This window comes from Gardnerella sp. DNF01141 (assembly GCF_049244255.1).
Lineage (GTDB): Bacteria > Actinomycetota > Actinomycetes > Actinomycetales > Bifidobacteriaceae > Bifidobacterium > Bifidobacterium vaginale_E.
Window position 1 is genome coordinate 57,672 of sequence record NZ_CP058391.1, and the last position, 57,671, is coordinate 115,342.

The following is a 57,671-nucleotide window of genomic DNA, read 5'->3' on the forward strand; positions in this document are numbered from 1 at the left end:
GTGTTGCCCTGTTTATGCGGCAATGAAATGAGGTTGTGAGTATGCCAGTTACGAAAAGGAATGAAGGGACAGAGCAAACAATGCCTGAAATACTTACTGATGATGAGCTTCGTAAGGCTGCTGATGCAGAAGCTGTGAAGAACGAGTCTGAAGATAAGAAATCTAACAATATTCGCACTGTTGTTGTTGCAGAAGATGAATCTGTTAATCGCATGGATTTAGTAGCTATGTTGGAAGATAACGGTTATCAGGTTGTAGGTCAGGCAGCTAACGGTCAAGAAGCTATTGAGTTGACTCGTGAGAATCATCCGGATGTTGTGTGCATGGACGTTAAGATGCCTGTTATGGATGGTATTACTGCTGCAGCAACTATTTGTGATGAAAACATTGCGCCAGTTGTTATGCTCACTGCTTTTTCGCAGGCAGATTTAGTAAAACAAGCAACAGGTGCCGGTGCAATGGCATACGTAACTAAGCCGTATGAAGAATCTAAGCTTCTTCCAGCTTTGGAAGTTGCTATGGGTCGTTTTAGTGAGATTAACGATTTATTAGATAGCGTTGAGCGCACAGAAAATAGATTGCACGATACGGAAGATCAGCTAAAAAAGACGGAAGAAAAGCTTAAGAAAGCTGAAGATACCTTAGAAGAGCGAAAGCTGGTAGACCGAGCTAAGGGTCTTCTTATGGATAAGGCCGGATTCTCAGAGCAGGGTGCATTCCGTTGGATTCAAAAAACTTCTATGGATCAGCGTATCCCTAAGAAGCGTCTTGCTTTGGCTATTATTTCAAAGTATAGCGATGATAAAATAGACTCAGATTCTGAGGATTAATAGTATTAATCTTAAAAATCTTAAATTTATTAAATCATAACGCTTGTTGTGCTGAATACTATTAGCATAATTGTTGTAATAATTACGGAACGTAGGTGAGTAGTCAACAGTGGATACCAGCATCGTCGAAGAACATTCTTCTGATTTTAAGAATGAGAAAGGAACGTTGTTGGTCGTTGATGGCCATTCTCTTGCGTTCCGTGCTTTTTTTGCAGTTTCTGCGGATAATTTTTCTACTCGCTATGGGCAGGCCACCAATTCTGTCTGGGGCTTTATTACTATGCTTTCCCAAGTGGTAAGAAAAGAAAATCCTGACCGTTTAGCTATTGCTTTTGATGTTAAAGGTGGCACTTTTAGAAATAAGATGCTTCCTCAGTATAAGGGTACGCGTGAAGCTGCTCCTCAAGAGCTTCTTTCTCAGCTGCCTCTTATTCAGCAGATGCTACGTTCTTTAGATATTACATATATTGAAAAACCCGGGTATGAGGGTGATGACGTTATTGGAACACTTGCAACAATGGGCGCTGATGCTGGGTATAGAACTTTAGTTCTTTCTGGAGATCGCGACGCATTTCAGCTTATTGACGACAATATTACAGTTCTTTATCCGGGGCAGCATTTCAAAGATTTGAAACAAATGAATGCTGCTGCCGTTTTAGAAAAATATAATGTTACTCCTAAGCAATATCCTGATTTAGCTGCATTAAGAGGCGAAACTGCAGATAATATTCCTGGTGTTCCCGGTGTTGGAGATGGTTATGCTGCCAAATGGATTAACCAGTTCGGCAGCTTGGAAGATATTATTTCTCATGCAGGTGAGATTACAGGTAAAAAGGGTGAAGCTTTACGAGAAAATATTGATCAGGTTCGTTTGAACCGTCGAGTTAATGCTTTGGTCCGTGACTTAGATCTTGGTATTAGTGTTGATAATTTGCGTTTTGGTGAAGATATTAATGCTAATAAATTAGGAGAGTTGTTATCTCAACTTGAGTTTGGTGAATTAAAAAAGCGTAAGATTCTTAAAGCTTTTAGTCGTACAAATCAGCAATTGCTTGATGACAATATGCGAATTATGCTTTCTTCAACGTATGAAGGAAATGCTGAAATAGAGCATACCAGTCGCGGCGAGCAATCAACTTCTGATGCTGAAAATCTTCAAGACGTATTAAAAAATACTAAAGTAAGTCATATTAAATCTTTAGAAGATTTACGCGAGTGGGAAACTAGCGTAGCTGCTTTCCTAGAAGAAGACAATAGTAACGAGGAAGAAAATACTGACGTAGAAAAAACGAAAGATTCTTCGCAATCTGATTCCTCTGTAGATGCAGAAAAACTTATTGATAATGAGCAAAAATGTGCAGATTTAATATTAAACAATCGCGAATTAGTTGTTTATGCTCATGAAAGTAGCTGCCAGTCAAAGCATCGTTTTGGTTTAAAAGCAGACTGTTTATTGATGCTTGTTAGGGGTAGGGCAGCACTAATTTATGCTTCAGACTTGCGTGTAGAGACAAACTCCTTACTCGAATCTTTAAGGGAATTTTTGCAAAAATATGCTTCTTCAATAGTTTTGCACGACTATAAAAAGCATTTAGGATTGTTGTCATCTTTGGAATTAGTTGATTCCGATAACCCGAGTATTACTCCTCTTCTTGATACAAGATTGGCTTCATATTTGCTTGAGCCTGATTTTCGTGCTGAAACGCTTGAAAATATGGCAGAACATTATTTAGATATTTCGAGCGATGATGAGGATTCAGATAATCAGGAAGCTAAGCAGGGTGAGCTTGATCTTTTACTTGATGATTCACTAGCTTTAGATGAAGCTAAAACAAGCGAAGAAGAAACGCAAAAGTTTGAAGATAAAATTTTAAGAACTGCTGTTCTTACACGTCTTTTAGCTATTCAATTTGCGCCAAAATTGGATTCTAGAAAACAAACAGGTTTGATGTCGAACTTGGAAATGCCTATTTCAAGAGTTTTGCGAGGACTAGAAGATGTTGGCGCTGCTGTAGATATGCAGCGTTTAAGTAGCATGTTCCAACAATTTTCTTCCGATGCTGAATTTGCCCAGAATATGGCTTGGCAGGCTGCGGGAAATCGTGTGAATTTGCAAAGTCCTAAGCAATTGCAGCAAATACTGTTTGATCATTTTGCTCTTAAACCAACTAGGCGCACAAAAAACGGTTCTTACACTACTAATGCTGAAGCATTGCAAGCAATGTATGCGAAACTTGATCCTGAAGAACCTGCAAGTCAATTTTTAGGGGCTCTGCTTAGTCATCGCGAGAAAAATAAGTTAAAGCAAATAGTGCAAAGCTTAATTGATGCTGCTCATTATGACGATAAACGTATTCATACAAGATTTGAGCAGACTATTGCTGCAACAGGCAGATTAAGTTCTGCAGATCCGAATTTGCAAAATATTCCTAATCGTAATGCTGCTGGCCGTGAAATTCGTGCAGCGTTTGTTCCAGGTGAAGATTTCGAATATTTAATGAGCTGTGATTATTCTCAAGTTGAGTTGCGTATTATGGCTCATGCTTCTCATGATGAAACTCTTATTGAAGCGTTCTGCTCTGGTGCAGATTTTCATAAATATGTGGCAAGCCTGGTTTATCAAATACCTGTAGATCAAGTTAGTAGTGACCAGCGTTCTCACGTAAAAGCTATGAGCTACGGTTTGGCATACGGATTGAGTACTTATGGTTTGGCAAAACAACTTTCTATTACACCGTCTGCTGCCGAAGTGTTGAAAAATAAGTATTTTGATACTTTTGGAAAAGTTCATGATTACCTGGAGTCTTTGGTTTTGAAAGCTAAAGAACTTGGGTATACAGAAACAATGTTTGGTAGGCGTAGATATTTCCCACAGTTATCGTCAAATAATCGTACAGCTCGCGAAGCTGCAGAACGTGGAGCTTTAAATGCTCCAATTCAAGGAACTGCAGCCGATATTATGAAGCTTGCAATGATACGTGTTGATAAAGGATTGCGAAATTCTAAAATGCGCAGCCGCGTAATTTTACAAATTCACGATGAATTAATTTTGGAAATTGCGCACGGAGAAAAAGATAGTGTAGAAAATATTGTGCGAGAAGCTATGGAGCATGCAGTTAATTTAGATGTTCCGCTTAATGTGTCAACTGGCGTTGGTGTTGATTGGCAATTAGCAGCTCATTAGATTTGCATATATTTGAATAAATTTGTATAAATTTTCATCTTTTTTCAAATAAAAGCAACATAGCGTGAAAAGTGCGCAAATATATGAGATACTTATATTATGCATATAAGACCAGGTTCCATGTATCCGCTTGGCGCCAATTATGACGGTGCCGGCGTTAATTTTGCGCTGTTTTCCGAAGTTGCAAAGCGCGTTGAATTATGCTTGTTTGACGAGAATGATAATGAAACACGTATTGATATGACCGAACAGAACTCATACGTTTGGCACAATTATGTATCAGGTATTCAGCCTGGCCAACGTTATGGGTATCGTGTTCATGGTCCTTACGATCCTTCGCACGGATTGTGGTGCAATCCTCATAAGCTTCTTTTAGACCCGTATGCAAAAGCAATTGAAGGCAATATTGACGGTGATGAAAGCCTGTTTTCTTACTGGTTTGATAATCCGGATGATATTTCTGCAATGAATACTTTGGATTCTGCAGACCATACGATGAAAGCTGCAGTTATTAACCCATACTTTGATTGGGGTAATGATCAGCATCCTATGATTCCGTACCATGATTCTGTTATTTATGAGGCTCATGTTCGCGGTATGACTAATCTTGATAGTCGTGTTCCTGCAGATATTCGCGGAACTTATGCTGGTCTTGCTCACCCAAGCGTTATTTCTTATTTAAAGAAGCTTGGTGTTACTGCAATTGAGCTTATGCCAATTCATCAGTTTGTAAATGATTCATTCTTACAAAATAAGGGATTGAGCAACTATTGGGGCTACAATACCATCGGTTTCTTTGCTCCGCAAAATTCTTACTCAAGTTCTGGTCAGCGCGGTGAGCAGGTTAATGAGTTTAAGTCAATGGTTAAGGCTTATCATGCTGCTGGAATGGAAGTTATTCTTGACGTAGTTTATAACCACACTGCTGAAGGCAATGACCGTGGTCCTACTTTGAGTTTCCGTGGTATTGATAATCGCGCATATTATCGTCTTGTAGACAACGATCAGCGTCATTATTTTGATACTACTGGTACGGGTAATTCCTTACTTATGCGTTCTCCGAAAGCATTGCGATTGATTACGGATAGCTTGCGTTATTGGGTTACCGAAATGCACGTTGATGGCTTCCGCTTCGACTTAGCTGCAACTCTTGCTCGTCAGTTCCAAGAAGTAGATAAACTTTCTGCATTCTTCGACATTATTGAGCAAGATCCTATTATCTCTAGCGTAAAACTTATTGCAGAGCCTTGGGATATTGGTGTTGGAGGTTACCAGGTTGGCGGATTCCCTCCAAGCTGGTCCGAATGGAATGGCAGGTATAGGGATTGCGTTCGTGATTTTTGGCGTTCGCAGCCTTCTACTTTGCCTGAATTTGCAAGTAGGCTTATGGGAAGCTCTGATTTGTATGAGCAAAATGGACGTAAGCCTGTTGCTTCTGTGAACTTTATTACAGCTCATGACGGCTTTACTATGAACGATTTAGTAAGCTATAACGAAAAACATAATGAGGCGAATAAAGAAGGAAATAACGACGGCGCAAATGACAATCGTTCTTGGAATTGCGGTGTAGAAGGTCCTACAAGTATTCACGATGTAAATGAGCTGCGCGAGAGGCAAATGCGTAACCTGTTCTCAACATTGCTTATGAGTCAGGGTATTCCTATGATTTGCGCGGGCGACGAAGTGATGCGTACACAGCACGGCAATAATAATGCTTACTGCCAAGATAACGCTATTTCTTGGATGAGCTGGGATTATAACGAAACTCAGCGTGATATGTTTGATTTCGTTTCCAAGCTTATTCATCTGCGTCTTCATCACCCTGTTTTGCATCGCCGTCGCTTCTTTACAGGACGTTCAAACGATGATGACGTTTGCGATATTCCACAGGTTGAATGGCTTGATCATAACGGAACTGTTATGGACATGGAAGATTGGTCAAATACTCACGCGCTTTCTGTGATGATTTATTTGAATGGATCCGACATTCCAGAAACAGACTGGTATGGAACAAGAATGGTCGATAACGACTTTATTCTTATATTTAATGCTCATTATGAGCCTATTACTTTTACATTGCCAGACAAGCGTTATGGTGAAAAGTGGAAGCTGATTGTAGACACTTACAATCCAAAAGGTCCTGAGCTTTTATATGAGGCAGGATTTAATATTGTGGCTCAATCTCGCAGCTTCTTGCTACTTATGAGCGAGCATAAGCCAGAGCGTTAAATAAGATTCGAATAAAAATAATTTAATCGCAAATAATTTTATAATTTCATAATTTCATAAGATTGAAGCAGCGTAGGGAATTTAGTTTCCTGCGCTGCTATTTGCTATAATAGCCTGATTAATTTTTGATTGAAGACGGTCAGTTTGCATAGCTGCAACCTGCCTTGAAAAAACAATAATCCATCCTAGAAATAGCAGGCAAGATAATGCTTCAACATTAGTAAGAGTATTGTGACCGTGCATCCACTGATTTCCAGCCCAAGCTGTAAGAACAACAGCTAAATCAGAAGCTACATAAAATGTGCGAGAAAGGCGAGGAGCTAACCAAGGCAAGCATACAAGCATCGTACAAATTAATCCAGTTACGCCTCTAGCGCACAAGTCATGAAGAAAAGGATGAGGGGTATAGCGGAAAGTTCCTATGCCAATAAAAGCAATACCGCCTAAAATAAGTAAAGTAGCCATAATAGTTGTGCGAGTTCTAAAATGACGCGTGCGCTCTTCATTATTGTGCTGCAATATTTCGCGTTGGGTTGCAACAAATTCTGTAATAGCAAAGTAGCTTGTTATGATAATACAAATTCCAGATAGTACAAGCGTTGCGTTAAACATGCTGGCTGCAAAAGTGGTTCTGTCGCCAAGCTGAGAAAAATTATTGTTATACCAGTAAGGGTCATCCGTGGTAAGACCTGCAGTTGCAGCGCCTGAAATAACGAATAGCGGAAGCAGGGAAGCTACAGTTTTAGCTTCAAGAAGCTCAGCTTGAATAAGTGTTGCGTAACCAACAATTCCAGATAATGCTGAACATAATACCGGCAAGTAATTGTTCATTGCAGATTTGCCAATAATACTGTTTATGATGGAAAGCAAAGCAAAAGACATAAGAAACATTGTTGCGCCATAAATTGTAGAAAGCGCTGTAATTTCAAAAGTATGTTTTACTATGCGAATCAGATGGTGTACGGTAAATTTTTTATTAGTACGCAAATAGCCAATAATAAAAGCGCCAATGCTGCACAAAGCCACAATTCCTGAGGCTGTAAGGAAAAGTCTTTGGCTAATTTGCCAAAATGCTGGCATAACCAACATGTACATAGACATAGTAACCATTGCGAATGATGCGCATACAAGAAACGCTATTAATCCCATTGCTTCAGTTCGCTGGAAACGTCCCATACCTTAGCCCCTTTATCTTGTTAACTAATTACATTGTACAGTTTGCGCTAAAGTCAAGCACGCATAAAATTTTATACACGCCACGTGTGTCGAAAATTTGCATTTGTCGGCAAAGTGCGCTATTGTATTTGATTGTGCTTGGAGCTGGTTAACAGTTCAAAAGCCTCGGGGTGTAGCGCAGTTTGGTAGCGCGCCTGCTTTGGGAGCAGGATGTCGCAGGTTCGAATCCTGTCACCCCGACTTTTTTATATCTAGTGAAATATTTTATTCAGCTCGCAACAATTATCTGTGCACGTATCCGTACATATTAATAGATAGTATTCATATTATGAGTGATATTAACGATACTGTGGATTGTGCTACTTGTTGGGAAGCACCGTATTCTAATCATCAATTAAAAGCTTGTGTTGAGGTTCCTGGTAGTAAGTCCCTGTCAAATCGTTATTTAATATTGGCAGCAATAGGTACAAAACCTGTAGTTTTGCAAGGATTGTTGCGCTCTAGAGACACTGAGCTCATGATTAACGCGTTATCTACATTCGGAGTTAAATGTGAATCTCTAAATGAAGAGGGCACGAAACTGCGCGTAATTCCTCCAGAAGACGGAATTTTTAGAGTTGAAGATAATGCTGAAGTATATTGCGGACTAGCTGGAACTGTAATGCGTTTTGTGTCTGCTCTAGCATTGTTTGCGAATAAACCTGTGCGCTTTGATGGAGATAAGCAAGCCTATGTTCGCCCTATGAAGCCAGTTCTTGACGCTTTAGAACAGCTTGGTGCTCACGTGGAGTATCACGGCGAAACTGGTTTTTTGCCGTACACGATTACTCCTCCTAAATCATTAGAACTTAAAACTCGCAATGTGGAAAATATTGTTTGCATTGATTCCTCTGCATCGTCACAATTCATTTCAGCATTATTGCTAATTGGTTCTCGCATACCTAACGGTTTGTATATTGAACATATTGGTAAAAATTTGCCGAGCATGCCGCATATTTTAATGACAATAGATGATGTGAAAAAGTCTGGTGGCACAGTCCAAATGATAGAGCCTATTAGTTGGGCTGTTTTGGAATCAAAATTAGTTTTGCCAAATACTGTAGTTATTGAACCAGATTTGTCTAATGCTGCGCCATTTTTAGGGGCTGCTTTAATCTCAGGAGGCATAGTTAGAGTTCCAAACTGGCCTAAGCGCACGACTCAACCTGGCGGATTGTTGCCGGCCATACTTGAACGTATGGGTGCTGTTGTTAATTTTGAAGAGGACGATACAAACACTGGGTCTGGAGTTCTTTGTGTAAAAGGAAATGGCCGTATTCATGCAATTCCTTCTTTAGATTTAAGTAAAGCGGGGGAGATTGCTCCAAGCATTGCAGCTATTCTTGCTTTTGCGGATGGAGTAAGTCAGTTGCACGGTATTGCTCATTTACGTGGCCATGAAACTAATCGTTTAGAAGCTTTAGTTAAAGAATTAAATAGAGTCGGTATTGGTGCTAAAGAGCTTGAAGATGGCATCAGTATTGAGCCAAGTGATTATGTGCATGGGGAAGTTATGGAAACTTATGCAGATCATCGTATGGCAACGTTTGCTGCAATGCTTGGACTGCGCATAGAAAATGTAAGGGTCAAAAATATTTCTACTACTCGCAAAACGATTCCTGATTTTCCAGGCATGTGGCATAAAATGCTTGAATAATAAATAATCCCGAGCCTTTTTGACTCGGGATTATTTATATCTATTTATTTTCTGCGCCATTAAGCGCAAACAATTTAGTTCTTAAACTTGTTGCCGTAGGTATCTTCACCAGCTTCAGCAATAGCTGCAGCCTTGCGTGCAATAGCCAACTCTTCGTTCGTTGGAATTACAGCAATAATCACAGAGCTGTCTGGAGTGGAAATAACGCGTGGCTCCTTAGAGCGAACCAAGTTCTTTTCCTTGTCGAGCTTAACGCCGAATGGCTCAAGCTTTTCGCATACGCGAGCGCGCACGATTTCGTCGTTTTCGCCAACGCCTGCTGTGAATGTAATGACGTCAACGCCACCCATTTGAGCGGTGTAGTTACCAATGTAACCAACAATACGGTGTACGTATACGCCGAGAGCAAGCTTAGCGTTTTCGTCGCCTTCTGCGATGAGCTTGTGAATATCGCGCAAATCGCCGTGGCCAGTCATACCCATCATGCCGGAACGCTTGTTGAAGAGAGTGTCAAGTTCGTCCACGTTCATGTGAGCGTTACGAATAAGGTGGAAGACTACTGCTGGATCAATATCGCCAGTGCGTCCGCCCATCATTAAGCCTTCGAGTGGGGTTAAGCCCATAGAGGTTTCAACTGGCTTGCCAGAAATCTGAGCAGAAGCAGAAGCACCGTTACCAATGTGCAAAACAATCTGCTTCAAACCTTCTGCAGGCTTACCAACAACGCTTGGAACAACAGAACCAATGTATTCGTGAGAAGTGCCGTGAGCGCCGTAGCGACGAATATGATAGCGGTCTGCAATTTCCTTATTTAAAGCATAAGTTGCTGCAACCTGTGGAAGATCATGGAAGAAGGAAGAATCGAATACCATAATCTGCGGAACGTCTGGCAAAAGTTCAGTCATGACTTCAGCGCCAACAGCCTCTGGGCCGTTGTGAAGTGGAGCCAAAACTGCCAAATCCTTAACCTTGTTGATTGTCTTCTCATTGACTAATGCAGGCTTAGGGAAGGTCAAGCCACCCTGAACAACGCGGTGTCCAACTGCCACAATGCCGGATTCAGAAAGCTTTGGACCATATTCCTCGAAGAAACCGAGTACGCGCTTTAAGCCCTGCTCGTGGTCGTGAACTGGCTCATCGAACTCATGCTTTTCGCCATTGAATACGTGCTTGTAGTGGCCGTCAACTGGCTCGCCAATCTTCTCAACGATGCCGGAAGCGATACCTTCACCGCTTTCCAAGTCAACGAGCTGATACTTAATCGAACTGGAACCAGAATTGATAACAAGAACGGTTTTTGCCATTGGGGCATCCTCCATAAAGTATTGATAAGGCTTGTAAATTGCCACGCTCTAGTTTACCGTTAAGTTCCTACAATGCGGAGAGTTATTTTGTGTCATAACAATCTAAAATATGTGAAGAACATTTAACAGTTTATTTTTGTTGATTTTATAGCTTTCTGCACAAAATCTTATTCTCACTGAGCTTCAATAGCTGTTAAAGCAACAGTATTAATAATATCTTGTACTAAAGCTCCTCTAGATAAGTCGTTTACAGGCTTATTTAGACCTTGTAAAATAGGGCCAACTGCCAGTGCTCCACTTGAGCGTTGTACTGCTTTATACGCAATATTTCCTGCGCATAAATCAGGGAACACAAATACATTTACGTGACCTGCAATAGGATTATCTTTTGCTTTTGCTGCAGCAACTGTAGGAGACCAAGCTGCATCAAACTGAATAGAACCAACTACGGCTAAATCTGGAGCTTTTTCTTTTACTATTCGCGTCGCTTCTTCTACAATGTCAACATCTGGGCCTTTACCAGATCCTAACGTTGAATAAGAAAGCATTCCAACTTTAGGATCTAGTCCGAATGCTGCAGCAGTATTCGCAGACTGAATCGCAATATCTGCTAGCTGTTCTGCATTCGGGTTTGGGTTAATAGCGCAATCTGCAAAGACTGCTACGTGATCTTTAAAACACATAAGAAATGCGCCAGAAACCAGCTTAGAGCCGGCTTTTGTTTTTATTACTTGTAATGCTGGTCGCACAGTATTTGCAGTGGAATTAACAGATCCAGACACAAGACCGTCTGCTTGTCCAAGTACAACTAGCATAGTGCCAAAATAGCTTGCGTCGTTAAGTTGTTCTCTTGCTTGTGATTCAGTCATTCCTTTCTTTGCTCTTAATTCGCAAAGTTTTGTAATCATATGGCTAAGCATTGCTTCATCGCTCATAGATTGGAAACTTGCTTTGCAAACTGAATTAAGATTTAACTCTTCAGCACGCTTCAATATTGATTCGCGCTCTCCAACAATAATAAGATTCACAATATCTCGTTCAAGCAAGTAATCTGCCGCTTTTAATATGCGATCTTCTTCTCCTTCTGGAAGAACAATTGTTTTTTTCTGTTCTTTTGCTTTTCCTAAAAGACTGTATTGAAAAGCGTATGGGGTAGTTGGTGCATTGAATGGCTGGTGCAACGCATTAAGAATATCTTTTTCTCTAATGCAGTTTACGAATATTTCTAACGAACTATTTTTGTTTTCTTCGTTTATTTGAGGCAGCACCCATAATGGTGTTTGGCTTACTCTAGTTTCTTTTTCGCTAGAATTTGCGCAATTTCTAGCTGTGTAATCTTTCATTACTTCAGCTCCAAGTTCCTCAGAACAGTCAGTAACAAAAACGCCCAAAATTTGCGTGCAAGCCTTCATAATACAAGCGTTGGCAGTATTAATAGTTTGTAAGATTTGCTCTGAGCTTCGTCCCTTTGCGCAAACGGTTAGAAAAACAGGCGAAGCTAAGTCTGCTGCAACAGTTGCGTCAAAGGCAAATAAATCTGGATCATATACAGGGCTTGCGTCGCTTGAAACAATAACAGAAGCTTGGGCGGATGTTGATTGTAGTACTTCATTGTATCTTGCAACAATATCTCCGCGCACTGTGTCTTTATTTGTTCTGACTATTTCTGGAGTGGATACAATAACTTGCTCTAATTTTGCTGAAGTATTTGCAATACCCAAAAGTTGTTTAGTGAAAGCGTCATTGGTTTGAGCGCATGGGCGAAAAATAGTAGTGCTGTAGTTGTTAGACAGAATATGTGTTATTCCGAGTGCAACAGCGTTTCTGCCGTACATATCTTCGTTGCCAATAATTGTTACATTAATATGTGACACGATGCGTTCTCCTTTGATACTATTCGTGTTGTGCTGTTAGGTTTCATATTGTAAAAATTAAATTACTTAAGTTTTGCAATATAGCCAAGCTTGTTCTATTGTACGGCTTTTTGTTTTTATACACGCACATAGTAGTAATTCTGCAATATAAATTTTGATTCGTTTTTTTTTATTTAGTTTACATGCAAATTTATTTTTATATACAAAACGGGAGTCAACCATTCGATTGACTCCCGAAATGTTTTTAGCTAACCAGTTTTAGCTTTATGAGCTTAAAACTACTCGTTATCGCCAGCGGTTGCAGCGGTAGCGGTGACAGCGCCTGGCTTGTCGGTCTTAACGCCTGGCCATACCCAATCGGTGTAGTCTGGGTGATCAAGACCCTTGTCGACTGCATACTGGAAGGCTTCGAGGCGGAAGTCCTCGAGCTTCTTGATTTCGTCGGCATACTTGGCGGCGTCAACCATACGCAAAGCTTCAGCGGTAAGCTCGTAACGATCCATGTCGTTCACGCGAACCATGTCGTATGGCGTGGTGGTGGAGCCCTGCTCCTTGTAGCCATGGACGTTGAAGTTGTCGTGGTTTGGACGATCGTAAATCAAGCCGCGAACGTCATGTGCATAGGAGTGATAAGCGAAGAGGACTGGCTTGTCAGCGGTGAAGAGATCGGTGAACTCTTCGTCAGTCAAAGCTTCGTTGTTTTCCTTAGCGGACTGCAACTTGAGCAAGTCAACAACGTTAACAACCTTGAACTTAACGCCAAGCTTGTTCAACTTGTCGGCAGCGGCCATCAATTCCTGCTGTGGAACATCGCCAACACCAGCGAGAACAACCTGAACTTCGTCGTTGTTCTTAGCGTTGGAAGCCCACTTCCACTCTGCAGCACCCTTTTCGAGCTCTTCGCGAGCTTCGTCGAGGGTCAACCAAGTGGCGGCTGGCTGCTTACCAGCGAAGATGGCGTTAATCATGTTGGTGGACTTGTAAGCCTTTTCAGCAACAGCGAGCAACATGTTGGAATCTACTGGGAAGTAGATGCCGATTACATGATCGTTGTTGAAGGTCTTGTTCAAGAGCACGGAGGTTACGCCTGGATCCTGGTGCGAGAAGCCGTTGTGATCCTGACGCCATACGTGAGAGGATACCAACAAGTTCACGGAGGAGATTGGCTTACGCCATGGAATCTCGCGAACGGTAGCCTCAAGCCACTTTGCGTGCTGGTTCAACATGGAGTCGATAACGTGTACGAAGGACTCGTAAGAGCTCCAGATGCCGTGACGACCGGTGAGCAAGTAACCCTCGAGGAAACCTTCCATCTGGTGCTCGGAAAGCTGCTCGGTGACCTGGCCGGTAACAGCCATGTGCTCATCGACTAAGCCAGAAAGGTAGCCAGCATCCCACTGCTTGTTGGTTACTTCGTAAGCAGCCTGCAAACGGTTGGAAGCGGTCTCATCTGGGCCGAAGATACGGAAGGAATCTGGGTTGTTCTTGATGATGTCACGAGTGTAAACACCAAGGCGACGGGTAGCTTCGAGCTGACCCCAGCCGTGACCGAATTCCTTAACTTCCTTGACTTCGTAATCATCGAGCTTTGGAAGCTTCAAATCTTCACGAATACGACCACCGTTGGCGTTTGGATTTTCGCCAATACGGAGTTCGCCCTTTGGCATGAAGGAAAGAACGTCTTCCTTCACAGCGCCCTTTTCGTCGAAGAGCTCTTCAGGCTTGTAGGACTTCATCCAGTTCTTCAAAACCTCGAAGTGAGCTTCGGTATCGCGAGCGGAAGCCAGTGGAACCTGGTGTGCACGCCAAGAGCCTTCGGTCTTCTTGCCGTCGATGAACTTCGGGCAAGTCCAACCCTTTGGAGTGCGGAAGATAATCATTGGGTAGTAAGGGCGAGTTACGTCGTTAGTCTGAGCCTCAGCCTTAATATCGCAAATCTCGTCGAAGATGGTTTCGAACATATCGGCGAAGCGACGGTGGATGGACATGTGATCCTCATCGTCGAAGCCAGCAACGAACTCGTATGGCTCGTAGCCCATGCCGTGGAAGAACTCATGAAGCTCTTCGTCGGAAATGCGGGAAAGAATAGTTGGGTTAGCAATCTTATAACCGTTCAAGTGCAAGATTGGAAGCACGATACCGTCGGTACGTGGGTTCACAAGCTTGTTGGACTGCCAACCGGTGGCCAAAGGACCAGTTTCAGCTTCGCCATCGCCGACGATTGCTGGAACGAACAAGCTTGGGTTGTTCATAACAGCGCCGTAAGCGTGGGAGAGTGCATAACCAAGCTCGCCACCTTCGTGGATGGAGCCTGGGGTTTCAGGAGCGAAGTGAGAAGGAATGCCGCCTGGGTAAGAGAACTGGCGGAAGAACTTCTGCAAACCAGCTTCGTCCTTTGTAATCTTTGGATAGTACTCAGTGTAAGTACCGTCGAGGTAGGACTGAGCAGTACCAGCTGGGCCGCCGTGGCCTGGACCCATGATAATCACGGTATTCTGCTGGTGGTCAGCAATGAAACGGTTGATGTGGCCAATAAGGAAGTTAAGACCTGGAGTGGTGCCCCAGTGGCCCACCAGACGATGCTTAACATCTTCGCGAGTGAACGGCTCCTTCATTAGAGGGTTGCTACGAAGATAAATTTGGCCGATTGCAAGGTAGTTGGCAACACGCCAGTACTTGTCTACGCCTTCGATAGCTGCCTCGGAAACTGGAGCGTTGAGCTTCTTCCAAGGTGTGCCAATAACAGGACTCGTCATGTGTACTCCTGTACTCAAGCACTTTTCAGTGCAATTTGATCATTACCATTTGGTTATAGAGTCTGGAAAACAAATGTATTACAGCTCTTTTTCCATCCGTTTCAGTATAGTGCCAGCGTCTGACTTTTGTTCGTTTGGTTACTTCTTCGTGCATTTATGTTGAAAAAATGTGTGATTATGTGCGCAAAAAATTAGCCATTTGTATAGATTATGTTATATTTGATGTTCGTTTTTTGCTTTGTTATTCAGCGTTTCGCACAAAAATTTATCAAAGCTATCTATTGATTTAGAATTATTAATGTAACTTTTATATCTAATTTCGGCGTTTTGTAATTACGCAACGTCTCAAAGCTTCACTATTATGAATTGAATCGTATTAGAACTTATATATAAGGAGAATCATGGCAAAAGGACCAGTGCTTGTCGTTGATTTTGGCGCTCAATACGCTCAGCTTATTGCTCGTAGAGTGCGAGAGGCTAATGTGTATTCAGAGCTTGTTCCGCACTCTATGCCAGTTGACGAAATGTTAGCTAAAGATCCTCAAGCTATTATTCTTTCGGGTGGTCCTGCTTCTGTTTATGAACCGGGTGCTCCAGATATTGATCCAAAGATTTTTGAAGCTGGCGTTCCAGTTCTTGGCATTTGCTATGGCTTCCAAGTAATGGCTCATGAACTTGGTGGAGACGTAGATAAAGCTGCTCTTGGCGAGTATGGTAAAACTTCTGCAACTATTGATGATTCTGAAGGCCTGCTTGCAGATTCTCCTGTTGAGCAAAATACTTGGATGAGCCACGGTGTTGCTGTTAAGCGTGCTCCAGAAGGTTTTAAGGTGTTGGCGCACACAGAGGGTGCTCCTGTTGCTGCAATGCAAGATGAAAGTCGCAAACTTTATGGAGTTCAGTGGCATCCAGAAGTAAAGCACACTCCATTGGGTCAGGAACTTATTTCTACATTCTTACATAAGTGTGCAGGGTTAGATAACAATTGGAATCCTTCTAACATTATTGAGGATCAGGTTGCTAAGATTCGCGCAGAAGTTGGGAATGCACAAGTTATTTGTGGTCTTTCTGGTGGAGTTGATTCAGCGGTTGCAGCAGCTTTGGTACATAAAGCAATTGGTGATCAGCTTACTTGCGTTTTTGTTGACCACGGTTTGCTTCGTAAAGGCGAAGTTGAGCAGGTTAAACATGATTTCGTTAAAGCTACTGGCATTAAGCTAATCGCAGTTGATGCCGAGGATGATTTCTTGGATGCTCTTAAAGGCGTGAGCGAGCCGGAGCGCAAGCGCAAGATTATTGGCGAAAAGTTCATTCGTACTTTTGAAAAAGCTCAGCTTCAAGTTATTGAAGAAGCTGGTAAAACTGGAGCGGAAGTTAAGTTCCTTGTGCAGGGAACTCTTTACCCAGATGTTGTAGAATCTGGCGGTGGAGACGGTGCTGCAAACATTAAGTCGCATCACAACGTTGGTGGTTTGCCAAAAGATTTGAAGTTTAAGCTTATTGAGCCTTTGCGCACGCTGTTTAAGGATGAAGTTCGCGCTATTGGTACTGAGCTTGGTTTGCCAGATGAAATCGTGTGGCGTCAGCCTTTCCCTGGTCCAGGCTTAGGCATTCGCATTGTTGGTGAGATTACGCGCGAGCGTTTGGCTGTTCTTCGCGAAGCAGATGCAATTGCTAGAGAAGAGCTTTCTAAAGCTGGTCTTGACCGCGACATTTGGCAATGCCCAGTTGTATTGCTTGCTGACGTTCATTCTGTTGGTGTTCAGGGTGATGAGCGCACGTATGGTTCTCCAATTGTTTTGCGTCCTGTGAGTTCTGAGGATGCTATGACAGCTGATTGGTCTCGTGTTCCTTACGATGTGTTGGCAAAGATTTCTACTCGAATCACGAATGAATGCCGTCAAATTAATCGTGTAGTGCTCGACGTAACTTCTAAGCCACCTGCCACGATTGAGTGGGAGTGATGTAAATCACATTTAATTTTTTATTCAAAAATGTATAAATTACAGTTATTTTGCATGCTTAATTTAGTTAAAATGCTGGGAGTATTCGTGTTTTCTATATCTGATACCCCCAGTTTGTATATTATGCATTTTGACTGATAGAATAAACTACTAATTGTATGGTTGTTGTTCGATATGTTTCCAAGTGTTATTCAACGGCTTCTGTATAATCGCTAAAACGTTGGGAGAATTGATTAGTATGGCTGAAGGTGTGCCTAAATATATTGCTGTTCGCGATAATTTGCGTGTTCGCATTGACGCTATGGAAGCAAATGAACAGCTGCCTCCAGAAATTGAATTGTGCAAACAGTACAATGTTAGTCGCATTACGTTGAGGCATGCTGTAGGCACGCTTATTGCAGAAGGCTTGTTAGTGCGTGAGCAGGGTAGGGGAACATTCCGTGCGCCTGAAATTATAAGTACTCACAATAAAGTGTTTATTTCGGATCGTGCGCAAGGTTTTTACGAGCAAAATTATTCAAGCGACTCTGTTATTACAATAAAAGTTTTAGAAAATGACGTTGTTCATGATGAAGATGCTGCTTTGCGCTTAGGTTTAAAGCCAGAGGATGAGCTTATTTGCCTAAAGCGTTTGCGATACGTAGACGGAGTGCTTTCGCGTTACAGCGTACTGTATTTATCTGCTTCGCGTTTTCCAAAAGTGTTAACTCATGATTTTTCAGAAGAATCTTTATCTGATTTCTTGAATAAAGCATATGCTGTTGAGCTTGTTGAAAGCGAAGTGTCAGTTTATGTAGAAAGACTGTGTGACAGACTTGCTGTAATACTTGATCTTAAAGATGGCACTCCTGCAATTGCAGCTAAATCAACAGTAAAAGATAAGTTTGGTACGATTATTGCTTTTGGTGCTGCTATATATACGCCAAATTCTGGTGAGATTACTTTCCACTTGCACGCAAATTCGTAAATTTTGCATTGTGTGAGCATGAAGTTTTGTAATTGCCTGTAGAATTTTCTGCAGGCAATTTTCGTATAAGTTATTTGTGCTTGCTTTTCAGTTTTAGGTTTTCTAGTTTTAGGTTTTCTAGTCTACTGGTTTGCGGGTTGTTTTGAAAAACAAAAAAGTCTTGCCGATTTCTCAGCAAGACTTATTTCGTGTCCGGAGCGGGACTTGAACCCGCACGCCTGTACAAATAGGCACTAGCACCTCAAGCTAGCGCGTCTACCATTCCGCCACCCGGACAGGTGTTTTAGACAACAGATAAGACTATAACATCTTTTTTGAGTCTTTGCTTCGGCGTGTTGAAAAATTTATGCTTTTTTGTTCGAGTAAAGCATAAATTGCTTTATATCTGCCTTATATTAAGCCATTTTTCGCCGCAAAATTTCCGTCGCTACTTGGTTGAAAATCAACAATATTAATCTGTTTATTTGTTGTATTTCCCTCTAAATCAACGAATGAATGCTGTGGAATAGTGGAAGTGTCATGGTTCGGGTAGTCTCTTCTAAAGAATGATCCGCGTGACTCATGTCTACAAAGCGATGCCTTTAATACTGCTTGTGCAAGCGTTGACATATTGCTTATTTCCCATATTGCTGTAAGTTCTTGATTAAAAATTAAATCTTTGCTATGAAGCTTTAAATTTTTTATTTTCGGAAGTAATGACGCGTGAATTTCTTGTAAAGCTGAGTTAAGTGACTTTTTATCACAAGATATTGCAGCAGCTTTTTCCATAATTGTTCCAAGTTCTGAAAATAGTGCATAAGGATTATTTTCTTCGCTTGTATCCGCAGAGTTACTTAGGGTATTTATATTATTTTCGATACCATCTTGCTCAGAATTATCTTCTTTAGTAAGCGTTTTAATCTCAAAATTTTTTGATTATATAATTTTTCTAGTTCTGTGCATGTTTTGTTGCGCTCACTGTTTTTGTTGCAATCGCAGTTTTCGTAGAATTTGGATTTGCTGTCAGAAATAATATCGTTAAGTTCTTTTGCCATTGCAACGCCAGCGCGTTTTCCAAAAACGCAAGCGTCAAGCAGGGAATTTCCTCCCAAGCGATTAGCTCCATGAACTCCAACACAAGAGCATTCGCCGGCTGCGTATAATCCTTGAATAATAGTTTGCTTATTGTTGTACCACTTGTAAACTTCGCCATTTAAAGTAATAGGTATTCCTCCCATTGTGTAGTGCGCTGTTGGGCGAATAGGAACTAAGTCTTTAGAAGGGTCAATGTTAGCATATTGTTCTATTGTTTCGCTAACTTGTGGCAAAACTTCTTTCATGCGTTCTTTGCCAATATTTGTCATATCTAGCCAAATGCAATCGCATTTTGAGTCAGTATTACAATCGCTTGTAGTGTCTTTAACACCGCGGCCTTCTAGAATTTCATTTTCAATAGCTCGAGAAACAATATCTCGCGGGGCTAAATCTTTATGAACTGAATCATAATTCTTCATAAATGATTCGCCATTGGAATTTTTTAATACTCCACCTTCTGCTCGAGCTGCTTCAGAAAGTAGCATTCCGGTATGTCCAAGACCAGTAGGGTGGAATTGTATAAACTCGCAATCTTCAATCTGCAATCCTGCTTTCAAAGCTAATGACATTCCGTCGCCTGTTAAATCCCAAGAGTTTGATGTTGTAGAAAATAATCTTCCAGCGCCGCCTGTAGCAATAAGAACTAACTTTGAACGCATAGAACGCAATTTGCCTTTGGTAAGATCAAAAGCTACGATGCCTTCAACTTTTTGTGTTTCTTGATCTATAGCAATATCTGTAACATATAAATCTTCAATAAAAGAGATGTTTGCAGCAACGCATTTTTGCCAAAGACTATACAAAATTTGATGACCAATCCTATCTGCAGCAAAAGCAGCACGTGCAACTGGTTGCTTACCAAAATTGGCAGTATGACCGCCGAAACGACGTTGGTTAATATGGCCATCTTTTGTGCGAGAAAATGCTACGCCATCATGTTCAAGCTGAATAACTGTTTCCGCAGCCTCTTTTGCAAGCAATTTAGCTGCATCCTGGTCGCTTAACCAATCTCCACCATGAACAGTGTCATAATAATGCCACTGCCAAGTATCGTGTTCAACATTTCCTAGGCTTGCAGCGATTCCACCTTCTGCTGATCCTGTATGAGATCTTAAAGAAGGTATTTTAGAAATCACTTTTATTGAAGGAGATTTTCCTTGTTTTTTCAATGACTTGTATTCGCAAGATTGAACAAACCCAAGTGCTGCAGACAGTCCTGCTGCTCCGGCTCCAATAATAATTGCATCGTAGTATTCGCTTGATTGCATACTCTTATTTTCTCATAAGCATGGTCTTGTGGAATGCGTGTTACGCCACTTTTTGTTGCTTTATAACAAAATCTTCATTTTTTCTAAATATAGTTCCTTCCAACTCTAAAAGTGCAATTGCTCCAGAAACTTCTGCAATAGATGGAATGGTGCCTAATTCTTCTTTCTCGTATGAAAGCTTGATAATTTCATAAATGCTATCAATGTTTGCATTTTCACGTTTGCGCTTACATGTAAGAATCGCATTAATAATATGCTGTTGTATTTCAGTATAATTTTCTGATTCATTTGAATTTAATACTTGCTCTTCCTGAATATTGTAAGTTTTATCGCTATTATCAGAGTTGTTAAAATAGTTGCTTTCTGCTGTTATTTTACTACTAGCAGTTTTATTCAAAGCTCTCGCTATGTAATGGTGAGATTGTGGGAAAAGAATATCAACATCTTGTTGACTGCATACCATTATTGCTTGTGAATCGTGAATAATTTTATTGCATCCAGCATTATGCGGTCGATTTATATCTCCTGGAATCGCATACAACTCGCGGTTTAAGTCTGTGGCCCATGTTGCAGTATTCAAAGCTCCTGATTGTAGTCTTGCTTGTGCTACAAGAACTTTTGAAGATAATGCTGCAATAATTCTATTTCGTAGTAGGAATCTGTGCCCAACTGGAGTAGTGTCGGGGCACAATTCGCTTATGCAGGCACCGCCTTTTTCTATAATTTCATCAAAAAGCTGAGAATTGCTTTGTGGACCCATATGGTTCAATCCGCCTGCAAAAACTGCAATTGTTCTTCCGATTGGTTTGTTTTCTCCTGCATCTGTTTGAGCGTCAATTGCGCCCCAGTGGGCTGCTGCATCAATTCCATAAGCGCCGCCAGAAATAATAGTATGCCCTTTTGAAGCGCAGTCGTAAGCAAAACGATACGCTAATTCTCTTCCGTAATCTGTGCAAGATCTAGATCCTACAATTGCAAGCGGATTATGGCATTGAATAAGTGCTTGAGGGTTTCCAATACCCCACAGGCATAATGGTGGAGAAAAGTGGCTTTGAAAAGCCAGATCTTGTAATTGCTTTGGCCAATACTTACTGTGAGGTGCAATAATCCACTGCTTTCCTGAATTAGTGAACCATTTACATAATGCGTTTGGCTCCCAAGTTGGTAGATGTGTTAGTCTAACGCACCATTTTGCGAGAGTGCGGTGTAGTGCTTCTAAAGTTTGTGTATTGTTGTTGTCTCTGTATCCCCATGACTTTAATCCCTTATTAAAATAAGATTCTAAAGTTGTTATTGAGTGGTGTTTGCTTATGTGCTTCCACATAGTAGATGTTAACCGTTGGCTTTTGCTGCGCTTGTCTTTAGATAAGCTAATATTATCCGCGTTTTCTTTAATAGCTTCTTCAATATTTTCTTGGGCTGTTTCATAGCTAGTTTCTTCACTAATAATAGGAAGTTGCATTTGTTGAGCAGAAGATTCTTGCTGTTGGGCTAGGAAACTTTTAACAATAGGATGCAGCAGTTTTACAATATCGTTAGCATGCTGCGCTCCAAGTAAAAGCGTGTACATAATGGCGTCTGCTCCTTCTAAGCAGAACGTTAGTATTGCGCGAGAAAGTGTTTCCTCGTCAATTTCAATAACATTATCAATGCTATTTTCGCAATTTTTATTATTTACATTATTAAGATTGCTCATATTCGTGTCCTTAAACTAATAGCCTGAGCCATGTCTGTCATGTCTGGGGAACTGTGCCCAGAAAGATCTGCTAACGTCCAAGCAAGTCGCAACGCTCTGTCTGCTCCTCTTAAACTTAATTGGTGTTTTTCTAATGCTCGATTAATAAGCCCAACAGCCTGTTTAGAAGTGTATTTTCGAAGCCATGTTCCGGAAGCTTGTGCATTGCAATCCCAACCTTGCTTGCTGAAACGAGTTCTAGCTACTTGACGTGCTTCTGTTACATTATTGCGCATCATTTCACTTGTAAGAGTTGTGCTCGCTTCTTTATTTGGTCCGTGAACTTGATTGTTTTGGTTTGGTATAACAATTCTTTCCACAGGTGGAACATCCATTTGAATATCAATACGATCAAGAATAGGTCCAGAAAGTCTAGAAAAGTATCTAGTGCGTTCTCGCTCTTTGCATGTGCATCGCTCTCCGTTTCCGTATGCGTAGCCGCAAGGACAAGGATTTGCTGCAATAACAAGCTGGAATTTAGCAGGATAAAGCGTAGTTCCTTTTGAGCGCGAAATAGCAATATGTCCGGATTCCAGCGGTTCTCGAAGTGTTTGCAAAACTCTTGGTGAAAATTCTGGAGCTTCGTCCATGAACAGTACTCCGCAGTGTGCGCGAGTTATAATACCAGGTTTTGCAACTCCTGTTCCGCCTCCAATAAGTGAAGCTGCTGAAGCTGTATGATGTGGTGCTTCAAATGGTGGAATGTCACTAATACCGTAGTAGGGTAGTGTGCCACAAAGTGAGCGAATAGATGCAACTTCAAGCTGTTCTTGTTCATTAAGAGGACACATAATGCTTGGTATTCGAGATGCGAGCATGGTTTTTCCGGATCCTGGAGGGCCAATCATCATAACGTGATGCCCTCCGGCTGCAGCAACTTGAAGAGCCCACTTTGTGTGTTCTTGCCCAATAACTTCGCACATGTCTCCAATCTCATATTTTGAATTAACTTGTAATGGTGAGGCACTTTGATCTTCTAATATTTCAGAATGCTCGCTATTTGTATCGTCTTGCCCATTTCGTTCTAAAACTTGCATGTGCTTATAAACTGGGTCTTCTTCAATAAGTTTTAGTGACTCTTCTTGCAAAGTTCCATGCAATTCGGTTACTAAATCATAAATATGATGTATTCCAATAGTCTCAATACCTTCTACTAATTTCGCTTCCGCAAGATTTTCTTTGGGAATAATCATGCGCTTAAAATGCTTCTTATTTGCGTAAAGAGCAATAGGAAGCATTCCTTGTATTGGAAGCACTGTTCCGTCAAGATTTAGTTCTCCTAAAATAACGGTATTTTCAAGTTCAGAAAGTGGAATATATTTTTCGGCGCTTAAAATACTTGCTGCAATAGCAAGATCGTATGAAGATCCACTTTTAGGCATTGAAGCAGGAGACAAGTTTACTGTTACTCTACCTTCTGGCCATTTGCAGTGTAAAGCATGATGAGCTGACTTTACTCGTTCTCTAGCTTCGCTTAGAGAAGTGTCTGGAAGTCCTATTATTGAAAAGTTTGGCATACTTCCAGACATAAATACTTGAAGTTTAATTGTAAAAGCTTTAAGTCCAATAAGTCCAACTGATAATGCGTTTCCAATACTCATTAAAATGCTCCTGGAATATGTGTGAATTGAATATTGCTGTTGTTGTCTATTTCTTCTAGCGCTTGAATCATGCATGCAGAATCTCTATACGTGTATTTGTTTATAACAAGAATTGATACTGCATCAAAACGAATACGGTATCTGGGTATGTCAGTGCCGAATTTTTCTATCCACTGCATGCCTGCTTTACGTAATTTATTACGTTTATCTTGGTTGATTGCTTCAAGCGGTGTGCCATATTGGACGCTTCGTCTAGTTTTGACTTCTACGAAAACTAATTTTTGTTCCGGTGTAATCATCACTAAATCTAATTCTCCTTGACGCGAATGCCAGTTTCTGTCAATAACGTGCCAACCTTGTTGCATTAGTCGCAAAGCTGCGTATGTTTCGCCAAGTTTTCCCAACTCTTTACTTTCAAGAGAATCATCTTGAAGCTCATTGGACACTTGTTCAAGTTTTTCTTGTAAAAATACTTGAGCAGTCTCAGCGTCGTCAATCTCGTCAAACGATATAATTTCATCGTCAATAATGTGTTTTTGTGTAATCATGCTGCTATTTTCTGTGCTTATTGAGCAGCAATCCAGATTTTTTAAGTATTGTGGATAAAAGCTATATACGGCGTGTTGTATTAGGAATTCAGTATATTTTCTGTATTTTTCTAAAACAAATTCGCTATTTTTTGCAAACTGTTAATTCGTTATAGCTAATTTTGATAACCGTAGGTATGTACTAATTAACCATACTGGCATATTGTCGTTATCACTTAAATAAAAATTTAAACAGAAAACAGAAAAGTAAGTGGATGCACAAAGCAAGCTGAAGCAAACTAATCTACTGTTTAAAAAGTTGAAAAACTGGAGGGGTATTATGAGCGCTACTGAAGAATTGCAAGGAAAGTATCATTTTGAAACATTGCAATTGCATGTTGGCCAAGAGCAGGCGGATCCGGCAACTGATTCTCGTGCAGTTCCTATTTATCAAACAACAAGCTACGTATTCCATGATTTTGATCATGCTGCAGCTCGTTTTGATTTGCGTGACGCTGGAAACATTTATGGTCGTTTAACGAATTCTACTCAAGATGTTTTTGAGCGCAGAATTGCGGCTCTCGAAGGTGGAACTGCTGCTTTGGCTGTTGCTTCTGGTGCTGCGGCTGTTGACTATGCGGTTCGCAATATTACGCAGCAGGGCGATCACATCGTGTCTTCAAAGAATGTGTATGGCGGCACTTATAACCTGCTTCGTCACACTCTTCCTCGAGATGGTGTAACAACCACTTTTGTTGATCCTAAGAATCCTCAAAACTTCGAGGATGCAATTCAACCAAATACAAAGCTCGTATACTTTGAAACTTTTGGTAATCCTAATGCTGATTTGCCTGATTTTGAAGCTATCTCAGAGATTGCGCATCGTCACAACATTCCTGTTTTTGTTGACAATACTTTCGCAACTCCATATCTTTTCCGTCCGCTTGAGCATGGTGCAGATATTGTAGTTGAGTCTGCTACGAAATTTATTGGCGGCCACGGCGCAACTCTTGGTGGCATTATTGTTGAAGGCGGCAATTTTGATTGGGCTAAAGTTCCTGGAAAATTCCCAACTCTTACTGAAGCTGACCCTAGCTATCATGGTTTGAACTTCTATGAAGCTTTAGGATCTGTGGCTTTTGTGACTCGTATTCGTGCGATTATTTTGCGCGATACTGGCGCTTGCATTAGCCCGTTTGCTGCGTTCTTGCTTTTGCAAGGCACGGAAACTTTGAGCTTGCGAGTTGAACGTCACGTTGAAAACGCGTTGAAGGTTGTGAAATATTTGCAAACTGTGCCAGAAGTTGAATCTGTAAGTCATCCTTCTATTGAAGGTCGTTCTGATCACGAGCTTTATAAGCGTTACTTCCCGAACGGCGGCGGCTCTATTTTCACGTTTGATATTAAAGGTGGAAGGGATGCAGCTCGCGTATTTATTGACAATTTACAGCTTTTCTCATTGCTTGCAAATGTTGCTGACGTGAAGTCATTGGTTATTCATCCTGCATCTACTACGCACTCTCAGGAAACTCCTGAAGAATTGGAAGATCAGGGCATTCATGAGGGAACTATTCGCTTGTCTATTGGAACTGAGCATATTGACGATATTCTTGCCGATTTGCAGCGCGGATTTGACGCTGTTCGTAAAGCAGGTCTTGCTTAAATAGAAAAGAGAAAGTAAAGCAAAAGTTATTAATTAAAAATATTCCTGGAGATCCATTACCATTTTATTCGGAACGCATATTGTATTTGTATGCGCTCCGATTTTTTATACATTCTGTAAATTTGTGCATCATACTTTAGGATGAGACGCTAATTTTTTCTAAATAATTTCCGCCTTACGCACGATAGTAATCAGCTGTATTTTTCCGTAAATTTAAGTATTAGCAGTAGATAACTATGCGATTACTACTTTTTAAGAAAAGGAGCAGTTATGAACAACCGTTACGAAACAAGTTCATACGAGCAAGAAAATGCTTTAGATTTTAGAGCAGATTTTAACCAAAACTTGATTGGTGAAACAGCGGTTGCAGCTTTGCATGTTGTTAAAGATTTTGGCAAGGGTGCAGGAATTGTTCACGCTTTGCGAGATGTAAGCGTAAGTTTTGAGCGCGGCAAGTTTACGGCGATTATGGGTCCTTCTGGTTCTGGAAAGTCAACTTTAATGCATTCCTTGGCTGGTCTTGACAGTGTTAATTCTGGAAAAGTTTTGGTTGATGGCCTTGATATTACAGGCATGAGCGATAAGCAGCTTACACTTATGCGTCGCGAAATGGTTGGGTTTATTTTCCAAAGTTTTAATCTTCTTCCAATGTTTAGCGCTGAGCAAAATATTCTCATGCCTCTTACTTTGGCGGGCAAAAAGCCAGATAAGCAATGGTTTAATACTTTGGTTAATACTCTTGGCTTGCAAAATCGCTTAAAGCATAGGCCTGCTGAGCTTTCTGGCGGTCAGCGACAACGCGTTGCAATCGCTCGAGCTTTAATATCTAAGCCTTCCGTAGTTTTTGCGGATGAGCCTACCGGTAATCTCGACTCTGCTTCCAGCTCAGAAGTTTTGCATTTTTTGAAGAAGTCTGTAACGGAGCTTGGTCAAACTGTGATTATGGTTACGCATGACGCTGTTGCAGCCTCTTACGCGGATCGAGCAATTGTGTTTGCAGATGGTCAAATCGTTGAAGACGTACAAAATCCTACTGCAGAAGGCATGAGCAAGATGCTTATGGAACGCAGCGAGGCTGGTATTAATAATCAGTCTGCTCAATTGCAATAAAAGGTGGTGAAGTTAGAATGTGGAAAATCGCACTAAAACTTATGCGTAAAAGCGTGCGCATGCTAATCGCCTCTGGAATTGCAATTCTTATAGGCAGCATGTTTATGAGCGCTACTTTGCTTTTTGTAAATAGTGTTGACGACTTGATGGTTCGCAATGCAACAGAAGAATTTAGTAGTGCAAATTATGCAATCTCATCTAAAGGTTCTAACAATTCTCCGAGTGGTGCAATTCATTATAAGGATCTTCATTTAGACAAAATATCGAAGATGCCTGGTGTCAACGGTATTCGTAGTGACGATGCGACTGCGCTTGTAAGAGTGGAAAAAGGTGATAAATCAGCTACGAGTATTGCTTGGTCTAGTGGTTTGTATGGAAATCTTCCTGTGTATAAATCAACAGAAGGTAGGGAACCGCAAAAAATAGGCGAAATTACGCTTATTAAAAGTATTGCTAAATCAATAAATGCAAACGTTGGCGATACTATAACTTTGGTTAAAGTAGATGACACTGGCGGAGATAAAGAAAAATCGTACGATGTTCGTGTGGTTGGTCTTGTAGACGATGGAGAACATTCTCAAATACCAGTTTCAAATCGCGGCACGTATCTTGGTGGCGTAACGAATGATTTTTGTGCAAAACTCAAAAATCTTAAGAATTTTGACAATCAAGTTGTGCAAAGCAAAGTATACATGAGTATTGATGAATCTAAAATAAACGATTTATCTCCTAAGATTAGCTCTTTGCTTCCAGAGCAATTTTCTCTTATGTCTAGGCACGAAGTTGGTGTAAGAGCTGTTCGAAATGTGTCTAACGGCACTAATTTTGTAACCATGTTCTTGCTATCTTTTGGTATTCTAGCGTTGCTTATTTCTTCGCTTGTTATAGCAAACACATTCCAAGTGTTGGTTGCTCAACGCAGACGCACTCTTGCACTTTTGCGCGTAATTGGCGCACAGTCACACCAGCTTTATGCGGCAGTTTTGCTTGAAGCTGCAATACTTGGAGTTATTTCTGCGTGCGTTGGTGTGCTTTGCGCAATCGGATTTATGGGCGCAATTAGTAACGTGAATATTAATTCTGGACCATTATCTAAGATTCCTTTGATTGTTTCGCTTCCAGCGGTTGTGTGGCCAATAGTAATTGGCGTAATTGTAACGGTTCTTGCATCTATGAGTGCTGCTCGATCTGCTACAAAAGTAACGCCTATGGAAGCGTTGCGACCAATGGATTTGATTAAAGATAAGCGCGCAAGCATTATTCGTGCTGTTTTTGGCGTGATATTTATTGTTGCAGGTATTTTAGCTACGGCTTTAAGTGCTACTTCTTTAGCAAGCATGATTGCGGTACAGTCGCCTAATGCTGGTTCTGACTCTTGGATGACTTTGCTTGGAGCAGTTTTTGGATGTGCGCTTGTTTTTATTGGCATTATTATTACAGCAACATTCTGGATGCCGTTTGCTATGAAGCTAACTGGAGCAATCATGGCACTTTGTGGGCCTGCATCTAAAGTTGCTAACGCAAATGTGCAACGTAACCCTAGAAGAGTTGCGGCAACTGGAACGGCTTTACTTATTGGTGTAACGCTTGTTTCCACAGTAGTAACTGGCGCAATATGTGGTAAAGCAACTCTTAAGGGTGTTGTTGACGATAGATATAGTGTTGACATTATTGTTCAAGGCAAGAATGTTAATGAATCTCTAGCTGCTGATATTTCAAAGATTAGTGGAGTAAAGCATACTGAGTTGCTTCCTGCAGTTCCTATGACTTTTAAGAACGCTAAGGGCAAAACTGAGTACACTATGGTAGCTGGAGTTGATAATGTAAATCAGCTTAAAAATGTAATGCACACTGATCTTTCTGGCGTTAATATAAACAAAGATTCTGTGCTTTTGCCTAAGTTTAATGAAGAAGGCGGAGAACCTTTTGACCTTAAAAAAGGAAACCTTAATCTACAAGCTTACGTAGAAAATTACAGTTCTGGTGAAACAGATGGCAAAAATATTACGCCATTTACTGGCATGAATACAGACCCTACTAATAACAATAAGAGCATTACTGTAAAGCAAGTTCAGTTTAAGAAGTATCGAAATATTGGTGTGTATTCAAATAATACTGCTTTCGTGAGCAAATCCTACTTCAATAAATACCTTAACCCTACAACGCATATGCTGCTTATTTTGGTAGACTCCAGCAAAGCTAATCTTGTAGATATTGCTAAAAACATTCAAAATGTTACATCTAGCTATGCGGAGGTTATGGCTACTGGAAGTGTGTTCGAACGAGCAAAGTGGGAGAGTGCTATCAATTCAATAATGATGGTGCTTGTTGGCTTAATAGCAGTAGCTGTTGTGATTGCTTTAATAGGCGTTGCAAACACATTAAGCTTGTCTGTTATTGAGCGCACTAAAGAATCTGCAACTTTGCGCGCAATCGGTATGACAAGAGGCCAGGTTAGAAGATCTCTTGCGTTGGAAGCAACGTTGATTTCCTTAACAAGCACTGTTTGCGGCTTGATTGTTGGAACAGCGTTTGGATGGGTTGGATCTTACATGGTGTTTAGCATAATTGGCAATGTTCCGTTTGTAGTTGATTGGAATATTTACGCGATTCTTGCTCTAATCGCTTTGCTTGCAGCTCTTCTTTCTAGCGTGCTTCCAGCTCGTAGAGCAGTGAAGTCTTCGCCAGTAGTTGCGCTCGCAGAGGACTAAATTTCGCAAAAACTATATGTAAAACGATAGTTTTTAGAAGTTAGGTTGCAGAAAATAAAGATAATGCCGGTGTGTAAATTTTACGTGCCGGCATTATCTTTTTCTTAAGCGTTTTCGACACGCAGAAAAAATTTGTAATATTATTATTATTTTTTTATTAAAATGTGTGAATAATTATGCGAAGATTATAATATTATGTATAGAAATAGCATTTTTTATTAAAGATATTCAAAAATAATACGATTATTATTCATAATAACAAGTTTTGCAGGAAATTTTCCGAATAAATAGTGTTGAAAATGTATTTATTTCTTTGTTATGCTCAAGAATGACTGCTGACATAAGTTAGACATGAAGGCCGCTACGAGCAAGGAGTAGAAAAATATGGTAACGGTCAAGAAAAAATCTGCCGCAGCAATTGCAGGAATCTTATTGTTAATGCAAAGCCCAATGCCAGCGTGGGCGCAAGAAGCTGCTGATGAAGTACAGAATGTACAAGCTCAAACAGAGGTGACTGCAAAAGCATCTACTGAAGAAGCAATTGAAAAAGCTGAAAATCAAGTTCGCGAATTAGAAGCTCAGATTGAACAGTATAAGAAAAAAGTTGCAGAATTTGACGATCTTTTAAATAAAATCGATGAGGCTGAAAAAGCATTTGAAAACGTTAAGAAAAATAATGAAAAGGAACTTTTAGAAGCTCAAAATGCACTTAAAATGGATTCCGAAGCTGCAAAAGCAAAGGTTGTGGAATTTGAAAAATCCAAAAAAGAAAAAGATAATGAGCTTATTGGATTAAAAGCAGCGTATGAATCTTTAAAAGATCAATATGATAATGCAAAATTAGCTCTTGATACTTTGCAAGGTGACGAAGAAGAAAAAAGTCAAACAAAAGAAAGAGCTGCAGCTAACATAAAGCAGTATGAATCACAGATTTCAAATCTTCACAAAGAAGTAGATTCTCTTAATGAATCTATTGCAAGCGATTCTGCTCAAGTTAAAGAGTATGATACAAAAATCGCTGAATTAGAATCCGCATTAGAAAAAGCTGATCCAAACGATGGAAGTAATTTTTATTCTATAGCGGAGCAGTTTAGAAAAGTCTCTAATGATCAAGTTTCGCTTAGCAGAAAAATAGAAGAAAATAAGAAATCTGTTTCTACTAAAGAAAAAACTGTGAAAGAATTAGAAGTTCTTTTCCAGAGTGCAAAGAAAGAATTTAAAAAAGCAAGTGAAGAACTTCGAAAAATTAAAGATCAAATTGATGAGTCTAAAAAAGATGTAGCCAAAAAGCTTGAAGCTTCTAATACTAAAGATTCTGAAGTAAAAAAAGCAGAGTCTGAGATAAAGCTTATTGGTAATATTATTGAAAACTATAAGTTAGTTGACAACAAAAAGGAATTAGACAAAAAAATTAAATCATTAAATAGTGGTATTGAGGGCGCTAAAGCGTTTAAAAAGAATCAGTCCGATGAAAGAACTGAAAAAAGTGATTTAAAGAAGCAAGCTGAAAATTCTTTGAAGGATGCAGAAAAGAATCTTGAGGAAGCTAAAGCTAAAGTTACTATCCTCAAAGCTCAATTAGAACAGGAAAAAGCTCAAAAGAATCAGCAAAATGGTAGCAGCTCTGCTGGTAATAATGATGCCAAGCAATCAGGAAAACAGACTGCTCCTATTGCTCCAGCACCTCCAGTAGCATCTGTTCCGAAAGTAACTGCTCCAGTTCCTGCAGTACCTGAAGCTAAGATTCCAGCGCCGTCTGTTAAAGCTCCAGCTATGCCACCTGCTTCTGTTGTCCCTGCGGCCCCAGTAGTGCCAGCAGTTCAAGTTGAAGATAATTCAACATCTGTAGCACCTTCAGCTCCTGCAGCAAATCCTACTGTTGCAAATACTCAGAAGGCAGTAACTCCAGTTGCTGAAGTAACTAAGAATGTTTCTTCTGCAGACGCATCTAAGGCTCCAGCTGTTGCTAATGTTCCAGCTGCTGTGGCTCCGTCGAACAATATTTCGCAAGCAGATAAGTCAACTGAATCTCAGGTTTCAGAAGAAAACTCTACGAAGTTTGAAGATAATAATGGTGAAACTGAGGAAGTTGAAGAAAAAACTCCTGTTGAAAGCAAGAAACCACAAGCTCAAGCTAGTGCTACAAGTGAAAACAAATCTTCAGGAAATGTACTTGGAAAAATAGCTATTGGCGTTGTTGGAACGTTAGCAGTTGCAGGAACTGCTGCAGCAGGCGTAACATTTATGCGTCCTCGTCGCCTACCGAAAGCATAAATTAAGAAGCTACTAGGTATGTTGATAATTTAAATTTGCGGCTATTTGTGCATTGTGCATTATGCATTAATAGCCGCATTTTTATATGTTTTGGGTATTTTACGGCTTAACTAAGCTATTTTCATAAGCAAAAACTACAGCTTGAACTCGGTCTCTAGCATTGATTTTTCCTAAAATATGCGCAACATGCGTTTTGACTGTAGGCAAGCTAATAAATAGTTTGCTAGCAATTTCCTGATTTGAAAGCCCGTGAGCAATTTCTATGAGCACCTCGCGCTCACGGTCAGTAAGTTCTGGAATAGCAGAATTTTCGTACGAGCAGCTTTGTGTTGCTGGTGCAGCAGAATTTGCTTGTGCAGCGTAACTCGAAACGCTGTTTACTTTAATATTTGTTGCTACTTTGCCTTGCTGAATCATATTTTCGATCAAACGTTTAGTAGCGGTCGGAGCAATAATTGCGTTTCCTTGATACACAGTTCGTATGGAATTAAGCAAAGTTTCTGGCTCTGTATCTTTAAGCAAAAATCCGGAAGCACCAGCATGAATTGCAGCCATAACATATTCGTCTAAATCAAAAGTTGTCAGAATAATAATTCGAGTATTTTCGTTAGTTTTTTGCTGCAGAATCTTGCGAGTTGCTTCCAAACCGTCCATTATAGGCATGCGAACGTCCATAAGAATAATGTCTGGATTTTGGCTTTTAGAAAGCTCCACAATTTGTGATCCGTTAGAAGCCTGAGATACAACGTGCATATCTTGCTGCGAATTTATTACCATCGCAAATCCTGCTCGCACAAGCTCCTGATCGTCTGCTATTGCGACTCGAATTACTTCATTGTTTTCCATATATTCCATAGTATCAACTTACTATTGCTTATTTAATGCGTTGTGTTGAATTTGCTCATCTAGTGGGGCAGCAGGGCGAATAGCAATCTCAGCTATATTTGCACCTTTATTTGCTGAATTAACGCTCGAACCTGTTTCTCGCAAAATTCCAAGCAATTTTCGCAAATATTTTAGTGCCGAACGCCCCTCGTCACTAATATTTTTAAAGGCTTTACTAATTGCTTCACTTTGCTCTTGTGGTTTCTCCGTTTCTGTTGACTCTGTATTTTCTGCATTACTATTTGTTTTTTCGTATTTATTTAGCATATCAATTCCGCTATTTGCGGCATCGATTACTTTATGCAATGTAATAGCAACTTTTTGCTGAATATTTGAGCTAAGTCGTTGCCTTTCTGCGTTAGCTGCAAGCACTTCTAGCTGTTTTTGCTCTTGCTCAAGTTCTGTTCTGCGCGCTTTTAGAAGCAGCAAATTATTGTCATCATTTCTGCGGTAATAAGCAAACGCAATAACTGTAAAACAAATTATTGCAACTATGAAACCAAAAACTAATCCAACGGACGCAAATTGCATAAAGTCATAAAAATTGGTTGTGGCAATATTTGATGTAAAGAATCGTATTGGAGTTTCAGTTTGTGGAATATTTTTTGATGAAATACCAATTTTTACGGCGAAAATAGCAGATTCGGCAAGCACTACTGCGCTAACCCATTGCCATGCGCGTTTTTTACCGTAGAGCACAGCAGCGTAAATAATATTTGGTATGAAAAAATTAGCGAATAAAATATTCGGCAAGAGTATAAGCTGTATTGCAGAAAATACTGCTGCAACAATTGCGCATGCGGTTGGAGCTTTTCTGCGAAACATGAATGGCACCATGGTTGTAAGAGTAAATACTTTATAAAGTATTTGTAATGAAAGCGAGTTGGAATATTGTGAAGACATTCCAACTCCAACAATAAAATCGTAGGTTGGCAGAAAGAGCATCATAACAACCCAAGGTGATGCATAAATAATGTCTCCAATAAGCCAATGTTGTTCAAACCATTGTGATACTTTCTCAATCCTATTTTTTGAAGTATTTGCTTCTGGTAAAACGTATGGCAAAACGTTTGTCGAAACTTCCGATGATGTTGAAACGTTTGCATTTTCCGGTTTTGTTTGTGCTTCTGCTTGATTATTAACTTTTGCATTATGAGTAACGTTATAAATACTATTTAATACAGAAGCAGTACTGTTTGACTCGTCTGTGCTGTAAGAATATGGAATGAAAGCAACAATACTAAACGTTCCATCATTCATTTTTCCATAATCAAGCGTTCCGTGAAGATTTTCAATTCGCTCTTTCATGCCAATCAAACCATAACCGTTTTTATGTGGCGCACCGCTATTTTGCGTTTGGTTAGCTTCGATTTTGTGTATTTCATTTGTAATTTTTAGTGTTAAGCCTTGGTCCTTCCACTGTTCGTGAATGTTTATTTTAATGCCATCTCCTGCGTGCTTTCGAATATTAGTAAGAGACTCCTGAACAACGCGGTATGCAACGGTTTGTGCGTCCGCGTTAAGCCTATTTTGAGAATTCATGCCATCAACAGTGTGCCAAAAAATATTTTTAGGAGATGCAATCTTTGCTTGCTCAATAAGAGAAGGCACATGATTGAAGTCCAATTGACCCGATGGAGCATCAGTTAAAGCTTCTAGAAGTCGGCGCATGTCGTGAACGGCGCGCTCGGCTTCGTTTTTAATAATATGCATTGTTTTTTTAGCAAGCGAAATATCTTTGGTTGCTGCATAACGACCACCATCTGCTTGCACAATAATAATAGAAAGCGTGTGGGCAACAATATCGTGCATGTCTCTGGCAATTCTTGCGCGTTCTGCAGTAACAGCAATATGCTGAGCTTTCTTTCTGTACGCGCGAATAGCATTATTGTGATCTTGTAAAAGTTGAATAGTATGCACGTGAGTGCGCTGCCAGTAGCCAATAATAACCGTAATAGTGGTAATAATAATCGCAAAAATTATGGAAGGAATCGCAAAATCAAGTATATTCGAAACGCAATTTTTTATGTTACTACTATTTATATTTCGTACACTGCAAGTATAACTAGATTTCGAATGATTATTGCCATATATTGGTCCCATTACAGCATTCCACGATATTAATGCGCAAGATAATACGGTTGTTACGTAAGATGCAATAACAAAAGCTTTTGAATGCTCCGGATTTCCTCGCGCAATAGCGTTAACAAGCAGTACGAAACCAAAGAAATCAGCAAAAAGTTGAATAGGACCAAAGATTACTTGCATAATGCAAATAACAATAAAAGTAATAGCTGCATGTTCAGGCCATAGTTTTCGTACTGAAAGTAGTAATGCAACAACAATATTTATAAGTATTAATGCAATTAAAGAACTTTGTGTCAAAAAGCCATCAACATTGCTTATAACATAGCGATTGCTTGAAAGAATAAAAAGAACGAATGGAATAATGAACCATAATATGTCGTTTAATGTGAGCTCTTTTCGTAAGCGTTGAATAACACTTTGAAACATATTAGGTACTTTCATAATTACTAGGCTAGTGCATAGTACTTTATAGAACAATCGAACTTGAGTATGATTTATAAGTAGAGTGTGTGATTGATAGTTGCAATGTAGCACGCAAATAAAGAAATATAGAATGGAAAGGAATACACATGGCATTACTTAATACTTATTATGTTCCTGGATTGCATGTTGAAGAGCGTGCGATTGACGTTCCGCTTGATTGGGAAGGAAACACTCCTGGTGGAGCTATTAAAGGCGAAACGATTCGACTGTTCTGTAGAGTTGTTTGTGCTCCTGAGCATGTGCATGACGATTTGCCGTTGCTTGTGTTCTTGCAAGGCGGCCCTGGTGGGCAGTGTCCGCGACCACTTTCGCCTTCTAGTGATGGTTGGATTCAAGAGGCTATTAAGCATTTTCGTGTAGTCTTGCCAGATCAGCGTGGTGTTGGGCGTTCTTCAAGAGTGGATGCTTCAACTATGAAGCGTATGGCAGATGATGGCGTAAGTGTTGAGAGACAAGCCTGGTATTTGAAGCGTTTCCTGGCTGATTCTATTATTCGCGATTTTGAACATTTGCGTCTTACTGAATTTGATGCTAAACCGTGGGTGTCTTTAGGGCAAAGTTACGGCGGATTCTTAACGCTTACGTATTTGTCGCTTTTCCCGCAAGGATTGATTGCAAGCTTCACAACTGGCGGCATTCCTCATGTTCCTGCAAATGCGCGTGAAGTCTATGAGCATACTTTTCCTCGTATGGCGCGTAAAACGGAGCAATTCTATGAGCGTTATCCGCAGGATGTTGCTCGTGCTGCTGCTATTGCAGATCGTATTGCGCAGGGTGATGTTGTGCTTCCAAATGGCGAGAAGCTTACGGTTGAGCGATTCCAAATGTTGGGTTCTTCCTTCGGCATGAAGCCAAGTTTTGAGCGAGTGCACTGGCTACTTGATTCTGCGTTTGCAGATGGTGATGGTTCTTTGAAAGCGTTTAAGCACGGTGGTGGAGCTTCTGCTGGAAGTTTAAGCGACGAGTTTGTGTACGGTGTAATGGATTCAACGGCTTCAAGCCCGCTTTATTGGCCGCTGCAAGAATTTATTTATGCTGACGGTGAATTAGAGCACCCAATTTTGTGGGCAGCTCAGCAGGTTAGGGAAACAATGTCAGAGTTTTCTGGTTCTGCACGTCCGCTTCTTTTTACGGGCGAAGCTATGTTTCCTTGGATGTTTGATCAAGAAAAAGCTTTGCAGCCATTCTTGCCAGCAGTTGACTGCTTAATGAAAGATAAGCAGTTTGGCAAGATTTATGATCAAGAGCAGCTTGCTAATAATGAAGTTCCATTACAGTCTGCAGTCTACTTTGACGACATGTACGTTGATTCTGGCCTTCAGCTTGACACGCTTTCTCGTATTGCCAATTCGCATTATTGGACAACGAATGAATTTGAGCATGATGGCTTGCATGGAGACATAGTATTTGGTCATCTTTTTAATGAAGCTTTGAATCGTGGTGATTTAGAGGGAATTTACAAGCGTTAATAAGCTGTAATTCTTAAAATTTGCATGTTTGTATCGTTTAATAGAGCACTATTTGATATGCTATACATCTGTTTGAGTAATAATTGCGTAATAAATAGTGCTTTATTTATGAAGTGCACTAATAAAGGGGATTATGAATGAGTAGTGGAACATTCGGTACTGTTGGCTTCATTGGTTACGGCAATATGGCACAAGCAATTGCTAAAGGTGCTGTAAATGCAGGCGTATTGCAAGGTGAAAATATTGTTGCATGCGCTCGTAATTTTGAAAAACTTGAGCGTAACACTTCGCTTATTGGCGCTCGCGCTATGCGCACTGCTAAAGAAGTATGTGAAGCAAGCGACGCAATTATTATTGCTGTAAAACCTTATCAGATTTCTGAAGTTCTTAAACCTATTGCTGGTCTTATTGATGAACTCGGTATAGCTATTATTTCTGTTGCAGCCGGCTGGAGTCTTGAGCAATACAAAGATTTGCTTGGCAATAATGTTCATGTGCAATGCATTATTCCTAATACTCCTATTTCGGTAGGTCAGGGAGTTACTTTAGCTGAGTCTAGTAATACTCTAACTGACTCCCAGCTTTCTATGTTTAATGCTTTATTTGATCCAATTTCTTTAGTAGAGCGTGTGGATGCTGAACATATGAATATTGCAATGTGTATTTCTAGCTGTGCTCCAGCTTTTACAGCAATGTACATGGAAGCTTTGGGAGATGCTGGAGTGAAGTACGGCTTGCAGCGAGATTGTGCTTACCGTTTGGCTGCAAAAATGATCGAAGGAGTAGGTGCGTTATATATGAACGAGCGTACTCATCCTGGTGCTATGAAAGATGCAGTGTGCTCTCCTGGAGGAACCACTATTCGAGGCGTTGCACAGTTAGAATCTCGCGGATTTAGGGGAGATGTTATTTCTGCCGTTGATGCCATAGAAAATATAAAGTAAATAAAATCAAGTTGTGTCGGCTTTCCCGACGCTGGTCTAAACTAGGTGAATATGTCTTTAACTATTGGAATTGTTGGATTGCCAAATGTTGGCAAATCCACTATGTTTAATGCTTTAACTCGCAATAACGTTTTGGCGGAGAATTATCCGTTTGCAACTATTGAACCAAATACTGGTATTGTTCCGCTTCCGGATCGTAGACTTCCAGTGCTTGCAAAATTAGTTAATACCGAAAAGATTGTTCCAGCAACAGTTACTTTTGTTGATATTGCAGGCATTGTTAAGGGTGCTTCCGAGGGCGAAGGTTTGGGCAATAAGTTCCTTGCTAATATTCGCGAAGCAGACGCAATTTGCGAAGTTGTACGTGCTTTCAACGACGACGATATTGTGCATGTGAACGGCAAAGTGGATCCTGCTGACGATATTGACACTATTAATACTGAGCTTATTCTTGCCGATATGCAAACTATTGAAAATGCTCTTCCAAAGTTGGAAAAGGATTTGCGTGGCAAGAAAGTCACTCAAGAATATGTTGATGCCGTGAATAAAGCTAAGGAAATTCTTGCTTCTGGCAAGACTATTGACCAGGCTCATAACGAAAAGCTTATTGATAAAAACGACGTGTACGATTTGCACTTGCTCACTGCTAAGCCATTTATTTACGTATTTAACGTGGATGATTCGGAGTTAGCTGACGAAGATTTAAAGTCTAAACTTTCTGCATCTGTCGCTCCTGCAAAAGCAATCTTCTTGAATGCTCAGTTTGAGTCTGAACTTACAGAGCTTGACGAATCTGACGCTCGTGAAATGCTTGAGGATGCTGGTTTGAAGGAATCTGGTTTGGATCAGCTTGCGCGTGTGGGATTCGATATTTTAGGTCTTCAAACTTATTTAACCGCTGGTGTTAAGGAAGTTCACGCTTGGCAGATTCATAAAGGCTGGACCGCTCCTCAAGCTGCAGGCGTTATTCACACTGATTTTGAGCGCGGATTTATTAAAGCAGAAATCGTATCTTACGATGATTTCGTGGCTGCTGACGGTTCTATGGCAAAAATTAAGGAAGAAGGCAAGCTTCGCCTTGAAGGCCGAGACTACGTTATGCAAGATGGAGATATTGTTGAATTTAAATTCAACGTGTGATATTTCTGCGAATTAAGCGAAATTTTGTTTTTTCAAGCGTTGCTACTAGTAGTTTGCTGTTAAACTATTAGTAGCAACTTTTTTATTTTTATAACCGGAGATAGTGATGCAATTTATTCGTGACTTTGTTAGTGATATACGCAAATGTGCGCGATTTTTTGCAAAAATGCGCAGATGGTGGATTCGTAGTTCGAAAACTATGCGCTATATATCTGCGAGCATACTTGCAATGTTGATAGTAATTTTCCTGTTATTTGTTGGTTTTGAAACGTCAAATGTACTTTCTACTACGTATCAATACGGTGTGCAAGCACGGAAAAATGCGCTTATTGAAAAGAATAAAAATAATTGCGTCGGTAGTGAAAATAACAGTAATAGAAGAAATATAAATAATAATATAAATAATACTTCTAAAAATAAGTCTTATAAGTATTGCAATAAAAGTTCTTTAAAAAAGACTAATGGTAAATCTGATTTTTGGAAGTATCCTACAGGTGGAGCATATCCTAATCTTACGGGAATAAAGGTTTCTGACTTACATATTGATGTAAATCTTAAAAAGCAGCGAGTATACATTATTGCTAAAGGTAAAACTGTTTATTCAATGATTATGAGTTCTGGTATAAAAGACTCTACTCCTCATGGTGATTATCATATTGATGGTATGCGCAACAAGCATTTTTACAATCAGAATGAAAAAGTTGGCGCTGACTATTGGGTAGGTTTTATTGATGCAGAATACTTGTTCCACTCTGTGCCAACTAACTATAACTTTGGAGAATATATTGCGTCAGAAGGTATGAAGTTAGGAAAGCCTGCGTCTCATGGTTGTGTGCGTTTAAGTGTTGCGGATGCAAAATGGTTCTATGAGAATATTCCTGACGGAACGTCTGTTCATATTGGATAATCTTGCTTGTGCAAAAGCAAGATTTAAGTCTTATTTAATGTAATTGCTTAAATGTTGCAAATAAAAAAGAGGGCCTTCATTTGAAGACCCTCGTATATTTGTTTTTAGCAAACTATTCTTGCAATATTTTGTTTAGAAGAATAGTACTGCAGCCAAACATGCTAATATTACCAAGACAATAGAAGCTAAGAAGCTTGCAAGGAAAGCTGCGCGACCCTGCTTGAAAATAGCCTTGAAGTTAACGTTAATTCCAAGAGCAGCCATTGCCATGCCGAGGAAAACGTATCCTGCTTCTACAAGAGTTAATGCATGATCTGTTATGAAAGGAACGTAAGTTCCAATAACAGATGCTGCAATGAAGCCAAGCATAAACCATGGGAAGCTAATCTTATGCTTTCCACCATTTTCAACTTTGCTATGACGAGCATTCCACCAGATTGCAATAAAGATGGAGGCTGGAACTAACATAAGAACTCGTGAAAGCTTCATTATTGTTGCAGCATTGATGCTAACGGATGCTCCGCCAGCTGCAGTATTGATACTATCGAATGCTCCGCCAGCTGCAACAGCATGTGCGATTTCGTGAAGAGATGCTCCTGAAGCTATTCCAAGCTGCTGCTTAGTCATGCCGAAGTGAGGAAGAATAAAGATTTCAGCAAGAGCGTAAATAGTGCCCATAATTGCAACTGTTGCAACGGCCATAACTTCGTTCTGCTCTTTTTCATCTTCCTCTTCTGGAAGAACTGGCATTGAGCCAGAAAGACCCATAACTGCTGCAGCGCCACAAATACTTGTGCCTCCTGCAGTAAGCATTGCAAGCTGAGGATTTACCTTCAAAAGTTTAGCAATGTTATAAGTTACGAAAACCATTACTGCAACTAACACAGCTGCAATAGGTAGGCACTTAATGCCCTTGGTAAACAAATCATGCAAATTCAGCTTAAAGCCGAGGAGAATAATACCAAGACGAAGAAGTTTGTTTGCAATCAAACCAGCAGCGCTTTTAACGCCTGCTCGTCGTAAATCATTATTCTTTTTGTATGCGTGCAATGGCAGCTGCAGAGCCATGCCAACAAGCAACGCAATAATAAGAGCACCAAGTAATTGGAAACCTGGGTACTGCTTAAGCCAGCTGCCAATAAAGGAAGCTAGAAGTGTCAATACGGCAATAAGAGCCATATCGATGGTGCAGATTTTCTTTTTCCATGTATCAAAGAAATTAACCATTTAGCTCATTATTCTCTCACAATCGGACAAAAACGAACATTAATTAAAGATTTAGTCAGATGTTATAAATATCTTGCAAATTTTAATCAATTTTATAAACATAAGTGAGCGATTATAAACATTTGTTAGTGTTTATTTTGTTCTTTTCGACACACCGATTTTGCTTGATATTTCAACAAAAATAAAAAATAGCCTTATGATTTTATACTTATGTTCGACACATATCTTTTTGCGCGTTAGAATTTCTCTTTGGCATATGGGTCGGTGGTGCAATGGAGACCTCCCAGAAGCTGCCATCCCAGCGCTCAACGAGTGCTTGTTTTTTTTTTAACGACACTCGGTTACATACCTCTTGCAGAACTTGTTTTTACGAGGAGAAGAAATGAATTCTTTGTTTACATGGCAGCGTCACGGCGACGGTAAGACTTTGCGCCCTGGCGAAGTAGTTGAGCCAGATGAACGTTTAACCTGGACTCGTACCGCTGGTATTGGTGCTCAGCATGTTATTGCAATGTTTGGCGCCACATTCTTAGTGCCTATTTTAACGCACTTTGATCCGTCGACTACTTTGATGTTCACAGCTCTTTCGACGGCATTGTTCTTATTGATTAACGCAAACAAGCTTCCTAGTTATCTGGGAAGCTCTTTTGGTCTTATAGCACCTGTTATGGCTGTAGCTTCAGCTAATAAAGGCATTGCTGTTGCAAGCTTTGGCATTATGTGCACAGGTATTTTGCTTGCGCTTATTGGTGTGCTTGTTCATTTTGCGGGCGCTAAGTGGATTGACATTATTATGCCGCCTGTTGTAAACGGTGCAATCGTTGCAATTATTGGTTTTAACTTAGGCCCAGCCGTTTGGAGTAACTTCCAAAAGGCTCCAGATACGGCTTTGGTAACTTTGGTTGCAGTTATGCTTATTGCAGTAATCTTCCGCGGTCTTATTGGACGATTGAATATTTTACTTGGCGTTCTTGTTGGCTACGCGTACGCATGCTGGCGCGGACAAGTTGATTTTAGTCAGATTGAGAATGCTTCTTGGATTGGTTTCCCTAAGTTCCACACTCCACAAGTAGATTTCTCCGTTCTGCTTATGTTCTTGCCTGTGGTTCTTGTTTTGATTGCAGAAAATGTTGGTCACGTTAAGTCTGTAGCTCAAATGACTGGTCGAAATTACGATGACAAGATTGGTACAGCTTTATTCGCCGACGGTTTAGGTACTGCAATTGCAGGTTGCTTCGGTGGCTGCGGTACAACTACATATGGTGAAAACATTGGTGTTATGGCTGCAACAAAGGTTTACTCAACAGCAGCTTACTGGTGTGCAGCAGCGTTTGCTTTCATCTTGAGCCTCTGCCCAAAGTTCGGTGCAGTTGTAAACTCCATTCCAGCCGGCGTTTTGGGTGGTGTAACCACTTTGCTTTACGGCATGATTGGCATGATTGGTGTGCGAATTTGGGTTGAAAACAAGGTGAACTTCGACAAGCCAGTTAACATTATGATTGCTGCAATCGTTATGATTATTGGCATTGCTAACTTCCAGTTTGCTGTTTCCGGAATCCAGTTCAACGGTATTGCGATTGGCACTGTTGTGGTGTTGGTTGTATACCATCTGATGAAGTCTATTGGTAAGCTTACCGGAACAATCGCTAAAGATGATCCAGATGTTGCTTAGCTTAAATGCTTACATGATTTAATTTAATCACATCAGGCGCGTTCGCTACTTTTGCGAGCGCGCTTTTTTGTAATTATTTTTGATTACACAACAAACACAACAAGTAGATTAGGAATAATTAGTATAGTACTATTATCCTTATGTTGAAAGTCATCATAGAAATAATCATTGGCATTGCATGGGTTGCTTTTGGCGCGTATATGGCTAAAAAACCTAAAAACACTAAAGTGCATAAGCGTTCCGATTATTCAAGCGATGGAAAGAAAAAGAGTAATCAAAATAATGATTCTGCCTATACTTCTGACGATGCTTCTACGGATGATTCCAGCGATCAAGATGTAGTTATAGAAAGCATTGATGAAGATAATAACAGTGATGATGCTGTTGCTAAAGATGAGTCTAAAGATGAGTCTAATAGTAAAAACAAAGATAAGACTTCTTCAAAGTTTGCGAAAAAAATAAAAGATTTGGCAGACTATTATAGTGACGATGATGACCTCGGTGACCTCTTTAGCGATATATTGGAAGCTAAGAAGAAACTAGAAGACGAAGGCGATTCGCCAAAAAATAGCGAAGATAGCGAAAATAGCGATACTAGTGAAGATAGCGAAAATAGTAAAAGCAATAAAAGCGATGATGAAGGCGCAAAAAATAAGGAGTATAAGCATTTTATGAGATTAGAGTTTAACGTAGGTAAATTTATTGGTGGCTCAAGAAGATGGCGCTGGCTTTTTGCTGCAATAGTAATAGCAATAGCTTTCGTAGTGGCAATAGTTTTTGGTCTTTCAAAGTTTATTACTGATTGCATGTGGTATGCGCAGCTTGGATTTGAAAGCGTAATTTGGATTCAATTGGCTGCAAAAGTAGGAGTTTGGGTACTATACGCTGTACTGATGTCCGCTTTCGGTTACTTGTCTGCAGCTTTAGCGATTAAAGCTCGTCCGACTAATGCAGATGGCTCTTATATTCGCGTGCGTGGAAATGTTATTGACTTAAAGCATGGAATAAGCTCTAAAGTTGCGTTACATGCTGCTGGTATTGTTTCGCTAATTGTTGGCGCAATATTTGGTTTCCAATTTTACAATCACTGGGTGCAAATCTTACTTATGTTCAACGCTCAGCCTTTCGGAATTAAAGATCCACAATTTGGAATCGACAATGGTTTTTACGTGTTTGTGCTTCCAGGACTAAGGTTATTTGTCCGTGCTTTTGTTCTTCTTTTAGTAATATCCCTTATTTTCTCTATTGTTTCGCACTTGCTTATGGGTGGTATTCGCTTTACTATGCCTGTTGCTGGCAATGGAATATTGAATATTACTAACCGTGCTCGCAGGCAAATTGCAATATGGTTTATGCTTGTGATTTTATCTTGGGCAGTTTTGCAAATTTTAGACATGTTCTCTGTAGTAACTCTTGATGGTTCAAGAATTACTGGTGGATCATACACAGATATGAACGCTGTAGTGCCTGGAAGCATAGTAATGGCAGTTGTAACAGTTTTGGTTGGTGCTGTTCTTGCGTTCTGGTTTATGAAATCTCATGCACTTTCTGGTGAAGCTCCAATAGCGCAACGTTTTAAGAGTGCTGTTAAAGCTTGGAAAACTCCAACAATTGCTTTGGCTTCTTTAATTGCTTGCTCAATTGTTATATCTTTTGCTTGGCCTGCACTTTTGCAGCGTTTTAAGGTTGCTCCTAACGCTCAGGAAATGGAAGCGCCTTATATTCAGCGAAATATTGATGCTACAAAGTTTGCTTACGGTTTAAACAATGTAAAGAAAGAATCGTATAACGCAACTTCTCACGGAAAATCTGGAGCATTATCTGCAGAAGCAGAATCTACTGCGCAAATTCGTTTGCTTGATCCTCAAGTTACTTCTCCAACCTTCCGTCAGCTTCAGCAATCAAAGCAATACTATACGTTCGCAGATACTCTTGCAGTAGACAAGTATGATATTGATGGAGTGAGTCAAGATACTGTTATTGCTGCTCGAGAACTAGATTTAGCCGGAAATGACAATCGTAACTGGGTTAATGATCACACTGTTTACACTCACGGCTATGGAATTGTGGCAGCTTATGGAAATAAAGTAACTGCAGACGGTCAGCCGCAATTTATGGAGTATGGTATTCCAACTCAAGGTAAGCTTACGAAGTTGCAAAAATATGAGCCTCGTATCTACTTCTCTCCAAATGCTCCAGAATATTCCATCGTTGGTTCGCCAAAGGGCACAGCTCCATGGGAGTTTGATTATCCAACTGGTTCTCAAGGTGCTTTAACTACTTTTAAGGGCAATGGTGGTCCTCGTCTTGGAAACTTCTTCTCAAAGCTTATGCATGCTATTCGTTTTGAGTCAGATCAGATTCTCTTCTCGGATCGCGTGACTGCAAATTCGCAAATTTTGTACGATCGAGATCCTAAGACGCGTGTGTCTAAAGTTGCACCATACTTGACTTTGGACGGCCGAGTGTATCCTGCTGTTGTAGATGGCCGAGTTAAATGGATTGTTGACGGATACACTACTTCTGACGCTTATCCATACTCTCAAATGACTGATTTTGGCAGTATTACGCAGGATTCAACTACAACAACATCTCGCTCAATTAAAGGCTTAACTAATCAGCGCGCAAATTATATTCGCAATTCAGTAAAAGCCACTGTTGATGCATACGATGGTTCGGTTGATTTGTACGTTTGGGATACCAAAGACCCTGTGATTAAAGCTTGGAAATCAATATTCCCAGGTCATTATCACGATATTTCTAAGATTTCTGGCGATTTGATGAAGCATTTGCGCTATCCGGAAAGCCTGTTTAAGGTTCAGCGTTATTTGCTCGCAAAGTACCATGTAGATACTGCAAGTCAGTTCTTCTCTGGCGAAGATTTTTGGCAGACTCCAGTAGATCCTACAGAATCTCAAAGTCTTCAGCGAGAAGATATTTTGCAACCGCCTTACTATTTGACTTTGCAAACTGGAGATGCAAAGAAGCCAGTATTTTCACTAGTTTCTACATATATTCCTGCAGGTAAGATTACTCGCGAAATTTTAACTGGTTTCTTGTCTGTTGATTCAGATGCCGGGGATACTCCGGGAAAGATTGGACCAAACTATGGTAAGCTTCGCTTGCAAGAATTACCTAAGGTTTCTAACGTTCCAGGCCCTGGTCAAGCTCAAAACAACTTCAACGCTAACGCGAATGTTTCTAAAGAGCTGAATTTGCTTGAATCTGGTTCTACAAAAGTTAAGCGAGGAAACTTGCTTACTTTGCCTCTTGGCGGAGGACTTGTTTACGTAGAACCTGTTTATGTGCAATCAAGTGGTTCTACAAGCTATCCGTTGCTTAAGAAGGTATTAGTTGCTTTCGGTGATCAGGTTGGTTTTGCAGATACATTAGATGAAGCTCTTGATCAAGTATTCGGCGGAGATTCCGGAGCTTTGGCAGGAGATGCGTCTAATAAACCTGGAGAATCTGGCGAAAATGGAAAGAAGACTGGCAAATCTTCTGCAGCTGTTAATCAAAAAGATTCAGGTTCCAATAGCTCAACGAATAAGCCTTCTAATAAGCAAGAAGGTTATACGAATCCTCAAGTAAAGGCTGCTCTTAAGCGAGCAGCTCAAGCGCTGAAAGATTCCGATGCTGCAATGCGTGAAGGTAATTGGGAAGCGTATGGCAAAGCTCAAAAGGAATTAAGCGATGCTATTGGCGAGGCTATGAAAGAAGAATCTGCAAAGTAGTAGAATTGCCGTTACTAATCCGTTATTATCTCAGTTTTGTAGCTGAGATAATAACGGATATTGCTATATATGCGTTACTTTCTCAGTTTGTTTACTGAGTTTTTAACGGTGTTTTGCTTATTACCGTTACTTTCTCAGTTTGTCGACTGAGTTTTTAACGGTGTTTAAAGCTGGTTGTCTGGATCTTCGTCATCGCTTACAGGACCTAGAAGAATATTTTCGCAAGCATTGATAATGGTCATAAGAATTGTAGTAAGAGCAATTATTGCGATTGTTGCAGAAAAAATAAGCGGAGTCCTAAACGAGTTATAAGCAAACTGTAGCCAAATACCTAATCCGTTTCTTGCTCCTAAATATTCTGCTGTTGCTGCGGTTCCAAAAACGTATGCTGCGCTGATTCGAATTCCGCCAAAAATTTGTCGTGCTGCAACTCGTAGCTTAACGTGCCACAAAGTCCATGTTTGACTAGCTCCGCACGTTAAAGCAACATCGCTATAAAAGCTTGGCACAGCATCTAATCCGCGAATTGTTTGCACCGCAATAGGGAACATGCTAAAAATCATAACTATTGCAATTTTGCCAGACATTTCAAAACCAAACCAAATAAGAAAAATTGGTGCAATAGAAATGAGTGGCATGGTTTGAGCTGCGCATAAAAGTGGGAAAAGTGCAGATTTTATAAGTTTAAAAACGTGGAAAGCAACACCTAAAAGAATGCCAACTAAAATAGATAACGCAAAACCAATAAGTGTTTCCTGCGTTGTTATTAAAGCTGCCGGCCATAATGTTGGTAAAGCTTCAACAGTGGCTTCTGCAATAGAAGTTGGTGTAGGAATCAAATTTTGTGATATTCCAGAATATGTGCATGCTATTTGCCACAAAATAAGCAGAATTATTACGGATATTATAGTTGGCAGATACTTTAAAAGCATGCGTTTTAAACGCGATTGCGTCATATAAATTCAATTCCTTTCGCTTAAAAATGCGATTGCTGCCCCAATCGCCACAATAAAACGAGATTAGCACGTATATTCTATTAGAACCGCACAACTTAAGATGTACCTAAGTAAGTTTTGCTTATTTGTCGCTTATTTCGTGCATAATCTAAATGTTTCGTGAGTCAATGTGTGGCAAACCGCAGCAAAGTTTTTCTTTGCTCGGGGGCATTGAACGGCGCGGGCTAGGCCCTTGATACCGTTTTCTGCCAAGTTCGTGTCACTTTCCCAGAAGAACGGTACTAGAACAAAAGTAGGGAACTCATGAATATGCGTATTTTTAAGCGTACTCTTGCTGTTATTCTTTCTGCATGCTGTGCATTTTCTTTCTCGGCATGTGGATCTACTGGCGCTAATAATAACGCTAATCTTCGCAAAGTATCTTTTATGCTATTTTGGGCGCCGGATACTAATCATATTGGTATTTATGTTGCAAAGCATAAGGGCTGGTTTAAAGATGCAGGTTTAGATGTAAATATTCTTGCTGTTGCTCAAACCGGATCTGAACATGCTGTAGATAGTGGTGCTGCAGACTTTGCGCTTAGCACTTTAACTAATGCTGCTGATTTTTCCACTAAGGGAGCAAATCTTGAGCAGGTTATGCAGGTTCAGCAAAAGCCAAGTGCTATTTGGTGTTCGCTTGCAAAAAACAATAAGATTCATTCTCCAAAAGACTTTGACGGACGTACTTTTGCAACATTTGGTTCCGCTGAAGGTGATGCTGTTATTCGCAGAATGATTCAGCATGATGGTGGCGAAGGCAAGTTCGATAAAGTAACAGTTGGTACTTCTACATTCCGCACTCTTGAATCAGGTAAGGCTGATTTTGGTGGATTCTACGGCACTTGGGAAGGTGTTCAGTCGGAGATGTTTGGACCTAAGCTTCGCTGCTTTATGGAAGGCGATTATGGTGTTCCTGGCCAACCAGACACTATTGGCATAATTACTAATAAACGCACTATTGCTAAGGATCCTAAGCTTGTTCGTGCATTCGTTCAGGCTGCAAAGCGTGGTTATGAGTATGCTTATGCTCACCCGGATGAAGCTTCGGATATTTTGGTTAAGGAAGCAAAAGATGCAAACCTTGATCCAAAGTTTGTTAAGCGAAGCATGAAGATGATTGTCGACGGACAATATTGGGGCAATCGTGCCGATATTAAGAGTGGAAAGTTTGTTTTTGGCACTAGCGATGTAAAGGGAGCTCAGGCTTACTTTGACTTCTTGAGTAAAGAAGGCGCTTATACTGATGCTAAAGGCAAAGTAACAAACAAAACTCCTCAAGCTAAAGAGTTGTCTACAGACAAATTCCTAAAGTAATTTCACCAATGGCGTAAGTCTTGGTAGAATAGTTTTCAGTATATGAGGGCGTATCGGGTAGTTGTGCATTTACGTCAACTGCAATCGATACGCCCATTTCGTTGTTCTGTTGCCTTTATGAATGGGGAGTGGGTATACCATGGCGTCGGATTTTTGGCTTATTGCTGGATTAGGAAATCCTGGAACAAAATATGAGGGAACACGCCATAACATGGGTTTCATGGTTGCGGATGTGCTTGCTGAACGCTGGTCTGTTCAGTTTTCCGATCATAAAGGTCTTTCTAAACTCGGCAAAGGTGTTATGAATCTTGATGGTCGAACTGCTAAGTTCTTCCTTGCCAAACCCTTGACATTTATGAACAATTCAGGAGCTGCTATTTCATCTATAAGCTCCTACTATCAGATTGAGCCAAATCATATTGTGATTATTCACGACGATATGGATTTAGATTTTGGGCGCATTAAAGTAAAGGCCGGCGGTTCTGCAGGCGGACATAATGGAATTAAGTCTATTGATCGCTCTCTTGGAACACAGCAATATGCTCGCGTTCGAATGGGTGTAGGTCATGCTCAGCGCGGTGCTCATTCACACGATAATACTGTTAATTGGGTGCTTGGAGGTTTTGCTGGAGCTCAAAAATCCGAGCTTCCAAACTTCTTAGCAGACGGAGCAGATGCTGCAGAAAGTGTTATTTTCCACGGGCTAGCAGAAACTCAGGAGCATTTTAATGGCCGCTGATAACAGGTCAATAAGAATGGTTGCAAAAAGCTTAAAAAATATTGAAACAGAAGAATCATCAATCAATTTGCATGATATTTTGCTAGATTTATGCAGTAAAGATGAAATATTTAGTGCATTATCGAAAAATAATATTGATTCAATTAACGAGTTTCAAAAAACTGCAGAAAGTGGCGAGCTTAATATTGCAGCGCCTCTTGGAGTGCGACCGGCTCTTGCAGCTTCTCTTGCAGAGAATATGCCTGTTGTTGTTATTGTTCCTTCTAGCAAAGATGCGGCAGATTTCACTGAATCTCTTCGTGACTGGTATAGGGGGAATCCGCAAGACGTTGCTCAACTAGAGGCATGGGAAACTTTGCCTCACGAGCGTCTTTCACCTCGCGCAGATACTGTTGCGAGCAGAATCTCAGTATTTCGTAGGCTTAAGCATCCAGAAGAAGGTAGTTCTTTATTTGGGCCGATTCGAGTTCTTGTTCTTCCTGTTCGATCTCTTATTCAGCCAGTTGTTTCAGGACTTGGAGACGTAGATCCGCTAGTTTTTGGGTGCGGAAAAGAACTTTCTATTACAGACGCAACTAAGCGGTTGGTGGAAAATGCTTATACGCGCGTTGATTTGGTTATGGAGCGCGGAGAATTTGCTGTTCGAGGCGGAATTATTGACGTATTTGCGCCAACAATGACACATCCAGTGCGTATTGAATTTTTTGGTGACGAAATTGACACAATGAAGCAATTCCATGCTTCAGATCAGCGCACATACGGAAATAATATTGAAAAACTTTGGGCAACTCCTTGTAGAGAACTGCAACTTACAGAGGAAATTTGTAAGCGTGCGCGTTCGCTTATTGGCAAAATTCCGAATGCTGATGACATGCTTGAGTCCATTGCAAATTCTATACCGGTAGAAGGTATGGAATCCTTGCTGCCTGCATTAGTTTACAACATGGAATCAGTGCAAAGTATGTTGCCAAAACATGCCGTTATTATGCTTTCCGATCCGGAAAAATGCAGAATAGCAGCAGAAGATGTTACGTCCACTGCAAACGAATTTTTGGCAGCCAGCTGGCATGTTGCAGCTTCAGGATTAGGTTCTGGCGCTCCTATTACTTTTGATCAAGCTAATTTCTTAGATTTTGACGAAACTGTTTCTGCATTAGAATTTTCTAATCATGATGTTTGGAAATTAACATCATTCGGCGTAGACGATACGCTTGCAGGAAATATCTCTTTACCTGTTAAAGCTCCTGAAGAATTTAGGGGAGATTCTTCGAAAGTTTCAGGCGGAATATCATCTCTTATAGATGACGGTTTTGATGTAACTATTACTGCAGCAGCTTCTGGTACTCTTTCTAGATTAAGAAGAGCTGTTAGAACAACAGGAGTTGCAAACTTTACTACAGTACGTTCTTCTTTAAGCGACGGTTTTATTGATGCAAAAGCGCGTATAGCTGTGCTTACAGAGCGCGATTTAACTGGTAAATCTTCTGCTTCAACACAATTAAAAACGCCAAAACGCAGGCGCAAAGCAATCGACTTAATGGAGCTAAAGCCTGGAGATTTTGTAGTACACGAGCAGCATGGTATTGGTCGTTTTATTGGCATGAAGCAGCGAAATATTGCAGTAACTGGTGGAACTGCAACTCGTGAATATTTAGTAATCGAATACGCGCCAAGTAAACGTAACGCTCCTGCAGATAAATTATTTATTCCAACAGATCAGCTTGATTTAGTTAGCAAATATATTGGTGCTGAAATACCAAAACTTAATAAGCTTGGAGGCTCGGATTGGGCTCAAACTAAGGCAAAAGCTAAAAAGCATGTTCACGAAATTGCGGAAAATCTTATTAAACTTTACTCCGCGCGTCAGCAGTCTCGCGGTTTTGCGTTTAGTAAAGATACTCCTTGGCAAAAAGAGTTGGAAGACGCATTTCCTTACCAAGAAACTGCCGATCAGCTGACAACTATTGATGAAGTAAAAGCAGATATGGAAAAACCAATGCCGATGGATCGCTTAATTTGCGGCGATGTTGGTTTTGGAAAAACTGAAATTGCGTTGCGTGCAGCTTTTAAAGCTGTTCAGGATTCTAAGCAGGTTGTTGTTCTGGTTCCAACAACATTGCTTGTTCAACAGCATTACGAAACTTTTACGAATCGTTTTGAAGGATTCCCAGTAAAAGTTGCTGCAATGAGTAGATTCCAAACTGCTAAAGAAATTGACGAAACTTTGAGCGGGCTTCAAGACGGAAGCGTGGACGTTGTTATTGGAACTCATAAACTTTTGAACCCGAGTATAAAATTCAAAGATTTAGGTTTAGTCATAATAGATGAAGAGCAGCGTTTTGGCGTTGAGCATAAGGAAACGTTAAAAGCTTTGCGCACAAACGTTGATGTATTAAGTCTTTCAGCAACGCCAATTCCTAGAACGCTTGAAATGGCTGTAACTGGTATTCGTGAAATGTCTACACTTGCTACGCCTCCAGAAGACCGTCTTCCAGTTTTGACTTATGTTGGCGCTTATGAGGATTCGCAAGTATCAGCTTGTATTAAGCGAGAATTGTTGCGCGGAGGACAGGTTTTTTATGTTCATAACCGCGTAGAAGATATTAGTTCTGTTGCAAACAAAATTAACGAGCTTGTGCCGGATGCGCGCGTTGCTATTGCGCACGGAAAAATGGGTGAAAAGCAGCTTGATGCTGTAATTCGCGATTTTTGGCATAGGGATATTGACGTGCTCGTGTGCACTACGATTATTGAAACCGGTCTTGATATTTCTAATGCGAATACGCTTATTGTTGATCATGCCGACAGATTTGGTTTAAGCCAATTGCATCAGCTTCGCGGGCGAGTTGGGCGAGGACGTGAGCGCGCATACGCTTACTTCTTGTATGATCCAACTAAGCCAATGACTCAGCAGTCTCACGATCGTCTTGCAACTATTGCTCAGCACACGGCTTTAGGCTCCGGTTTTGATGTTGCTATGAAAGATTTGGAACTTCGAGGAACTGGAAATCTTCTTGGTGATGAACAAAGTGGGCATATTGAGGGAGTCGGTTTTGATCTCTACGTTCGCATGGTTTCAGAAGCTGTTGAGAAGTATAAGGAACCAGAACGTGTTCAGCCTGTTTCGGTAACTATTGATTTACCTATTGAAGCTTCGATTCCGGTTGATTATATTGCTTCCGACAAGCTTCGTTTGGAAGTGTACCGTAAGCTTGCTTGCGCAAGTAATGATGACGATTTGAAGGATCTTCACGACGAGTTGTTGGATCGTTTTGGTGAGCCGCCTGAAGCGTTTGGCGCGCTGTGTGATGTTGCTCGCTTGCGTTTTAAGGCTCGAGAGCTTGGTATTACGCAAATTAGCTCTCAAGGAAAAACAGTGCGAGTTGTTGGCGTCGATCCAAAAGAGTCGTTGTGGATGCGTTTGCAAAGAATTTACCGCGGAGCAAAGTATCGTCCTCTTACTCATATGCTTATTATTCCAGCGCCTTTTGAATCTTCGCTTGGAACTAGCGCAATGAGTGAGCACGAAATACTTTCATGGGTGCGTCAACTTCTTGAAGATTTAGCTTGGTGAATTAGCTTGTGTTTATTTTATAAATAAAGGCGGCCGCTTATTTTGCAGTCGCCTTTATCAATTTTTTCGAGTTTACTTATTGTAACGCTTCTCTAAGCTCATCTTCTATTTCACTATGATTTATAGGACGATTTTGAGCATCAAGATTCTCGCGATTAATATGCCATTGCTTATAAATCTCACCATTTTTAATCATAAGAATTCGGTCAGAAAGTCTCACAGCTTCCGCAATATCGTGCGTAACCATAAGCGTGCTCCAGCCGTATTCAGATTGAAGCTTATTAAGCAAATCTTGCATATCGAATCTAGTAAGAGCATCCAAAGCACCAAAAGGCTCGTCAAGCAACAATAATTCAGGATTTCTAACTAAAGCTCTTGCTAAAGATACGCGCTGCTGCTGGCCGCCAGAAAGCTGAGATGGCCACTTGTTATCGTAGTCTTCAAGCTGCATTTGGCAAAGCGCTAAATGCGCAATATCCTTAAGCTCTTGCTTACTTGCTTCCATACCAAAAACAACATTTTTGCTCACAGAAAGCCAAGGTATTAATCTCGCATCCTGGAAACCAATAGCCTGACGACTTGTGGCGTAAATGCTGCCTTCGGTAGGAGTAAGAAGTCCTGAAATTATTTTCAAAAGCGTCGTTTTTCCGCAACCGGATCTACCAATAAGCGACACAAATTCGCCTTTTTTAATTCTCATCGTAATGTTTTTCAATACGAAAGAAGAATTAGTTGCAGAATCGTTTTCTGTATTTTTACTTTCTGAAGATGCGAAAGAAATACCAAGATTCTCCATACTAACGCAGTAATCACTATCGTTAATATTCGATTCGTAAGTAGATTCTTCCAAAACTTCAGCATTGTGACGCTTATGAAAAATGCTCTTAAACATAGTCGTATTTTAGTTAGGTAATAGCGTTTACTTGCTGCAGTCCATTACAGAATCATCCAAATTCTTTGGAGCCTGCTTAATCAAACCGTACTTAACGTATTCTTTAGCTTGAACTTTCATCATTTCCAAGCCTTTAGCGTCGATTGGTCTAATCGTTGGATTATCAAACTTTTCAATCTGCTTAATAATAGTGTCAGAAGCTCCAAGTTGCTTATAAGCGTTGCCAATAACATTCTTTTCCTTGTGAGACTTCTTTGCTTCGCGCACAAGAGCCTTATACATTTTCTTCACAAGCTCAGGATGCTTCTTAGCGAAGCTCTTGGAAACAATATGAATAGTAACGTTCATATTGCCATACTTCTTAGCGTTTACAAGCAACTTAGAACCAGGAGTAGTCATAGCTGCTGCAAGATTCTGGTCGAAGGAAGAAATTGCGTCAATCTGTCCAGAAGAGAAAGCAGCCTGGAAGTTTCGAGGATTCATCTCAACTTTATGAACTTTAGAAACGTCTAAACCGCTTTTATCAAAAGCGCGATGAAGCATGTAGTCGCCAGTGTCTCCATTGTGAATAATAGCAACTTTCTTTCCATACAAGTCTTTTAAGCTTTTTACGCCGCTTTTTGCAGATGCTACAATTCCCTGAGAATCACCATTATAGTATTCGAGTGCAAAAGCAACCCAAGGCTGACCTTCGGCAATAAGATCAATAAAACGGCCAGTTCCTGTAGTTGTTGCGTCTGCGCTACCGCTCATTACTGCAGTAAGTCCATCAACTGGAGTGTAAGGACCAGTGTAAGTGACTTTAGACTTTCCAAACTCTTCCTGCAAGAACTTTTCGTTCTTCAATGTAGTTAAATAGTTTGCTGTAGAAAGATAAGCAACACGCATAGTGCCAGTATCTTCTTTTGTAGAAGACGCGTTGCTTGAAGATTTCTGAGCGCTTCCGCATGAAGCTAGTGCAACTGCTGTGCAAAGAGCACACAATGCGCAAATAGCACGCTTGCTTGCGCTTTTTAATTTGAAATTAACCATAGTTGGCTCCTTTTTTGTGTTTATTATCTTGTGTTTCTTGTTTATTGTGTTTATTTTTAGGAAATTCTTCGTTCTGGCATGAATAAGTATTCGAAAATATTTGCCGTAATTTCGGATCCAAGACCTGCAATTGCGTACATAATTATGCAAGCCATCATCTGATCCGGCCTAAAGAATTGTTGCGCTCTCGAAAGAATATAGCCGATTCCAATAGAAGAATTAACTGTTTCGCAAGTAACTAAAGCAACCCATGCGACGGAAATAGAAAAACGCAATCCAGTCATAAAATTAGCAAGAGTTCCGCGCATAAAAATAGTGGTGAAAATAGTAGATTTTTTAATATGATAAGCCTTAGCTAGTTCAATAAGGCGAGGATCAATATTACGAACACCATCGCGAATATTTACATACATAGGGCCAAAAACGCCCACTGCAATAAGCATAATCTTCATAAGCTCATCAACGCCAAGAAAAATAATAAGAAGAGGAGCTAGAGCAGGGAACGGTATTGAACGTATCATGTGGCTAGGCTTGTTTATTATTGTTTCGCCTATTGCGCTTCCTCCAGAAAGAATTCCGGCAGGAAGTGCAAACGCAATACCCAAAAGAAGACCTGCAACAACCCTAAAAACGCTTATTGCAAGAGACGGCCACAGTATTCCCTCATTGTGTAAATCTACAAAAGCTTTAATAACTTCGAAAGGTGAAGGCAAAGCGCGGTTTTCAACAGGACCGAGTGTAATAATAAACCAGCAAAAAACTATAACTATTGTAGAAATCCAAGCGATAAAAGATTTTAATGGCTTATTTGCTTTTTTATTCGCTTGCTTCCTGTTTGCAATACACTCAGTTTTTCGCTCGCGAAAGTGGATATTCATCCGACATCCCTTCGATAGTACTAGCTATATCAGGTTCGACGGGTATATTCTCAGCAATATCCGCAAAATCATATGAATGCGCAAGTTGCACCCCGTGTCAGTTCGCTATTATGGCGCACGGGCATGGACAAAACGCACAAATTCGCGACACGTGAACGTTCTCGGCATAAACACTTGCAAATACAATGTAACGTCCATAAAACGCACTAGTCTTAAAAGAGTCATCACAACCCATAGGTATAAAGGAGTAGTTGTGGCAGCTATTGAAAGCGTATATGCACGCGAAATTTTGGATTCTCGTGGAAATCCTACTGTTCAGGTTTATTTGGAGACCGAAGATGGCGCTCAGGGTGTTGGTTTAGTGCCTTCTGGTGCTTCTACTGGTGAAGCAGAAGCTTGGGAGCGTCGCGATGGCGACAAGTCCCGTTATCAGGGCAAGGGTACGTTGGAAGCTGTTAAGGCTGTCAACGAAGTAATCGCTCCTAAGGTTATTGGCATGGATGCCACCGATCAGCGCGCTCTTGATGAAACAATGATTGAGCTTGACGGAACGCCAAACAAGGGCAAGCTTGGTGCTAACGCAATTCTCGGCGTTTCCCTCGCTGCTCTCTACGCTGCTGCTGAGTCTGCTCAGCTTCCGTTGTACCGCTACATCGGCGGTACCAATGGTCACATTCTTCCAGTTCCAAACATGAACATCATGAACGGTGGTGCTCACGCTGATTTTGCAACCGATATTCAGGAATACATGATTTCCCCTTACGGTTTCGCAACCTATAGCGATGCTTTGCGCGCTGGTGTTGAGGTTTATCACACCTTGAAGAACGTTTTGAAGAAGGAAGGCTTGGCTACTGGTCTTGGCGACGAAGGTGGCTTCGCTCCAAAGATGAAGTCCAATGAGGATTCCTTGAAGTACATCATGGATGCAATCGCAGCCGCAGGCTACGAGCCAGGCAAGCAGATTGGTATTTCTCTTGACGTTGCTTCTTCTGAGTTCTACAACAAGGAAACTGGTAAGTATCGTTTCGATGGCGAAGAGCGCGAATCTGCTTACATGCTTGATTACTACGAGAAGCTCATCAACGAGTATCCAATCGTTTCCATTGAAGATCCATTCCAGGAAGAAGGCTGGGATGATTGGGCAGAAATCACCAAGCGTCTTGGTGATCGTTTGCAGTTCGTTGGCGATGATTTGCTCGTCACCAATCCAAAGCGTTTGGCTAAGGGTATTGAGCTTGGTGCAGCTAACTCCTTGCTCGTGAAGTTGAACCAGATTGGTTCCGTCACCGAAACCCTCGACGCTATTGAACTTGCAACCAAGAATGGCTTCACCTCTATGGTTTCTCACCGTTCTGGTGAAACCCCAGACACCACAATTTCTGATCTTGCCGTTGCTAAGAACACCGGCCAGATTAAGACTGGTGCTCCTGCTCGTGGCGAGCGTATTGCTAAGTACAACCGCTTGCTTGAGATTGAGGAAGAGCTTGGTTCTACCGCTCAGTACGCTGGTTACAGTGCATTTAAGGCTTGCAAGAAGTATATGAAGTAACTTTCTACTTTTAAGTAACTTAAATCTTCTTAAGTCTTTAAGTTTAAACGGTCAGTCGTGTTTTCGGCTGGCCGTTTTTTGTAAATATTTTTGAAAAAATCAAGACACGCAAAAAATTTTTTTGAATTTACTTTCATTCTCAGCATAATGGTGATATTTTTGTGAGAAACTCGAAACAGAAGGAGATGTTTCATTATGCGAAA

Annotated in this window: 35 protein-coding genes, 2 tRNA genes, 1 pseudogene and 1 riboswitch (1 of these 39 only partly in view); of the genes and pseudogenes, 22 read left to right on the forward strand and 16 right to left on the reverse strand. The window is 40.6% G+C overall.

Annotated features, from left to right (window positions below):
* Window positions 1-41: 41 nt before the first annotated feature.
* The 3 genes from HXT35_RS00195 (at window position 42) to glgX (ending at window position 6,243) form a co-directional block, all read left to right on the forward strand.
* A complete protein-coding gene (locus HXT35_RS00195) occupies window positions 42-830 on the forward strand; it encodes an ANTAR domain-containing response regulator (RefSeq protein WP_004128008.1) in 789 nt (262 codons plus the stop codon).
* Window positions 831-939: 109 nt separating this feature from the next.
* Window positions 940-4,014: a DNA polymerase I gene (gene polA, locus HXT35_RS00200; protein WP_004128011.1), complete on the forward strand. Its 3,075-nt coding sequence runs from the start codon at window positions 940-942 to the stop codon at window positions 4,012-4,014.
* Between the two features lie 99 nt (window positions 4,015-4,113).
* Window positions 4,114-6,243, forward strand: coding sequence for a glycogen debranching protein GlgX (glgX, locus tag HXT35_RS00205; RefSeq protein WP_032843486.1), 2,130 nt, complete (start codon window positions 4,114-4,116; stop codon window positions 6,241-6,243).
* An 81-nt stretch (window positions 6,244-6,324) separates the two neighbouring features.
* Here the strand turns inward: glgX and HXT35_RS00210 are convergent, their stop codons facing one another.
* Entirely contained in the window at window positions 6,325-7,419 is a 1,095-nt protein-coding gene (locus HXT35_RS00210) for an ABC transporter permease (protein ID WP_421788037.1), read from the reverse strand.
* A 166-nt stretch (window positions 7,420-7,585) separates the two neighbouring features.
* Between HXT35_RS00210 and HXT35_RS00215 the strand changes: the two genes are divergently transcribed.
* Together HXT35_RS00215 and aroA are read left to right on the forward strand one after the other, a co-directional pair.
* Window positions 7,586-7,659, forward strand: a tRNA-Pro gene (locus HXT35_RS00215).
* Window positions 7,660-7,747: 88 nt separating this feature from the next.
* Window positions 7,748-9,115: a 3-phosphoshikimate 1-carboxyvinyltransferase gene (gene aroA / locus HXT35_RS00220; RefSeq protein ID WP_004128018.1), complete on the forward strand. Its 1,368-nt coding sequence runs from the start codon at window positions 7,748-7,750 to the stop codon at window positions 9,113-9,115.
* Between the two features lie 74 nt (window positions 9,116-9,189).
* On the opposite strand, the gene HXT35_RS00225 is transcribed toward aroA, so the two are convergent.
* The 3 genes from HXT35_RS00225 to HXT35_RS00235 form a co-directional block, all read right to left on the reverse strand.
* On the reverse strand, window positions 9,190-10,419 hold the full coding sequence (locus tag HXT35_RS00225; protein WP_004128020.1) for an acetate/propionate family kinase: 1,230 nt from the start codon (window positions 10,417-10,419) through the stop codon (window positions 9,190-9,192).
* Window positions 10,420-10,592: 173 nt separating this feature from the next.
* Entirely contained in the window at window positions 10,593-12,293 is a 1,701-nt protein-coding gene (gene pta / locus HXT35_RS00230; RefSeq protein WP_004128022.1) for a phosphate acetyltransferase, read from the reverse strand.
* Between the two features lie 278 nt (window positions 12,294-12,571).
* Window positions 12,572-15,049, reverse strand: a complete 2,478-nt coding sequence (locus HXT35_RS00235; RefSeq protein ID WP_004128025.1) for a phosphoketolase — start codon at window positions 15,047-15,049, stop codon at window positions 12,572-12,574.
* Between the two features lie 401 nt (window positions 15,050-15,450).
* Here HXT35_RS00235 and guaA point away from each other — a divergent pair, with 401 nt between their 5' ends.
* Together guaA and HXT35_RS00245 are read left to right on the forward strand one after the other, a co-directional pair.
* A complete protein-coding gene (gene guaA / locus HXT35_RS00240; RefSeq protein WP_004128028.1) occupies window positions 15,451-17,013 on the forward strand; it encodes a glutamine-hydrolyzing GMP synthase in 1,563 nt (520 codons plus the stop codon).
* A gap of 238 nt (window positions 17,014-17,251) precedes the next feature.
* Complete coding sequence (locus HXT35_RS00245) at window positions 17,252-17,980, forward strand: GntR family transcriptional regulator (protein WP_421777672.1); 729 nt, start codon at window positions 17,252-17,254, stop codon at window positions 17,978-17,980.
* A gap of 189 nt (window positions 17,981-18,169) precedes the next feature.
* On the opposite strand, the gene HXT35_RS00250 is transcribed toward HXT35_RS00245, so the two are convergent.
* From HXT35_RS00250 to HXT35_RS00270, 5 genes and pseudogenes are all read right to left on the reverse strand, one after another.
* Window positions 18,170-18,256: transfer RNA gene (locus HXT35_RS00250), tRNA-Leu, on the reverse strand.
* 114 nt (window positions 18,257-18,370) lie between these two features.
* Window positions 18,371-20,322 (reverse strand): annotated as a pseudogene (locus tag HXT35_RS00255) (FAD-binding protein).
* A gap of 40 nt (window positions 20,323-20,362) precedes the next feature.
* Complete coding sequence (gene dprA / locus HXT35_RS00260) at window positions 20,363-22,018, reverse strand: DNA-processing protein DprA (protein ID WP_004128038.1); 1,656 nt, start codon at window positions 22,016-22,018, stop codon at window positions 20,363-20,365.
* On the reverse strand, window positions 22,015-23,658 hold the full coding sequence (locus HXT35_RS00265; RefSeq protein WP_004128040.1) for a YifB family Mg chelatase-like AAA ATPase: 1,644 nt from the start codon (window positions 23,656-23,658) through the stop codon (window positions 22,015-22,017). The genes dprA and HXT35_RS00265 overlap by 4 nt, the downstream gene beginning before the upstream one ends.
* A complete protein-coding gene (locus tag HXT35_RS00270; protein ID WP_004128042.1) occupies window positions 23,658-24,206 on the reverse strand; it encodes a YraN family protein in 549 nt (182 codons plus the stop codon). Before HXT35_RS00270 ends, HXT35_RS00265 begins: the two co-directional genes overlap by 1 nt.
* 319 nt (window positions 24,207-24,525) lie before the next feature.
* Here HXT35_RS00270 and HXT35_RS00275 point away from each other — a divergent pair, with 319 nt between their 5' ends.
* The 4 genes from HXT35_RS00275 (at window position 24,526) to HXT35_RS00290 (ending at window position 31,943) form a co-directional block, all read left to right on the forward strand.
* Window positions 24,526-25,848: an O-acetylhomoserine aminocarboxypropyltransferase/cysteine synthase family protein gene (locus HXT35_RS00275; protein WP_004128043.1), complete on the forward strand. Its 1,323-nt coding sequence runs from the start codon at window positions 24,526-24,528 to the stop codon at window positions 25,846-25,848.
* A gap of 270 nt (window positions 25,849-26,118) precedes the next feature.
* Window positions 26,119-26,958 (forward strand): ABC transporter ATP-binding protein, encoded by an 840-nt coding sequence (locus tag HXT35_RS00280; RefSeq protein WP_004128044.1) that lies wholly within the window; start codon window positions 26,119-26,121, stop codon window positions 26,956-26,958.
* Between the two features lie 17 nt (window positions 26,959-26,975).
* Window positions 26,976-29,669 carry an ABC transporter permease gene (locus HXT35_RS00285; RefSeq protein WP_004128047.1) on the forward strand — a complete coding sequence of 898 codons (2,694 nt, stop codon included), beginning with the start codon at window positions 26,976-26,978 and terminating at the stop codon, window positions 29,667-29,669.
* A gap of 384 nt (window positions 29,670-30,053) precedes the next feature.
* A complete protein-coding gene (locus HXT35_RS00290; RefSeq protein ID WP_421788040.1) occupies window positions 30,054-31,943 on the forward strand; it encodes a chromosome partitioning protein ParA in 1,890 nt (629 codons plus the stop codon).
* A 99-nt stretch (window positions 31,944-32,042) separates the two neighbouring features.
* Here the strand turns inward: HXT35_RS00290 and HXT35_RS00295 are convergent, their stop codons facing one another.
* Both HXT35_RS00295 and HXT35_RS00300 read right to left on the reverse strand, forming a co-directional pair.
* On the reverse strand, window positions 32,043-32,798 hold the full coding sequence (locus tag HXT35_RS00295; RefSeq protein ID WP_032843488.1) for a response regulator: 756 nt from the start codon (window positions 32,796-32,798) through the stop codon (window positions 32,043-32,045).
* A 12-nt stretch (window positions 32,799-32,810) separates the two neighbouring features.
* Window positions 32,811-35,357, reverse strand: a complete 2,547-nt coding sequence (locus tag HXT35_RS00300) for a sensor histidine kinase (RefSeq protein ID WP_032843491.1) — start codon at window positions 35,355-35,357, stop codon at window positions 32,811-32,813.
* Window positions 35,358-35,485: 128 nt separating this feature from the next.
* Here HXT35_RS00300 and HXT35_RS00305 point away from each other — a divergent pair, with 128 nt between their 5' ends.
* The 4 genes from HXT35_RS00305 to HXT35_RS00320 all read left to right on the forward strand — a co-directional run bounded on the left by HXT35_RS00305 (window position 35,486) and on the right by HXT35_RS00320 (window position 39,859).
* Window positions 35,486-36,868, forward strand: a complete 1,383-nt coding sequence (locus tag HXT35_RS00305; RefSeq protein ID WP_421788042.1) for an alpha/beta fold hydrolase — start codon at window positions 35,486-35,488, stop codon at window positions 36,866-36,868.
* Window positions 36,869-37,005: 137 nt separating this feature from the next.
* Window positions 37,006-37,812: a pyrroline-5-carboxylate reductase gene (gene proC / locus HXT35_RS00310; protein ID WP_421788044.1), complete on the forward strand. Its 807-nt coding sequence runs from the start codon at window positions 37,006-37,008 to the stop codon at window positions 37,810-37,812.
* 51 nt (window positions 37,813-37,863) lie between these two features.
* On the forward strand, window positions 37,864-38,952 hold the full coding sequence (gene ychF / locus HXT35_RS00315) for a redox-regulated ATPase YchF (RefSeq protein WP_004128066.1): 1,089 nt from the start codon (window positions 37,864-37,866) through the stop codon (window positions 38,950-38,952).
* A 229-nt stretch (window positions 38,953-39,181) separates the two neighbouring features.
* Window positions 39,182-39,859 carry a L,D-transpeptidase gene (locus HXT35_RS00320; RefSeq protein WP_421788046.1) on the forward strand — a complete coding sequence of 226 codons (678 nt, stop codon included), beginning with the start codon at window positions 39,182-39,184 and terminating at the stop codon, window positions 39,857-39,859.
* A gap of 132 nt (window positions 39,860-39,991) precedes the next feature.
* Here the strand turns inward: HXT35_RS00320 and HXT35_RS00325 are convergent, their stop codons facing one another.
* On the reverse strand, window positions 39,992-41,086 hold the full coding sequence (locus HXT35_RS00325) for a YeiH family protein (RefSeq protein WP_004128071.1): 1,095 nt from the start codon (window positions 41,084-41,086) through the stop codon (window positions 39,992-39,994).
* 382 nt (window positions 41,087-41,468) lie between these two features.
* On the opposite strand from HXT35_RS00325, the gene HXT35_RS00330 reads away from it, so the two are divergent.
* Together HXT35_RS00330 and HXT35_RS00335 are read left to right on the forward strand one after the other, a co-directional pair.
* Entirely contained in the window at window positions 41,469-42,758 is a 1,290-nt protein-coding gene (locus HXT35_RS00330) for a uracil-xanthine permease family protein (RefSeq protein WP_421788048.1), read from the forward strand.
* Between the two features lie 140 nt (window positions 42,759-42,898).
* Window positions 42,899-46,492 (forward strand): UPF0182 family protein, encoded by a 3,594-nt coding sequence (locus HXT35_RS00335; protein WP_421788050.1) that lies wholly within the window; start codon window positions 42,899-42,901, stop codon window positions 46,490-46,492.
* 164 nt (window positions 46,493-46,656) lie between these two features.
* Here HXT35_RS00335 and HXT35_RS00340 read toward each other — a convergent pair whose 3' ends face one another.
* Window positions 46,657-47,448 carry an ABC transporter permease gene (locus HXT35_RS00340; protein WP_421788052.1) on the reverse strand — a complete coding sequence of 264 codons (792 nt, stop codon included), beginning with the start codon at window positions 47,446-47,448 and terminating at the stop codon, window positions 46,657-46,659.
* Between the two features lie 303 nt (window positions 47,449-47,751).
* Here HXT35_RS00340 and HXT35_RS00345 point away from each other — a divergent pair, with 303 nt between their 5' ends.
* From HXT35_RS00345 to mfd, 3 genes are all read left to right on the forward strand, one after another.
* Window positions 47,752-48,804, forward strand: coding sequence for an ABC transporter substrate-binding protein (locus HXT35_RS00345; protein ID WP_004134874.1), 1,053 nt, complete (start codon window positions 47,752-47,754; stop codon window positions 48,802-48,804).
* Between the two features lie 139 nt (window positions 48,805-48,943).
* Window positions 48,944-49,543, forward strand: coding sequence for an aminoacyl-tRNA hydrolase (gene pth / locus HXT35_RS00350; RefSeq protein ID WP_421788054.1), 600 nt, complete (start codon window positions 48,944-48,946; stop codon window positions 49,541-49,543).
* A complete protein-coding gene (gene mfd / locus HXT35_RS00355; RefSeq protein WP_421788056.1) occupies window positions 49,533-53,117 on the forward strand; it encodes a transcription-repair coupling factor in 3,585 nt (1,194 codons plus the stop codon). Before pth ends, mfd begins: the two co-directional genes overlap by 11 nt.
* A 76-nt stretch (window positions 53,118-53,193) precedes the next feature.
* Here the strand turns inward: mfd and HXT35_RS00360 are convergent, their stop codons facing one another.
* The 3 genes from HXT35_RS00360 to HXT35_RS00370 all read right to left on the reverse strand — a co-directional run bounded on the left by HXT35_RS00360 (window position 53,194) and on the right by HXT35_RS00370 (window position 55,919).
* The gene (locus HXT35_RS00360; protein WP_421788058.1) at window positions 53,194-54,009 is read right to left on the reverse strand and encodes an ABC transporter ATP-binding protein; all 816 of its coding nucleotides are present in this window, start codon (window positions 54,007-54,009) and stop codon (window positions 53,194-53,196) included.
* Between the two features lie 27 nt (window positions 54,010-54,036).
* Window positions 54,037-55,041 (reverse strand): ABC transporter substrate-binding protein, encoded by a 1,005-nt coding sequence (locus tag HXT35_RS00365; RefSeq protein WP_421788060.1) that lies wholly within the window; start codon window positions 55,039-55,041, stop codon window positions 54,037-54,039.
* 56 nt (window positions 55,042-55,097) lie between these two features.
* A complete protein-coding gene (locus HXT35_RS00370) occupies window positions 55,098-55,919 on the reverse strand; it encodes an ABC transporter permease (protein WP_004128096.1) in 822 nt (273 codons plus the stop codon).
* Window positions 55,909-56,024: riboswitch (TPP riboswitch) on the reverse strand. It overlaps the preceding gene by 11 nt.
* A 148-nt stretch (window positions 56,025-56,172) precedes the next feature.
* Here HXT35_RS00370 and eno point away from each other — a divergent pair.
* Both eno and HXT35_RS00380 read left to right on the forward strand, forming a co-directional pair.
* Window positions 56,173-57,468, forward strand: a complete 1,296-nt coding sequence (eno, locus tag HXT35_RS00375; RefSeq protein ID WP_004128100.1) for a phosphopyruvate hydratase — start codon at window positions 56,173-56,175, stop codon at window positions 57,466-57,468.
* Between the two features lie 195 nt (window positions 57,469-57,663).
* A protein-coding gene (locus HXT35_RS00380; protein WP_004128103.1) for an L-lactate dehydrogenase crosses the window boundary here: on the forward strand, window positions 57,664-57,671 show its 5' portion. 907 nt of this gene lie beyond the right edge of the window; the window shows 8 of its 915 coding nt (coding positions 1-8); it begins with the start codon at window positions 57,664-57,666; its stop codon lies off the right edge, out of view.

What these genes read in the sequence shown, in the direction of transcription:
- HXT35_RS00195 (WP_004128008.1), top strand. Translation starts at nt 42, where the DNA reads ATGCCAGTTACGAAAAGGAATGAAGGGACAGAGCAAACAATGCCTGAA.
- glgX (WP_032843486.1), top strand. Translation starts at nt 4,114, where the DNA reads ATGCATATAAGACCAGGTTCCATGTATCCGCTTGGCGCCAATTATGAC.
- HXT35_RS00210 (WP_421788037.1), bottom strand. Translation starts at nt 7,419, where the DNA reads ATGGGACGTTTCCAGCGAACTGAAGCAATGGGATTAATAGCGTTTCTT.
- aroA (WP_004128018.1), top strand. Translation starts at nt 7,748, where the DNA reads ATGAGTGATATTAACGATACTGTGGATTGTGCTACTTGTTGGGAAGCA.
- HXT35_RS00225 (WP_004128020.1), bottom strand. Translation starts at nt 10,419, where the DNA reads ATGGCAAAAACCGTTCTTGTTATCAATTCTGGTTCCAGTTCGATTAAG.
- HXT35_RS00235 (WP_004128025.1), bottom strand. Translation starts at nt 15,049, where the DNA reads ATGACGAGTCCTGTTATTGGCACACCTTGGAAGAAGCTCAACGCTCCA.
- guaA (WP_004128028.1), top strand. Translation starts at nt 15,451, where the DNA reads ATGGCAAAAGGACCAGTGCTTGTCGTTGATTTTGGCGCTCAATACGCT.
- HXT35_RS00245 (WP_421777672.1), top strand. Translation starts at nt 17,252, where the DNA reads ATGGCTGAAGGTGTGCCTAAATATATTGCTGTTCGCGATAATTTGCGT.
- dprA (WP_004128038.1), bottom strand. Translation starts at nt 22,018, where the DNA reads ATGAGCAATCTTAATAATGTAAATAATAAAAATTGCGAAAATAGCATT.
- HXT35_RS00265 (WP_004128040.1), bottom strand. Translation starts at nt 23,658, where the DNA reads ATGAGTATTGGAAACGCATTATCAGTTGGACTTATTGGACTTAAAGCT.
- HXT35_RS00270 (WP_004128042.1), bottom strand. Translation starts at nt 24,206, where the DNA reads ATGATTACACAAAAACACATTATTGACGATGAAATTATATCGTTTGAC.
- HXT35_RS00275 (WP_004128043.1), top strand. Translation starts at nt 24,526, where the DNA reads ATGAGCGCTACTGAAGAATTGCAAGGAAAGTATCATTTTGAAACATTG.
- HXT35_RS00280 (WP_004128044.1), top strand. Translation starts at nt 26,119, where the DNA reads ATGAACAACCGTTACGAAACAAGTTCATACGAGCAAGAAAATGCTTTA.
- HXT35_RS00285 (WP_004128047.1), top strand. Translation starts at nt 26,976, where the DNA reads ATGTGGAAAATCGCACTAAAACTTATGCGTAAAAGCGTGCGCATGCTA.
- HXT35_RS00290 (WP_421788040.1), top strand. Translation starts at nt 30,054, where the DNA reads ATGGTAACGGTCAAGAAAAAATCTGCCGCAGCAATTGCAGGAATCTTA.
- HXT35_RS00295 (WP_032843488.1), bottom strand. Translation starts at nt 32,798, where the DNA reads ATGGAATATATGGAAAACAATGAAGTAATTCGAGTCGCAATAGCAGAC.
- HXT35_RS00300 (WP_032843491.1), bottom strand. Translation starts at nt 35,357, where the DNA reads ATGAAAGTACCTAATATGTTTCAAAGTGTTATTCAACGCTTACGAAAA.
- HXT35_RS00305 (WP_421788042.1), top strand. Translation starts at nt 35,486, where the DNA reads ATGGCATTACTTAATACTTATTATGTTCCTGGATTGCATGTTGAAGAG.
- proC (WP_421788044.1), top strand. Translation starts at nt 37,006, where the DNA reads ATGAGTAGTGGAACATTCGGTACTGTTGGCTTCATTGGTTACGGCAAT.
- ychF (WP_004128066.1), top strand. Translation starts at nt 37,864, where the DNA reads ATGTCTTTAACTATTGGAATTGTTGGATTGCCAAATGTTGGCAAATCC.
- HXT35_RS00320 (WP_421788046.1), top strand. Translation starts at nt 39,182, where the DNA reads ATGTTGATAGTAATTTTCCTGTTATTTGTTGGTTTTGAAACGTCAAAT.
- HXT35_RS00325 (WP_004128071.1), bottom strand. Translation starts at nt 41,086, where the DNA reads ATGGTTAATTTCTTTGATACATGGAAAAAGAAAATCTGCACCATCGAT.
- HXT35_RS00330 (WP_421788048.1), top strand. Translation starts at nt 41,469, where the DNA reads ATGAATTCTTTGTTTACATGGCAGCGTCACGGCGACGGTAAGACTTTG.
- HXT35_RS00335 (WP_421788050.1), top strand. Translation starts at nt 42,899, where the DNA reads ATGTTGAAAGTCATCATAGAAATAATCATTGGCATTGCATGGGTTGCT.
- HXT35_RS00340 (WP_421788052.1), bottom strand. Translation starts at nt 47,448, where the DNA reads ATGACGCAATCGCGTTTAAAACGCATGCTTTTAAAGTATCTGCCAACT.
- HXT35_RS00345 (WP_004134874.1), top strand. Translation starts at nt 47,752, where the DNA reads ATGAATATGCGTATTTTTAAGCGTACTCTTGCTGTTATTCTTTCTGCA.
- pth (WP_421788054.1), top strand. Translation starts at nt 48,944, where the DNA reads ATGGCGTCGGATTTTTGGCTTATTGCTGGATTAGGAAATCCTGGAACA.
- mfd (WP_421788056.1), top strand. Translation starts at nt 49,533, where the DNA reads ATGGCCGCTGATAACAGGTCAATAAGAATGGTTGCAAAAAGCTTAAAA.
- HXT35_RS00360 (WP_421788058.1), bottom strand. Translation starts at nt 54,009, where the DNA reads ATGTTTAAGAGCATTTTTCATAAGCGTCACAATGCTGAAGTTTTGGAA.
- HXT35_RS00365 (WP_421788060.1), bottom strand. Translation starts at nt 55,041, where the DNA reads ATGGTTAATTTCAAATTAAAAAGCGCAAGCAAGCGTGCTATTTGCGCA.
- HXT35_RS00370 (WP_004128096.1), bottom strand. Translation starts at nt 55,919, where the DNA reads ATGAATATCCACTTTCGCGAGCGAAAAACTGAGTGTATTGCAAACAGG.